This is a genomic window from Marinomonas sp. NPDC078689 (assembly GCF_044542435.1).
Classification (GTDB): Bacteria; Pseudomonadota; Gammaproteobacteria; order Pseudomonadales; family Marinomonadaceae; genus Marinomonas; species Marinomonas arenicola.
The window spans coordinates 230,687-288,357 of sequence record NZ_JBITUJ010000002.1; the positions used below are offsets into that span (position 1 = coordinate 230,687).

A 57,671-nucleotide genomic window follows, 5' to 3' on the forward strand; every position below is an offset into this window, starting at 1 on the left:
CTGGCTTCATGAGAATCTTAACCGATTCCTTTACCCGTCACTACGAAGGCCGAATGCTCAACATTCACCCTTCTTTGTTGCCGAAATATAAAGGGCTAGATACGCATCAACGCGCCATCGATGCGAATGATAAAGAACATGGAGTCTCTGTGCACTTTGTCAGTGCTGAGCTTGATGCCGGTTCGGTTATCGTGCAAGCTAGAACCCAAATAGAAGCGACAGACACCGCCGATTCATTAGCAGAAAAGATTCATAAGCTTGAGCATGTGATCTATCCGCTGGCGGTAAAGTGGTTTAGTGAAGGCAGATTAACTGTCAATAATGGTAAAGCGCTTCTTGATGGCCAACCGCTTCCCGAAAGTGGTGCCGATTACAAAGAAGTGCCTGAATAATGTAGGAATAAAACGTATGGGCATTCATAAGATTCTAATACCACTCATTATAAGCTTACTCGCCTTGCCCATACTTCCTGCCTACAGTGCCAGCGAAAAGTCAGACGTTTTTCTCACGCCCTATTCTGCGGTCTACAGCACCGTCTGGAAAAAAGGCATTACCGTTAAGGTAAAAGGCACACAAACACTCACCAAAGAAGCCAACGGCAACTGGCATTTTGCCTTTACCGCCGACAACCTGTTCGCGTCTCTAAACGAGCGCAGCACCTTCTCTGTCAACCAGTACCAAATTGTGCCCTCCCATTACCTGTATGAAAGCAGTGCATTTGGCAAAAAGCGCAAGGCAGAGCTTCTTTTTGATTGGTCAAAAATGCGGGTTCGCAACGACATCAAAAACAAACCCTGGAGCATGAAAATCGAGCCCAAAACGGTCGATAAGCTCAGCGTGCAATTGCAAATACGAGAAGATTTAAAGCAAGGGAAAACGAATTTAAGCTATTTAATTGCAGACGGCGGTTACACCAAGAACTGGCGCTTCAAACGTTTGCAGACCGAAACCATAGACACCACACTAGGACGTCTTAAGGCGATCAAGGTTACGCGCATTAAAGACGCCAATTCAAAGAAACAAACCTCATTTTGGTTTGCCCCTAGCCATGACTTTTTATTGGTGAAATTGACTCACAAAGAAAAAGGCGGCGAAACATACACACTGGACATAGAATCGCTCGAGACCCCCAGCGAATCATAATTGGCCGGGGGGAAGGTTCGCGTCCAACTGCGCCTGATAATTGACGTTCAGTAAATCGCTGTCACAGTGCCACGGCACACAGCGATAACCATGTTGTCGGTAAAACGCCAACACGCTATTTTTCTCGCCGCTAGCCAAAAAATCCGTCAAGGACAAGAACGCCGATTCAACCGGCATAATCGCGTGCAAAGGATGAATACCACTGTCACTTTCTAAGCAATGTATCTTTTCTGGCTGCGCCAAGCTCGCGGCATTTAGCGCAGCAAAAGCCGCGCTAGAAATACTCGGTGTATCACAAGGTGCCACTAATAAATGCGAACTACGGGCACGATGGAGCACACTCCACAACCCAGAAAGTGGCCCTCTATTGGCGTACGTCTCGGCGTCTTCTACCCATTCATAGCCGAGCGCCTGATAATCCGCAAACTGGCGATTTACGTTTAACACAACCGTCGAGGTTAACCCTGACATGGCCTGTGCTACGCGCAATATCATAGGTTTACCTTGATAACACTGTAAGCCCTTTTCCACACCCGCCATGCGCTGCGCCTGACCACCTGCCAGCACAGCACCAGATAAAGACCGCATGATTAGAGCGCCTCTTGCAATGACAAGGCACTTTTGTCTCGTTTTGACCAGATCGTATCAGCCAAGCTCAAGCAAGCTTCGTGGGATTCCACCTTGAACACCAAACCGGCCACCGACGCCAGCGTTTGCCTTACAGCTTGCTCACCAAACGGGTCCAGGCTCACACCTTGCCAATGCTCCGCTAAACGTGCCAAATCCAAATTGTCTTTGAGTCGTTTATGCTCGCGCTCAGCTTTCGGCCAGCTCGTCCAAGAAGACACACCTTGCTGGTGTTTGCCCAACACCACATCACGCTCTGGGTTCACTTCGGCTTCCCCATTGCCACCACGAAACACCAACACGGAAGGATCGCCTAACTGCCCAGTGGCCTCCAAATGCAAATCATCGTAGCCCTTATGAAACACCCCATGAACACTGTGTTCGCCGCCAAATGGGTTCATCATACGAACCACGGTATTCACTGGCGAACGCAAACCTAACACATATTTTAGGTCCATCATGTCACTGAGTTTGGCGTCGATGTTCGCCAGCGCAATATAGGCAAAATTACGCAGTTCTAACTGCTCATCCACCTCGGATCGAGTCTGACACAAAGGCCAATTAAAAGCCTTTAGCACCTGATCCACATAAATACGTTCTTCGCCACGAAAAGAATGACCGTGCATCACGGTTTTCACGCCATCATTCGCCAATGCCAACGCCGCCAATAAAAACCATGGCAATTCATTGCGCTTACCTGCATAACTCGGCCAATCCAGCTGTACTTTATGCTCAATGCCTCCGCGCTCGGCTAAAAAACGACGCGTTGCTCGAGTAAAGCCTACGGTTTCATCGACTGTTTCTTCACGTATGCGAATCAACATCCAAAAGGCGCCTATTTGTTCTGGTGCCACCGTCTCTGTAAGGATAAGCCACATCGCTTGTTCCGCTTCTTGTTCCGTTAAACTACGAGCCCCTTTTCTTCCACGACCTAGTATTTTAACAAATTGCGTAAACGCCTGACTCATGCAGATAGCTCCATTCTTTTCGGTATAAAGTGTTTCAATTCAGGGATGCAGGAACCACAATTGGTGCCGCATTTGAGAACTGTGCCCAGTGCTTCAACGGTCTCAGCCCCCGATGCTATGGCTTTCTCGATTTGTTTACTACCGATTTGATAACAAGAGCAGACAATATTCCCTTTATCTTCAACATTGGCTGGCAAACCAACCAATAGCGCGATGCGATCCAGCTCTGACAGCGCATCACTTGAGGCCAATTTAGACAGTAACCAATCCGCTGACACCACTTCAGGTTGATGACTCAGATACACAACCGTATCAAGACGGCCACCAGCCAAACAAGCCAAACGCAACTGCCCCGTCATGGGGTTTGTGTATTCCAGCCAATGATTCCCCTCAACACAAAGCGCTTCTTGCCATGGCGAAAAGGCTTCTTTCAACCTTGCTAGGTGAACGCCATTGGGCCAAACCACCTCATACCGAAAGCCTTGATCAGAAGGAATCACACACCAATACAATGCCTCAGGGAAGGATTGCGGCCGTGAAGACACCACCAATGCATACTGCAACAGTGGGATACGCTCCACTTGCACAACGCCATGCTTAGACTCAGGCTGGCCTGATAATGGGTCGACTGTTTGTGGAATCAGGTTGGAAACGACGGCCGCGTTAGCAAATTGCTGCGTCCAATGAATTGGCACAAATATCTGACCTTGAGCCGTGCTCTTGGTCACTTTGGCTTTTAATCTCACCTCACCGTGAGGCGAACTCAGGCGCGTTAATGCCCCGTCGATAATACCCAGTCGTTGTGCGTCTTCTGGGTGAATATCCACATAGGGTTGTGCCGTGTGTTTTGCTAACGATGGGGCATCACCGGTTCGCGTCATGGTGTGCCATTGGTCGCGGACTCGGCCAGTATTTAACACAAACGGCCATTGTTGGGTGACCTTGAGCGCAGGCAAGCTGGGGTTGATAGGGACAAATTGCGCGCGACCATCCTGAGTAAAAAAATGACCGTCGGCAAACATGCGTTTGGTCCCTTCTGGCTTGCCTTCCGGCACTGGCCACTGGGTCGGTGTGAAGCCATCGTACTGGGCTTGAGTGATATGGCGATAATGACCAATATCAAAATCCCGGGTGCCATTATTTTCAAAAGCAGACAGCCCAGCATGCTCCGCAAAAATCTCATGCACACCTTGATAGTCAAACGCCGAACCGTACCCCATGGCTTTGGCGACTTCACAAATCGCCCACCAGTCGTGTTTTGCGTCACCCGGCGCTGGCAACAATCCGCGCTGACGAGAGATCCTGCGCTCAGAATTGGTGACAGTACCGTCTTTTTCACTCCAACCTGTGGCTGGCAATAGCACATCCGCCATGGCCGTGGTGTCTGTGTGCGCCTTGCAATCGCTAACAATCACCAATTCGCACTTTTCCAATGCGCGCCTTACTTGCGCAGTATCCGGCAAACTCACCATAGGATTGGTGGACATAATCCACAGCACCTTTACTTTTCCAGCCTCAATCGCCTGAAACAAATCCACCGCTTTTAAACCATTTTGCGTGGCCATGTTCGGCGCCTGCCAAAAACGCTGCACCAGATCCAAGGCGCCCGGTGTGGCAAAATCCATATGGGCCGCTAACTGATTCGCCAAACCACCCACTTCACGCCCTCCCATGGCATTAGGCTGACCGGTAATGGAAAAAGGCCCAGTGCCTTCTTTTCCAAGTCGAGCGGTCGCCAAATGACAATTAATAATGGCGTTGCATTTATCCACCCCTGAGGAGGATTGGTTCACGCCTTGGGAGTAGAAGGTCACCGCCTTATCGTTGCTCGCCCACCACTGAGAAAGCGTCATCAAATCGCGCTCATCCACACCACAAAATGCGGCTGTGCTGGCCACATCTGGAGTGGACTCCATCGCCTGCTGCAAGGTGGCATCAAATTGGTTGGTATGCTGGGCGACAAAAACGTCATCCACCAGCCCCATGCGAGCCGACTCCTGCAATAAAAAAGAAAAAATCGCCGCGTCTGACCCTGGGCGAATCGCCAGATGCAAATCAGCAATATCGCAGGTCGCCGTGGCCCTTGGGTCTATCACTACGATTTTCATAGAGGGTCGCTGTTGTTTCGCGGCAACCATTCGCTGAAACAAAATGGGGTGTGTCCATGCGGCGTTCGAGCCCACCATAATCAGCAAATCACAGCGCTCTAGATCATCGTAATTGCAAGGCACCGTATCTGACCCAAACGCTCTTTTATACCCCACCACGGCAGACGCCATACAAAGCCTGGAATTGGTGTCCACATTGGCGGTACCAATGAAACCTTTCGCCAGTTTATTCGCCACATAATAATCTTCTGTGAGAATTTGCCCAGACAGATAAAACGCGAACGCATCGGGCCCATGATCTTTCACCACTTGCGAAATCTTGTCAGCAATGGTGTCAATCGCGCGCGCCCATGTTGCTACTTGACCGTCAATCTGTGGCGACAGCAAGCGATCGTCTGACTTGATGGTTTGCGCCAAGCTGCTGCCTTTCACACACAAACGCCCAAAATTAGCAGGATGATCAAGGTCACCAGACACCGGAGGAACAACCTCATTAGGGTTCGCAGGCAGGCTCAAGTTAACGCCGCACCCGACACCACAATAGGGGCACGTTGTTTTCACTGTTGTTGTCATGGCTTGCTCCTAAACGAAAAAAAGCCCAACCGCATTGATCTCAATGCGGTTGGGCTTCGTTGCCTTTTTATGATATTCGTCTGCTTTATATGACAGCCTTCATCGGCCCTCGGTGCAGTATGCTTAGATAAATGCAAAACACAGGCCAATATTTATGACTTTACGTAAAAATATAAATCGCATATAAATCAACAACTTAACAATTCATCAAACCAATATAAAAAACACCAATCAAAAAGGCATCTTTTGCTTACTCTAAGTGCACCATAAAGGTGCCACGCCTGCCCAATATTAATCAGGCTGTCGAATGTAGACCTTGCCATCAACCAACTTCGTCGGCCAAGCAGGCACTTTAACGTCTTCTTCTACACACTGACCATCCAATAAAGAATAATGCTGCTTGTACAAGGGGCTTGCCACCGACCACTGCCCCTGTAGGTGCGTCACTAAACCTCGCGATAACACATTGGCTTTGCCAATTGGGTCCCAATTGCCAATGGCAAACACCTGCTCTGGTGCGGCTGGCACATAAAACAAGGCCACCTGTTTGCCGTTTACCATTGCGGCGACACCCGCATCGACGACTAGATCACTTTGCTTACAAATTAAATTCCACTGCATTGCTGTTCTCCCTAGCCTACTTTTGCGATCAGTTGCTGCTTTTCTAAATCGGTTGCTGGGCGCACTTGGTTACGCTCTTCAACAAACACTACATTAGTGTCTTCGCCTTCGCTGTTCACAAATTGGCGGAATGTTTTCAGCGCCTCGTCATCTTCTAAGGTGGTTTTCCATTCGCACTGGAAGGTATCAACCACGGCCTGCATTTGCGCCTCCAGCTCTTCGCACATTCCAAGCTTGTCTTCGATCACCACGCTTTTAAGGTAATCCAAACCGCCCTCAAGTCCTTCCATCCACACGGAAGTACGTTGCAATCGATCGGCGGTTTTGGTGTAAAACATCAGAACTCGGTCAATGTATTTCACCAAGGTCGCATCGTCTAAATCCGTCGCGAACAAATCCCCATGGCGCGGCTTCATCCCGCCGTTTCCACAAACGTACAGATTCCATCCGCCCTCCGTCGCAATCACCCCGATGTCTTTACTCTGTGCCTCTGCGCATTCACGCGTACAGCCAGACACCGCAAACTTGATTTTATGAGGGGATCGAAGGCCTTTGTAGCGATTCTCAAGATCAATCGCCATGGTCATACTGTCGTTCACACCATAACGACACCAAGTACTGCCCACACAAGACTTTACGGTTCGTAAAGATTTCCCATAGGCTTGGCCCGTTTCAAAGCCTGCGTCAATAAGCTGTTTCCAGATTGCCGGTAACTGAGACAAGGTCGCACCAAACAAATCAATTCTCTGCCCGCCCGTCACCTTGGTATAGAGCTTATACTGCTGGGCAACTTCTCCCAGCACGATGAGTTTTTCCGGCGTGATTTCTCCGCCAGGAATACGCGGCACAATAGAATAGGTACCGTCTTTTTGCATATTGGCTAAGAATCGGTCATTGGTGTCTTGCAACGAAATATGTTCTTTTTTCAGCACATAATCGTTCCAAACACTGGCTAGAATTGACCCAACCGCTGGCTTACAGATATCACAACCGTGACCTTTACCATGCTTGGACAATAAGGCTTTAAAACTTTTGATTTCTTCGACCTTGATCAGGTTATACAGATCTTGGCGGGTATACGCGAAATGCTCACACAAATCCGTACTCACCTCTACGCCTAAAGAAAGCAACTCATTGTCCACCACTTTTTTCAGCAAAGCGGCACAGCCACCGCAGCCTGTCGCCGCTTTGGTCACGCCTTTCACATCTCCGACAGACAGCGCGCCCTTGCATACGGCATCGCTGATATCTTGTTTGGAAACATTATGACAACTGCAAATAGACGCCGTTGCAGGCAAAGCATCGACGCCTAAGCCCACCGGAGCATCGCCCATGGCTGGCAAAATCAATGATTGAGCTTGGTCAGGCAAATCGATGGCGTTTAAGAAATACTGCAATAAGGTATCGTAGTAACTGTTGTCACCCACTAACACGGCACCTAGCAGCTTTTTACCGTCTTCAGAGACCACCATTTTCCGGTAGCTTTGGCTCATTTCATCTTGGTAAACAAAGACCTTACAACCCTGAGACTGCCCATGTGCATCGCCAATGGAGCCAACATCGCACCCCAACAATTTCAATTTCGTACTCATGTCGGCGCCGGTGAAAGACAAGGATGCGTCCCCTAACAGGTGCCCCGCCGCCGTTTTCGCCATAGTGTAGCCAGGCGCCACCAAACCAAAGATACGATTATTCCAAAGCGCACACTCGCCAATCGCATACACGGAATCATCGCTGGTCTGACAATGGTTGTTGATGGCAATCCCGCCTCGCTCCCCCACCGTCAATCCAGACTGTTTCGCCAAAGCATCTTGTGGGCGTATCCCTGCAGAAAATAAAATAAGATCCGTTTCTAGATGGCTACCATCAGCAAAATTCATCCTGTGGTACGCGCCATCCCCATCAATGATTTCTTGCGTCACGGTATTGGCGTAGACGCTAACGCCCAACTTTTCGATCATGACTTTCAGCACTTCGCCGCCGCTTTCATCCAGCTGCACGGGCATTAATCGCGGGGCAAACTCCACCACACTGGTTTCAAGCCCTAACTGCTTAAGTGCATTGGCGGCCTCAAGACCTAGCAAACCACCACCGACCACAGTGCCTCGGGTGGCATGTTGAGCGCATGCTCTAATCGCATCAAGGTCTTCTAGGGTGCGATAAACAAACGTGTTATCACGCTGATGACCAGCAATAGGAGGCACAAAAGGATAAGACCCTGTTGCCAATACCAATTTGTCGTATGGCAGAAACTCTCCTGTTTCTAAGGTAAGCGTTTTCGCCTCTCTGTGGATCTCTGTGACTTGGCTGCTGGTAAAATAACGAATGCCATTTTCATCGTATAATGAGCCATCCGTCATGGCCAAATCGGCGGCGCCTTTACCTGAAAAATACTCGCTTAAATGAACACGGTCATAAGCCAAATGAGGTTCTTCGCCCAATACCGTTATCTGATACAGGTCCTGACCACCCTGAGCGATCAATTGCTCGATGAAATGGTGCCCGACCATACCATTACCAATAACGACTAAATGCGGCTTAAGTGCTCTGTTTGATGTCTTTGAAATCATCTTATTTTCCTCTCACCAGTATCCGTTTGCCCGTAGGCTGACAGCGTCTAGAAAGGCTTGTTTTAGGCAACTTTGGATTGGCAGTACGCTTCGCCAAAGACCAGTAAATCAAGCATGTCAGAGACATTGGTCTTATTTTGAATCAGCTGGAAATACCAGCTACCATCGGCGACGTTGCCATAAAGAATTGCGCCCACCAGTAAGCCATCGTTGACCACCAGTTTGCGATAATGATTGGATCCTACATCGTTAAACACGATGCAATTATCATCTTGATTAGGCTGAATCCTTCCAACGGAGAAAAGATTCACACCTGATACTTTTAGTTTTGTTGGTACGGGCTCGATCAAGAATCGAGCTTGATTGCCGGCCAGCACGGCAAGCAATACATTTATTTGCGTCCAAATCGGAGCCACTAACCCAAAGGTTTGATCGTCAAATTCGCAACACTCACCTAGGGCAAAAATGTCTTGGCAAGAGGTCTTCATCTGCGCATCCACAAGGATCGCTCGGTTAACTTGAAGCCCTGCCTTTTTGCCTAATGCCACTTCTGGTGTAATGCCTGCGGCCATAACCACCATCTTGGTTGCTATCTGCTCCCCATCCGGCAATTTGACGTGCGAAACAAGACCCTTTTCGTTTTGTAACAAGGTTTGTGGGCTTGTCCCTAAACGAAAATGAACGCCCATTGTTTCTAATTTTCTCTGCAACAAGCGTGCCGATTCTGTGTCGAGCTGTCTGTTTAATAACCACTTAGAACGATGAAACACAGTGACTTGATGACCTCGCTTGGCCAAACCAACGGCGGCTTCCAGCCCCAGCAAACCACCACCAATCACACTAACAGGCTGAGAGCCTTTTATGGCGGACATCAAGTTCACGTCTTGCCATTGTCGAAACCCTATCACGTTGCTTGCCTGTGCACCGTCAATCGGCAGCATGGTGGCGCGAGAGCCTGTGGCAATGATTAACTTATCGTAAGACATCACCATGCCACTCAGTAAAGTGAGGCTTTTTTTCTCAACTGAAATGCCCTGAACAGGGTCACCTGATATAAGAGTGGCACCAGATGAGACCATTTCTTCAAGGTTCACCAAAGCCATGTCGGCCGATGAAATCTCCTCCGCCAACAAAGAAGACAACATAATGCGGTTGTAACCAAGCTGCGGCTCTTCGCCTATCAAGGTAATGTGAAAGCGCTCGCTCTGCTGACGACATAATTCATAAGCGAGTTTACTGCCAGCCATCCCTCCACCGACAATCACTAGGCGCTCTTTAACAGGCGTTTTGACGACTTTATGCACTGCCCACCTCCTGCTGATTCGCCCTTGAAATATCTGTCTCTGGCACGCTTAACATTGGCTTATTCATGCGCTCGCAGCTTGCTGACACGTCTTTTTACTGGCCTTAGAGACGGAAACAATAGGCTCAACTTTGCGCTGTTTTTCATATAAGAAGGTTAGAACCTGCGCTCTGTAATCGACATATTTAGGGTCATTAGCCAAGGCCAAACGGTCCCTAGGGCGCTCCAAATCCACTTTCAATATTTCGCCCACCGTGGCCGCAGGGCCATTCGTCATCATGATGATGCGATCCGACAGTAATACGGCTTCATCCACATCGTGGGTAATCATGATCACCGTGTTGTTTAGGTCTTTTTGAATGTCCATCAAAGAGTCTTGTAAATGGGCTCGAGTGAGCGCATCCAAAGCACCAAATGGCTCGTCCATTAGTAGCACACTGGGCTCCATCGCCAGCGCTCTGGCAATGCCTACTCGCTGCTTCATACCACCAGAAATTTCATTCGGTCGCTTGTCCGCTGCGTGCGTCATGTGCACCAACTCTAAATTGTGCAAAATCCATTCGTGCATTTCTTTTTTGGATTTTTTGCCTTTAAACACCCTCTTCACCGCCAGCTCTACATTTTCATAAGCGGTCAGCCAAGGCAGCAAAGAATGATTCTGAAACACCACCGCTCTTTCAGGTCCTGGCCCGCGTACTTCCTTGCCATCCAGTAACACTCCGCCCCCTGTCGCATCATAAAGTCCGGCAACAATGTTCAATACAGTGGATTTACCACAACCAGAGTGACCAATGAGAGACACAAACTCCCCTTTGGCTATTTTAAGGCTGACGCCATCCAACGCTTTAAAAGGACCATGCGCGGTAGGAAACTCAATCGACACTTTACTGATATCAAGATGGGTAGACATACTCTTCTCCTAATTAGCGTAATACTTGGCTTTTATCCCAAGACACAAAGCGTTGAACCGTTAACATCGCTCGGTCTAACAAAAAGCCGATAAAGCCAATCATCAACACCGCCACCATAATGCGCCCTAAAGAATTCGAGCTACCATTTTGAAACTCATCCCAGACAAACTTACCCAAGCCTGGGTTTTGCGCCAGCATCTCTGCAGCAATCAATACCATCCACGCAATACCAAGAGACAAACGCAGACCGGTAAACATCAAGGGGATCGCTGAAGGAATGACGATCTTGATCACATGAGTCAGCCAACCCAGCTGCAACACTTTCGACACATTCAAAAGGTCTTTATCAACCGCCGCCACACCCACCGCGGTATTGACCAAGGTCGGCCACATACAACAGAGCGTGACAGTAAACATCGACGTTAAAAAAGATTTAGAAAACATGGGGTCATTCGTGACATAGGTTGCGCTCACGACCATGGTGACCAATGGCAGCCACGCCAACGGCGAGACCGGTTTAAAAATCTGAATGATCGGATTCAAAGCGCTGTAGATCGAACTGTTTAAGCCAATTAAAATCCCCACCGGCACGGCGATTAATGACGCCAATCCGAAGCCCGCTAAGACGGTATAAAGACTGGTGAATATTTGCTCGAAAAAAGTCGGCTTGCCAGTGTAGCCGCGAATTGTCCCAACATAACTTGGGTCTTTCGCTTGTCGCTTCGCAATGCGCACTTCTTGACGCTCATAAAACTTGGCTTCTTTTACCTTCTCCCGCTGATGATCCGCTACCAAGCTATTCCATTGCTGGTACACCACCACAGGGCCTGGAAACACGCCGAGTGAGGTGTGCACTTTACTCGCACCAACTTGCCATAAAAGCAGGAAAACAAGGATGCCAAAAACAGGAAAGAAAACCGATTTTAAAGAGAAGCCTGACAGCCACTCTTTAAACATTGCCGTTGATACAATTGATGTTTTCATAATAATCTCACTATTGCGATGTGGCTTAGATTAAACAGGCTGCAAGCCAAGCTCGCAGCCAGAGGGCCAAAACTAAATCTGGTCATCGCCTTTTAAACCTATGGTGAAACTGTCTAGATACGCATTCGGATGCTTGCCGTCATAAAGCACATGGTCAATAAACTCATTTTGAGGCGGTTTAAAGCCATCTTCTGTTGCAAAGTCAGGGAAATCTGCGGCCGTCATGACACCATCTTCAATTAAAGACTCTGCGGCTTGTTGATAAATGTCTGGGCGGTACACCTCTTTCGCGGTTTCCATATACCAGTCATCCGATTTTGCCTCTGGAATTTGCCCCCAACGGCGCATTTGTGTGAGATACCAGATCGCATCGCTGTAATAAGGGTAGGTAGCGTGATGACGGAAGAAAACATTGAAGTCAGGGATCTCGCGCTTGTCCCCTTTTTCATATTCAAAGGTCCCCGTCATACTGTTGGCAATGACTTTTTCATCGGCCCCCACGTATTCACTACGAGCCAGTATTTTCACTGCTTCAGGGCGATTGGCGTTGTTGTTTTCATCCAGCCATTGGGCGGCTCGGATCAAGGCTTTCACCACATGGATGTGTGTATTTGGATACTTATCCGCCCACGCTTGGCTCACGCCAAACACTTTTTCTGGGTTGTTTTTCCAAATTTCATAATCTGTGATAACCGGCACACCAATGCCTTTAAACACAGCCTGCTGATTCCAAGGTTCGCCCACGCAATAACCTGAAATCGTACCGGCTTCCATGGTGGCGGGCATTTGTGGAGGTGGCGTTACCGACAAGAACGCATCGGCGTTAATTTGACCACTGACATCGCCCTTTTTAGGAGAGTAATACCCTGGGTTAATGCCCCCTGCCGCCAACCAATAACGAAGCTCATAATTGTGCGTAGAGACAGGAAAAACCATTCCCATGTTGAAGCGTTTGCCTTGTGCCTTAAAGTTCTCAATCACGGGCTTCAAAGCACTCGCGCTGATCGGATGAACCGGTTTGCCATCTGCGCCGACCGGAATATGCTGTTTCATTTGTTGCCAAACATCATTGGAGACCGTAATGCCGTTGCCATTTAGATCCATACTAAATGCCGTTACTATGTGCGCTTTGGTGCCGTAACCAATGGTCGCACCCAGCGGTTGCCCGGCAAGCATGTGCGCCCCGTCAAGCTGCCCATCAATCACTCGATCCAGCAATACTTTCCAGTTCGCTTGCGCTTCCAAAGTCACATACAAACCTTCGTCTTCGAAATACCCCTTCTCGTAAGCGATGGCAAGAGGCGCCATGTCCGTTAATTTAATAAAGCCAAATGTCAGCTCTTCTTTTTCTGGATAACCTAGCTCGGCGTGCGCAACACCGGCAAACACCGCCGACCCGACAAGTAAGGACACAGTGATTTTTTTGCTCGCCACTGCGAATTTCGCTAAAGGTAACAAGGCTCTCTTCGGTCTCAAATTCATGATCAACACTCCGCTTAGGCGTAAAAACAAAAAAAGGCGCATGCGAATCACAATCAATGTGTTCGCAGGCGCCTTTGCCATTCTTCGATCATTCAACTCTGAACAATCTAAAATTAGGGTGATAATTAGCGCTCGTTGCTAACCTCACCAAACTGTCATCGGAAGCGTTTTTCTATCCGACTGTCTATATAACTCTCTTAATCCTAATAAAGCACGGAGCATGCCAAAAAAAATAAACCATTGATTATTAATAATTTTATTCATATTCAGCAAACAAGTGTGTCATCTAGTATCAATAAAGCAGATCATTTTTGGGCATATTTTTTCAACCCTGCACCATGACTAATCAAAAACGAAGACCATGTAACACCCCATCAGGGTGCAACTGAACGCGATTCGCTGTGACCGCCGTTAAAAACGCTTTTTCTTGCTCTTCACTGATTTTCCTACCAGCCTCTTCAGGTCGAGCTAGACCAAGCGCTTGATAGTAGAGATCTTGACGATACACCTGCTCCACAATTTGATTCAAAGGCGGAAGTTGTGCCAGTTGTTGCCATCGAGACATCTGCGCCATTATCCATAATGCATAATTAGGCAGCGGCCGATTGATATCGACCCCAGAAAAGCGCTGATAAGCTTCCATTGGCCAATCAAATTGCCCTTTTGGCTTCAAGGTATTAAAGCCATACATCAGCTGCTCAGCAGAACAATTTAAATAATCTGGATGACTCAATATGGTCAATAATTCAGCCTGATTCTGTTTATCATCGACCCACTGACAGGCACGATTAAGGGCGCGTATCATGGCTAAATACACCTCTGGATGTTGCGCCGCCCAGAGCGAATTCACCCCAAATACTTTTTCTGGCGTACTACCCCATAAGTCGTACCCAGTCACCAATATATGACCCACACCCTGCTCGACTGCCAAACTGTTCCAAGGCTCACCAACACAATAACCATCTATCTCACTTTTTTTCAGATAATCGACCATCTGTGCAGGTGAAACAACGATAATCTGGAGGTCTTTATCTGGGTCGATCCCAGCCTGAGCCAACCAGTCACGAAGTTGGTAGTTGTGGGAAGAATAAGGGTAAACAATGGCAAAACGAAGCGCTGGATCGGTTGGCTCTTTTTTATCTAATAAGCGCTTTAAGGCCGCGCCTGAGCGGATATCTTCAGGACCATTGCTGTTGCTAAGCAGTTTTTGATACAAGGCATTGCTGACGGTAATCGCATTGCCGTTGTGACTTACTGTAAAACTGGTTTCCATCGCCGTTTTAACGGTCCCAATGCCCAAACTTGCCGCTATCGGTAATGACGCCAGCATATGCGCCCCATCCAATACATTAAACGCAACCTTATCTCTAATGCTCGCCCATGAGGCTTCTTTGGACAGGGTTACTTGAACCCCTTCAGCTGAAAAAAAGCCTTTTTCATGAGCAACAACAAAAGGCGCACAATCAATTAAAGGAATAAAGCCGACTCGGACCGGCTCGCTGTGCGTTATCACTTTGCTAGAACCAAACACGCTCATTTTGCTTCCCCCAATAATTCCATGACAGAGATGACGTTTCTTGCCACATCGATCATGCGCTGACTTCGATCCATGGCTAACTTTCTTAGGGCTTGGTAAGCCGCAGGTTCATCACAAGCTTGATGCTTCATAATTAGACCTTTTGCCTTCTCTATGACTTTTCTATCCTCAAGCTGACTTTTCACCGAGTCCAGCTCCAAGCGGAGCGCCTGAAATTCCCGAAAACGCGCAATGGCCACTTGCAACAAGGCTTTGACACTGCCACTTTGCACACCATCTACCACATAAGCGCTCACCCCTGCTCGGATCGCGGCTTCAACGTATTTGGAGTCATCTTCTTCAGCGAACATCACAATCGGTCTGGGGTTGTCTTTGGTTAAGCGAGACATATTCTCCAACATATCTCTGTCTGGCGACTCAATATCAATAATCACCATATCTGGCTGACTTTCCGTTACGGCTTGGGTCAAATTTCGCGCGTTCTCAAGACGCCGAATCACTCGATAACCGCTGTCTAACATAGCTTGTTCTACGATGGCCGCTCGGGCTGGCTCATTATCAACAAGCATGACAGTCAATTCTTTGGCTGGGGGGGTCATGTGCAGTCTCTCGAAAACAGCTATAAACACCTTAATGAAGCAATAAGTGCGCCATAATGAGACAGGAAAAGGCTAAATCAAATCGTCAGTGTGCAGAAGCCTACTGGCAACAAAGCTGGAGAAGGGTGTTTTTTTGTATGGAATTAAATACGTTAGCCGCGGACGGTGCAGCTAACATAATACAATGGTTCAACAGGGAATATCTTAGTGCGTAAAAGACGAGCCTTGCACCAAAAGAGCCAACGAAAGGCGATCTTTGGTCTGAGTTTTTTTAAATATGGCGGTAAGGTGAGATTTTACCGTTCTTTCTGTGATGTCCATTTCATAAGCTATTTGCCTATTTGAGAGCCCGTGGGCAATAAAACGCACCACATCTTGCTCTCGTTCGGACAGCGTCATGAGCAACTCAGTATCTTCAACTTGTTGCGCTTGAGGTAGCGATTGGGCGATTAAATTTTGAATAAACTGCTTACCACCCCATATTTCACCAGCATCAATCACTGACAAGGCTAGGGCGAGCTGCTCTTTTGCAATATAAGGTGAGCATTGCCCACTAACCCCAAGAGAAAGCAATCTTAATGCCGCATTCTGACTCGGCTGATTAGGAAAGACGACTATTTTGATCGACGGATAAGCACGGCGTAATAACGCCACATCTTCTACTTTTTTGGAAAAATTCTCATCTTCTAAAAACACAAAAAGGTATTGGAAATCGCCCTCTTCTTTTCCATCAAGATGAGATTGAACCTCTTGCATATCGAGAACGCGAGTCAGCACAGTCTCTTTTTTTACTACTTTTTCCCAATGATTCCATACAGTGTCATCCGTATTCCAGCACAAAATATTCAAAGCGTCCCTCACCTACTTCTGTTGTTGCTATTCATTCTACTTTCGATGTAAAAAGCAGACTGTGAAAATTTGTTACTCTTTCTTCTAACACAGTACTCTTTTGTATCATCTCTCATGCAAGGCATTTTGCTTGGCTTTGATAATCGGTTTTAACAAATAATCCAACAAGGTTTTCTTCCCTGTGATGACATCGACTGTCGCCTGCATACCAGGAATAATAGGCAGATTTTGCTGGTCACTGCCCAAGTAATTACGGTCTGTTCTCACTCGCACTAGATAAAAACTTTCCCCCTCTTCATCTACTATGGTATCGGCACTGATATTTTCAACCGTCGCCTGTAATCCACCATACACAGAGAAGTCATACGCGGTCAGTTTCACCACCGCATGCAATCCAGGTTTAATAAAGCCAATATCCTTAGGCCTTACTTTTGCTTCTATTAATAAAGAGTCTTCGATCGGAACAATTTCCAGCAGATTCATACCAGGCGTGATAACACCCCCAACGGTGTTAATCTGCAACTGCTTCACGATGCCTTTAACAGGCGACCTTACTTGAGTCCGAGATACCTTATCTTGCAAGGAGACATTGGCTTCACGAAGCTGATCCAGCTTGCTGCGCACTTTGGTCAAATCCTCTTGCGCATCAGCGCGGAACTTTGTCGTGCTCTCGTTCAACTTGTTTTCCGCTTCTTTTAAAGCGGATCTCGCTCTGGGTAGCGCCAACTTAGTCGCATCCAAATCCCCTTTAAGTTGGTTCACCTGCCTTTCTAGTTGCAGCAACTCAACACGCGACACCGCCCCTTGCTCAAAAGCCGGACGCGTTAAATTCAACTCTTCTGTTGATAATTCAAAGCTACGCTGTAGGTTACTTAATTTGGCTTTCTGCTCAACTATTTCTTGTTGTTTTTGCGCCACCTGTTGATCGAAGACAAGTTGATTACTGCGCAGTGATGCCGCCCGGTTTTTATACAGCTCCATCTCTCGACTAACCACATCCGGGTGCAGGGCTCTCATTTCAGAATCAAAATTGGGTTCTTTGCCTAATGCTTCCGCTTGTAAGCGAGTGGCGCGGGCTCGTAAATTGACCGACTCCGCTTCTTGCTCTCTAAGAGACGAAACCGCTTCGGTGTTTTCTATCGTCATCAGGATTTGACCGCGTTCAACCGTCTGGCCTACACGAGTATTGATTTCTTTGAGGATACCCCCTTCCAAGTTCTGAATCTGTTGAACTTGGCTAGAAGGAATAACCTTGCCTTCCCCGACGGTTATTTCATCAAAATCCGTGTTGTCGGCCCAGATAACGGCGGCCACCACAAAGATAAAAATAACCCATAGAATGATGCGGCCACCACGCGGGGTTTTTAACATCAGTGCTGAGTTTTTATCGTTCAAAAAACCCAAATCACTTTGTGAGATCTTATTCGATTTTTTTGTCATGCTAACTAACCTTAAGCTTGCCTTGTCGAAGCGCCTCATGAACCTGCGCTTTTGGACCATCTGCAATTAATCGACCGTTATCCATCACAATAATTCGATCAACCATGTCCAACATTGACGCTTTATGAGTGATCAGTATCAAGGTTTTGTCTTTAACAACATTCATCAAACGACGCTTCATTCTTGTCTCAGTGGTGTTGTCCATAGAAGCCGTCGGCTCATCTAAAATCAAAATCGGCGGATCGAATAACAAGGCACGTGCGATGGCAATACTCTGACGCTGACCACCGGATAATTGCATGCCACGCTCACCAACAATACTGTCTAAACCACTGGGTTTGCGGTTCGCAAACTCAGACACGCCTGACAGCTCAGCGGCGCGCAAAATGGCTTCGTCTTCCATGTAAGGAACACCCATGACAATGTTGTCGCGTATGGAACCATAAAACAGGGTCACATCTTGCGATACGGAGCCAACATTACGACGTAAGTCTGTTGGATTAACCTGGCGAACATCCACACCATCGACACGAACCGCGCCATCCATTGGCGTATAAAGCCCAGTCATTAACTTACCAAGCGTTGATTTACCAGAACCGATCCGGCCAATAATCCCCACCTTTTCACCCGGCTTGATGTTGATGTTAATCGCACTGATTGCCGCTTGTTCTTGCTCAGGGTAAGCAAAACTGACGGCATCAAACTGAAACCCCCCTTCAAATTTTGGACGGTGAACAAACTTCACATCATCTGGATTCTCGACTGGAGAACTCATGATTTCGTTTAACGCAGTAAAGGCGGACTTAGCTTGATTATAACGAGTGGCTAATCCGGCCACTTGCGCCATAGGCCCAAGAGCACGACCGGTTAACATAACAGACGCCACCAGCGCCCCCATGCTCATATTGCCCTCAGAAATCTGATACACACCGACGATGACGATTACAACCGTCGTCAGTTGCTGTGCCATCGCGGCAAAAGACGAACAAGATTGCGCCAATTGACGGGTTTTTACCCCCCAATCCGCAATGTTCCCAACGGCATTTTCCCATTTCTGCTGCAACACACCTTCTGCGTTGTTCAATTTAACGCTCTCGGCGTTATACAAACTTTCAATCAGTACCGCATTCTTTTGCGAAGCCGTTTTTTGGCTTTCTTCAATTGAACGACGCAGCGGTATTTGGATTATCACGCTGTACATAAGAATCAAGAAGATGGTGATAATAGGTATGTAGCCAACCGGGCCACCAATCAACCAAATCACGCCCACAATTAGAAACATAAAAGGAATGTCTACTAATGTAGTAATGGAAGCCGAGGTAATAAAATCTCGTATACTTTCAAATTCTTGCAGATTTTTAGCAAACGCCCCAACCGATTGAGGACGAGACGCCATGGTAATATTGTTTACTTTAGAAAAAATCGAAGCTGATATCAGAATGTCCGATTTTTTCCCTGCAATATCAATAAAGTACGCCCGTAATGTGCGTAATAAAAAGTCGAACATATAGACAACTGTCGCGCCAATCGCCAATACCCACAAGGTATCAAACGCGTTATTGGGCACCACTCGGTCATAGACATTCATCACAAAGAGCGGGCTGGCGACCGCAAAAATATTAATCAGTAAGGAGGCAATAAACACATCTCGGTAGATCCGCCAAGACTGTGTAATGGTTCCCCAAAACCAATGTTTCTTACTGGCTTTTTCACTCTCTTTTTCTGAGCGTTTATCAAACTGATAAACCGGTTTAACAAAGAAACAATAACCACTGTAGGATGCCATCAGCTCAGATAATGGCAATGTAAACTCACCCTCACCAGCTTCAGGACGCATGATGGTCGCGGTTTTATCCTGTTGATTGACACCCAACAGAACACACGCATGCTGGTCTTTTAACAATAAAACAGCAGGCAACACCATACTTGGTATTTTAAGTAAAGGACGTTTAATAAATCGCGAGCTGATACCAATGCGTTTCGCAGCGCGCTTGAACAGCGCAGGCGTCATATCGTTATCTGTAATCGGCAGCCCTGCCGCAATTGAGTCGGCGGAATAAGGGTTATGGAAATATTTACTGAGCAATACGAGACAATCAAGAAGCGGATTTGGATACTCTAAGTCGCTTCCTTCTACTTGCCATTGAGGGGCTGAGGCAGGCTCATCTGTTGTCGCTTGGTGCGGCGCATCATCAGGTAGCTCTTGCTTTGCGGCAGAGCCAGTGTCTTCTTGGTTTGAGAGAGCATCAGAGCTCTGTTCTTCTTTCACATTGACGTCAGCTGGCGCTTCGTCAGAAGCAGAAGTATCACCTTGCCCTGTTCGAATGGAGTCAGACATACTTCCTTTTACTCCTTAAACATAAAAAAAACATAAACTTAGAAATCGACTTCAGATAGTTATAGTCTAGAATAGAGCTTATTAAGTAAGATAGAAAGTCAGATTCTTGAACTATACAAAATAATACAATGGGGAAACGCTGTGCTCTATGCAAAAATAAATAAGGATGGCGACATTATAGATGTAGCCACAACACAATCAAATGACTACAAGCTGCTTGTTGCGCCAGATGACCCAGTTGTTGCCGCGTTATTAGAGTCTAAATTCAAAAGCACTGAAGAAAGCACCCAAGAACTGCTGAGTGGCTCTGACGGCGACATGATGCGAATCATTGAAGACTTGATCGATCTATTGAGTGAAAAGCGCATTATTCAATTTACAGAATTGCCGATGGCTGCTCAGAAGAAATTATTGAGTCGAAAATGGGTGCGTGGCGTTCACAACGGCGGCGAAGACAGCCTGATCGACGATGAGTTTGCCAATAACGACAATGACTCCTTGATTTAATCCAGGTGAGCAGCCCGATATAAATCAACAAGTCATTGTTTATTCAGAGCCCTTGAGTGGGCTTAGCCTTATTAGCTTTACATATCTTGGGCTCGGTCAACAACAAAGCCTTGTCCTGCCGCAATATCAAACTTCGCCAATCGACTTAATTGTTGCTCGCTTTCAATTCCTGTCGCAACCACTTGAATATTCAGGCTACTAAACATCTTACATAAGATATGCATGAAAAAGGATTCAGATTCTTTGCCCGTGGCCATCTTGGTATACGATGGGTCTACTTTCACATAATCTGGCATGAGCTGCTGTAAATAATGGAAGGTAGTGAATTGCTTACCCACATTGTCCACACCAAAACGCACATCATGTTTTCTCAGCAGTTGAGACAAGACGAACACCTGCTCTTCAGCCGCAAGTACGTTTTGCTCGGTGACTTCAAAGACAAGCTGATGACGAAGCGCGCTGTCTAACCCTTGCAAGGTATGATCCAGCCAAGTCATGAATTCAGGTTTTGAATAAGAGGATGCCGCCAGGTTAATCGCTAAGGCTGGCAAGTCCGTACTTTTGCGACGACGAATAAACTCAATGACACGTAAGATAACCACTTTATCCAGTTGATCACCAAGGTCAAACTGTTCAGCCAAACCGATAAAGTAGCCTGCATGGTATTGTTTTCCCTCGTGTTCCAGACTGGCAAACACTTCCTCATGCATCACCTTTTTATCTTCTTCAAAAAACACCACCTTCTGCTTTCTTAACAGGAAGGCTTTATTGGCAATCGCTCGCTCTAATATTTCTTTCCAAGCCTGTCGACCAATGGCCGTTTCTTGCCCTGTAATGGCATCAAAAACACGACTGGTATTCGTGCCATTGGCTTTCGACTCCCGCAGCGCCGCGTCGGCTTGCGCCATAGCATTAGAACGACTCACCTTACCGCTTAATGAGACCGCGCCAATATTCGCAACCGCATCGCCATAGGAAATCTGGTTTGGAATCAGCGTCATCAAGCCGTCCAAGATATCATCGACGACGCGCTGCAATCTGGCTTGATCAATATTGGGAATCAAAATAATGAAATCAGCACCAGACAAGCGTGCAATAGATGCTGAAGAGGCCACGCTTTGCACCTTCTCTGCCATGATCTGCGCAGACGCACGAATAAACATATCGGCCGCTTCATACCCGCGCTCATTATTGAGCTTGCCCAGATCAGAGAGATTCACCAGCAACAAGCCATCCATAGTACGATCATTGCTGGCAAAATAAGATTTGGCTTGGCTTTCAAAAAAGTGACGGTTGCCTAATCCACTAACCGGGTCTTTAAAGGCCTTAGCTTGCAACCACTGCACTGTTTCGGCTTCGGCGTCGAAGTCTTTTTCTAGTTTTTCAGTCAATCGATTCATCGACTGTACGACGGATTTTAGCTCCCGGGTTTTAGGCAACTTATCCATCTTAATAAATTGACGTTGCTGAATCGCTTCCGCTTGTTTTTCCACTTCGGCTAAAGGCTTAAACAAATACCGCAGCGCAATACTGCCAAACAAGATGGTCATCACACCGATAATCACAAACGACAGCAATAAGTCCCTGCTGGCTTCCCATAGTTGGTAATAGCCGTAACCCGCGCTACCGGTAATGTACACCTGACCTAGTTCATTCCAACCATTAGAAATCACCGCATTGGCCTGTGGTACATCAAAACTGATTAACTTAATAAACCACTGTGGTACGCCGTTAATTTTGGTCTCGTTTGCACGCACAATGTCTTTGTCTGTGGCGTACACATGAATACGTACTTCAGAAAAATAGCCACTGTCAAACACCGCATTAATGGCACTGTCCACCGACGCGTAATCTTCCTTCGCCATAAAGTCTGACACAGTCATACTGAGCGAGGTTGCCGAATCTTGTGTTGTCGACTCAAGCTGATTAATCAAATAGCCTTTTGTTGTATTGAAGTTAATCCCCATCACAACCACTAGTATTACTGAAAAAATGACAACAATCGTCATCATTAACTGGCGAAATAGCGTCACTCTGATTCTCCTAGTTATTGTACGTAGCGAGTCGGTTGTTTAAATCGGTCCAGAGACTCAAGCGCGATGAACCTCCCACCAGTTGCCCGCGTCCTTTTTCTTTTGAAAGCCACAGATTTTTCGCGTTAAAAGAGTAAATAGGCAATAAATCCGGGCGCTGGGAGGCTGGTTTTAACGTTTTATCTAAATTATCCAAAAGAACAGGGATCGAGGTTGGCTTATGATAATACGCCAACACCATATGATGCTGATTGAGAGTCAGCGACTTAACGTACACCAAACGCAGTTGCTCATCTGGCACACCTAGCTCGCGCAACGCAAAGTATTTCGCAATGGTAAAATCTTCGCAGTCCCCTCCTCTTGTCGCGAGAAACTCAATCGGGGTGGCCCAATAATCTTCTTTGCCCCAATGTTTAATATCACTGACAAAGTCCATCATATTAAAAAAATTATTCACCTTCGCTAGTTTCTCGACAATCGGCAGGTCTTTGGATTCATCAATCATCGCTCGCCAAGCAAAGATCCGTTGCTCTGCACTCCTGCCATATTGTTTACCCACTTTTTGAGCGATGGCAAAATATTTATCAGAAATATCAGCATACAACCAAAATTGAGGAATAACACACAGAATCAATGACAAGCATACGACCCGTTTATTAGGCCGTATACTTTTCAGGAAGGAAAACAAAGAAACAAGCAAGCGCAGCACCTAAAGCCTTATTTAGACGCTTTAGCGGCGAATGCAGCAAGCTGTTCTGCGGTGGCGGCAGGCTGATACTTGTCTTTCCACTGCGCATAAGGCTCACCATAGACATATTCTCGGGCGTCTTCATAAGCCACTTCAACGCCTCTCTCTTCGGCTTCTGCGACATACCATTTACTCAAGCAATTACGACAAAAGTCCGCCAAATTCATCAGATCAATATTTTGCACCGACTTGTTATCGTCCAAATGTTTCAAGAGACGACGAAAAACCGCGGCTTCAATTTCAGTTTGCTTATCCATGAAAGTACCTTAATGTTTAATTTCAATAGTGGGGACCGGTTGCTTATGCTCGCTCGGTTGACGACGCCATTGCCACTTTATGGATGCGACCATGAAATCTCGAATTGGTTGCATTTCTTCTGCGGCGATTTTCTCAACGGCATAACAGCAGGCCTCTAATGTAGACAGAGCACAGGCATTTGGAGATTTACGAATTTCGTAATTAGGCGCTGGCGGAGACGCAAAATGCACACTCGGTATAGAATGAAGAAATGGCTGACTCAAATAGAATCGTTTTGCCTTTCGCCATGTTGCATCAATCAGAATAATACCCTCAATGGTCGCCGCTACGTCGCTTGTTAAGGCTTCAATCGGTTGCGCCTGTTCAGCGGGATACAGCACTCGCCATTTCGTCAGATCTAACGCCTGTAAACGCTCTGGTAACCTAACATCATCCATCCCTATGCATTCTACTTGCGGCAACACCAAGGTGAGCAAAGCCACCGTATTCTTAGCATGCTTTGCTTCTTTCGGGTCCTGCAGCACAATAATACGCACCCCGACTTGTCGAGGCGCTGGCAATAAGTGGCAGACACATTGCGCGGTTAAAAAATGGCAGCGAGTACAGGTTTGTCGTTTACTGCTGCCCATCAGTTACCACTCATCCCTTAAGACAACTTTTCTAGGTACGCTCGCACCACATTATCCCAACCTAGGTCTAACGCTTCCGCGGTTAACGCATGACCGATCGACACCTCTGTAATGCGCCCAGGCTTACACAAGCGTTCAATGTTCATCAGATCTAAATCGTGACCGGCATTGACACCAAGCCCTACCTCTAAAGCGGCTTGCGCTGTGTCTTGATAGCGCTGTGCAATCGCTTCAAAGTGTTCGTCGCCATAATGATTCGCGTATTCTTCGGTGTAAAGCTCAACGCGGTCCGCACCCACTTCCTTGGCCAATGCCATGTTGTCGGCGTCAGGGTCCATAAACAACACCACTCGGATGCCTTTCTCTTTTAGTTTCGCAATCACTGGGCGCAATGCATCTTGGTCGCGGGCAATGTTCCAGCCATGATCTGATGTCAGCTGGTTAGGATCATCAGGCACGAGCGTGCATTGGTGAGGTTCCACTTCAAGCACCACACTTAAAAACTGCTCGTCCGGAAAACCTTCAATATTAAGCTCAGCACCAGGGTAGCTTTTTAACAGTTCTTTTAAATCGTAGGCGTCTTGGTACGTCGCATGGCGCTGATCGGGTCTTGGATGAATGGTGATCCCAAACGCCCCTAAATCCAAGGTGCGTTTTGCCATCTCGACCATGTTAGGGTAATTTCTGCCACGAGAATTTCGAAGTAAGCCTATTTTATTCAGGTTAACGCTTAAGTGTGTCATTTCACTTCTCTCGATCTGTCTAAATGTATTTCATCGCATTATAAGACAAAGCCTTAGCAGACATCACTAAAATACCACATCAATTCCTCTTATCGACCCCGCTCAGCTTCCTATCCTTGTGGTAAACTTCCCGCCAATAGATAGGAGTAGCCATGCAGTACGAACCATTCCAAACGATTTATGATCGCGCCGCGTTACGACACGGTGGCCAACAAAACCTTGAACAGCAACTGACCAAACCTGCCAGCGTGGCACAACTTTACCAACAATCAGATGATCGTTGGTTGGCCGCTTTTTCGCAGAAAATTTTTCAGTCAGGCATTAATTGGCAAGTGGTAAGAAACAAGTGGGAAGGTTTTGAACGCGTTTTCTTTGGCTTCGATATTGAGAAAATGTTACTGATCCATCATGAAATGTGGGAAGAAAAAGCCAAAGATACCCGCATTATCCGTAACTTCGGCAAAGTCATGACGATCCGTGAAAACGCCTTTATGATCCATGAATGCCAGCGTACGCACGGCTCCTTCGCCAAATTTGTTGCCGATTGGCCCACCAGCGACATCACAGGCTTATGGACCTATCTGAAACAACATGGCCAACGACTCGGTGGTAACACAGGCCCGTATACATTAAGAATCATGGGCAAAGACACCTTTCTAATGACACGAGACGTCGAAGGCTACTTACGCCTGCACGATATTATTACCACAGGAAAAGACACAAAATCCGCTCTGCTGGCCGCTCAAACGGCTTTTAACCATTGGCAACAAGAAAGCGGCCGATCGCTAAATGAAATCAGCCAATGCATCGCAATGAGCGTCAATTAACTTTAAAAATCACCGTTTAGGAGAAAACATGGCCGACCTGCGCATCGATATCATTTCAGATGTTGTTTGCCCTTGGAGCTATCTAGGGTATACCAGATTGAAGCAAGCAATTGACCAATTGGGCGACGATTATCGCATTGATATTCGCTGGCAGCCCTTTGAGCTGCACCCTGACATCTCCCCAGAAGGGGAAGACAGAGAAAGCTACCTAACAAAGCGCTTTGGCAGCCAAGAGAGACTAAATGAAGCCACCCACGCGCTGCAGCAAGTTGGCATAGAAAATGGCATCACCTTTAACTTCTCTGAAAAAGATCGCCTGCCAAACACCAAGCTAGCACATCAATTTATCTTAGCCGCCAGCAAGGTCGATTTGGCAACGCCTTTGGTGCTTGCCCTGTTCCACGCGCACTTCACGCTCGGCCAAGACATTGGCAAAAAAGCCAAGCTGGAAGAAATTGCCCTAAGCATTGGCATGCAAGACAATGACATTCAGTACGCTTATCAAGAAAAAGCGCTCACTATTGTCAATAAAAAAATAGCACGCTTAAAAAGTCTGGACATCACCTCTGCCCCAACCTATGTGATCAATGATCAATACATGGTCCATGGCGCCCACGACCCAGAAGCCTTTCTAAAAATTCTTCACGACATTGCCAACAAAACACCGACAGCCTAACCTCTTTTTTGTACGAATTAGCCTTTAGGCTAATTCGTACAAAATTCACTCAAAGTTAAAATCTATCAAAGAAAATAAATAGATAAATTTTTATCCGTTGATAATCATTTGCATTCGAACTAGAATCGCATTATTGGAACATTAACGAGAGTGATTTTCATTTATGTACGTATGTCTTTGTAACGGCGTTACCGATGGCCAGATTAAACAATCCATCCAAGAAGGTGCGACGACCATGAAAGCCCTGTATCAGGAAACGAATCTGGGGAACCAGTGTGGGAAATGCTGCCAATGCGCGAAAAAGATATTAAACGATGAGCTTCTGCAGATTGCAGAAACCCAGTTTCAAGCCGCTTAATGATTTACATTTGAGACTGAAGGTAGTTTTCCAAACCAGATGAGGCAATAAGCATCTGCTGTGTTTCTAACCAATCAATCTGCTCTTCCTGCTCTTCTTGAATATTTTCTAGTGCATCTCGACTCATGAAATCGAGCTTGGTTTCGCACAATTCAATGGCGTCTTTTAGCACGACCAAGGTATCCAGCTCCAACGCCAAATTCGCAGCAATCATCTCTTCGCTGTTTTCGCCAATGCGTAACCGACCTAAATCCTGAAGATTCGGCAAGCCTTCCAGAAACAAAATTCGCTCAATCAATCGATCGGCATTTTTCATTTTCTGAATAGACGTTTTATAGTCTGCTTTATCCAGAGCACTAAAACCAAAATCTTTAAACATGCGAGCATGCAAAAAGTACTGGTTAATGCCCACAAGCTCATTGGCCAACACCTTGTTCAAGCTCGCTAGTACTTCGCGATCACCTTTCATAAAATGCTCCCTTATTTGCCCATTTGTGACTGGATATAGTTCTGCATACCAATTTTGTCCATCAAGCCAAGCTGTTGCTCTAGCCAGTACACATGATCTTCTTCGGTATCAAACAAGAGTTTTTCTAGCATTTCGCGTGTTTGATAATCCTTTTCCTCTTCACACAAGGCGATCGCTTCACGCACACAAGCAACCACTTCAAGCTCTAGAGTCAGGTCATTGGCCATGGCAGAACGCACATCAGAGCCAACCAACAAATCACGTCGCTTCGTCATGCATGGCACGCCCTCAAGAAACAAAATTCGTTTGATCAACCAATCTGAATGCTGAGTTTCTTCTTCCATCTCATGATTTAATCGCTCGTAGAGCTTATCCATGCCCCAATCATCATACATACGTGAATGAATAAAATACTGGTCAATGGCCGCCAGTTCGTTTGCTAATAGCTTATTCAAGCCATCAATTACCTTTTTGCTACCTTTCATTTCACTCTTCCTCATTCCTATCAGGGATGTCCGTTTAATGCTTTTCGTTTAATGCTTAGCGCCCAACTCATGAGCTGGCGTAACCACACCAGCTCATCTTTACTCTAGTTCAATTTTGCTATTTTTCAGCCACGTCTTCTACGCCACTGTCGCCTTTATTTGGCTTACCTTCACCCACTTTAACGTCGAGGGTATCAATGCGCTGGAAGCCTCTTGGCAATTTCAAACCACGACGTCCACGCTCACCGATGTAATCCTGTAGATCTTTTTCCGTAAAGGAGATAAAGCGCTTGCCTGCGTACGCCATCAACAGGTCGTTAGGCAACACACACGCCATGGAGACAAGCAACTCTTCTCGCTCTGCGGCACGCGCACTCGGAATGCTCAACATTTTATTCCCTTTGCCTTTCGCCATTTGTGGCAAAGAAGCGACATCAAACACCAGCATGCGACCTTCATTGGAGATCACCACCACGCGCCCTGATTGCGGATTTTCAACCAACACAGGCGCCATAACCTGCGCGCCTTTTGGCAAGGTCAATGTGGCTTTACCCGCTTTGTTTTTCGCATAAAGGTCTTTTAGCTGTGCCACAAAACCGTAGCCTGCATCGCTTGCAATAAGGTAATGGGCCTCTTCGCTGTCTAATACCGCTGCGACAATAGTGACGTCTTTCTCAAGGCTGATGCGCCCCGTGATGGGCTCGCCCTGTCCGCGTGCAGACGGCAAGGTGTGCGCCTTCATAGAATAGGTACGCCCATTCGATGCTAACAACACCAACGTCTGATTTGAGCGCCCTTTGGCGCTGACCAAGTAACCGTCGCCTGATTTGTAGCTAAGCCCTTCTACGTCAAGGTCATGCCCTTTACCGGCACGAATCCAGCCTTGCTTAGAAATAACCACAGTAATAGGGTCATTGGACAGTAGGTCTTCTTCATTGAACGCTTGCGCTTCCTTACGCTCCACAATTGGGGTTCGACGATCGTCACCAAACGCATCAATGGCTTCACGAATTTCTTTTGAAATAAGCTTCTTCAATTTGCTATCAGAAGACAGCAAGCTTTCTAGTTGCAAGCGCTCTTTTTCAAGCTCATCTTGTTCCGCTTTAATACGCACTTCTTCAAGCTTCGCCAAATGACGCAATTTCAACTCTAAGATGGCTTCAGCTTGAATGTCGGTGAGGCCAAAACGCGCCATCAACTCAACTTTGGGCTTTTCTTCAGTACGGATGATATCGATCACTTCATCGATATTCAGAAAGGCGACCAACAAACCCGCCAAAATATGCAGTCGACTATTTACTTTATCTAAGCGGAACTGCAAGCGACGACGCACCACATCAATGCGGAAACGCAGCCATTCTGACAAAAAGTTTTTCAGCGGTTTGACTTGTGGCAAACCATCCAAACCAATCACATTCATATTAACGCGATAGGATTTTTCTAAATCGGTTGTCGCAAAAAGATGCGTCATCACAGAGTCAATATTAACCCGGTTAGACTTGGGCACTATGACCAAGCGCGTCGGATTCTCATGATCAGATTCATCTCGTAAATCCACCACCATCGACAGTTTTTTAGCGGGGTTTTTATCCTGCATTTGAGCGGCAATTTGCTCAAGAATCTTGCTACCAGACACCTGGTGAGGCAATTCATGAACAACAATCTCGCCCTCTTCTATCTCGTAGCGGGCACGCGCTTTAATTTGCCCTTTTCCGGTTTCATAGAGTTTACGAATGTCGCTACGGGGTGTGACTATCTCGCCCCCTGTTGGGAAATCAGGCCCTTGAATAAAACCAAGAAGATCATCCAATTCTGCTTTTGGGTGATTCAATAAATGAATGCACGCCTCACCCACTTCTCGTAAGTTATGAGGAGGAATGTCGGTCGCCATCCCCACCGCGATCCCTGTGGTACCGTTGAGCAATAAATTGGGGAGACGCGCAGGCAACACCGACGGTTCCTGCAAGGTGCCATCAAAGTTAGGTACCCAATCGACTGTACCTTGGCTCACTTCACGCAATAACACATCGGCGTATTTAGACAATCGCGATTCGGTATAACGCATGGCAGCGAACGATTTAGGGTCATCAGGTGCCCCCCAGTTTCCTTGTCCATCGACCAAAGGGTAACGGTAGGAAAACGGTTGCGCCATTAACACCATGGCTTCATAACACGCGCTGTCGCCATGGGGGTGAAATTTACCTAACACATCGCCCACAGTTCGAGCGGATTTTTTGTACTTAGCAGACGCCTTTAAACCTAACTCGCTCATCGCATACACAATACGACGTTGTACCGGTTTTAGCCCATCGCCAATATGCGGTAAGGCACGATCCAAAATCACGTACATTGAGTAGTTTAAGTACGCTTTTTCTGTATAGTCTTTTAATGAAAGTGTTTCATTCGACTCGAAATTTGACAGCTCACTCAAGGAGAATTTCCTTCTACAGCGTTTTTCAGTGTGTCGTTAGTAGCACACCAATAATTGAAAAAATAGTTTGCCCGTACTATAAAGAAACATCGTTATGGCCTGCAACCTTAGCTTGGAAGTTTATCTAAGGTAGATGACTATCTCATCCATATATTGCGTTATTGCAAAGGGATCTATATGAATAAGCACCACTCCAGCTTTTCGCCTTACCCTATTCAGCACGAGCTTGGTAAAGGCGGTTGCTCTTCTATTATTCACAGGAAAGACAACATAGGCATTCGTCACGAGCATTTGTTACAAGACTCAACACCCAGCCGTTTCTACCAAGCCACCGACAAGTGCTTCCTGTTTATTTTATCTGGCGAGCTCTTTCTAAAAAGCCAACACAATGAGATACACCTTAAAAAGAACCAAGGCAGCTGGCTGCCCAGTACTGCAATCACAGTAGCAACCTTGTTATCACCAGAAGTCCGACTCTGTATTGTTACCTTTTCCACTTACCCGAAACAAACCGAGAAAGTCACTCAATTCAATAAGGTATCATCCGGCAACATCACCAGTATTGTGGAAAAAAGTGGTGTCACCATATGGCCTCTGTATCAAGGAGAAGAAGGGGTTATCGCCATTCATAGCTATCCAGCACACTATAAAGAAACCCCTTACTATCATAAGCACACTGACCAATACCTACTCTGCTTAGACGGAAAAATGGCCTTATCAATCAATAAACAGGCGTTCAAATACTGCCCTGATATTGGACAGTACCTGCCAAAGATGACACGCAAAGCCGTGTTCAACCCTAACAACAAAAGCATTACCGTACTGAGCATCACTACCCCTTACCCAGAAAAAGGCCGCGTACTCGCTCTGTAAGTGCCGCGACACTAGCGCATCACCAAGGCGGTGAGCACGTGATCCTCCCACTGGCCATTTATTTTCAGATAATGTTTAGCGTAGCCTTCTTTAACAAAATTTAATTTCTCCAGTACCGCAGCACTGCGTGCATTTCTAGGCATGTAATTCGCCTGAATTCGATCAATACGACACTCTTTTCGAAGGTATTCATTACCGGCGCTTAAGAATTCATGCATCAGTCCTTTGCCCTGCTCAGACTCTCGTAAGCTGTAACCAAGGTGACAAGACTGAGAGACCCCTCTGACCAGATTCGAATAATTCGCGTAACCCAACATATGGCGCTCATCAGGGGATAAGAAACAAAAGGCAACACCTTGATCTTCAAGGAAATCTCGGCGCATTTCACGGATTCGCAGTTTGCATAAAGCGGTAGAGTAATAAGCGTCTGTGCGCAATGGTTCCCAAGGAGCAAGGAACTCTTTTTCCTCTATTACGTAGGCTTTCAACAAGTCTACTTCTGACTCATCTAATATTTTAAGAACGCCTCGTGCGGTTTGGATACGGGGAAAACGTGATGAATGATCCGGTAAATTCGTCTGTTGAAATGAGTGACTTTCGACGACCTCAACCAATCGTAAGTGATACGAATCAAACCAAAATTGCTCAGCCAAAGACAGCGTTCGTCTCAATATTGTATTGTTCAACCAATGCTCAGCCGTGTCGCGATCTTGCCAATAAGTTAATAGTAAATCGGTTTCGCCTAACGAGCATTCTGCGGCAATGAATCCGGCTTGCTCTTTGGCCAAATCAATCAACTTATCGATCATAATCCGATAAGTCATATTCTCAAGCATAACACTGCTCGACAGTATCACAGCATAACAAGGCATACTGGGTTGAGAAGACGTCGTCATAATCATCCTAGTTAATGAAACGGTTCTTAAAAATGACACTCTTACTGTTTTTTATACGAAGCCAGCTTAAGCATGAATCTGCCGATCTTAAAACAAGGGGAAAACACACTTTGACCCAAAGAAAACATCCTCATCAAGCACCATAACAACATCAGGCTAAGACCTAAACACAGTGCCTTAGCCTGAATATCAGCGCTTAAGATAAGTAAGTAGAACCTCGCAATACTTTTTGATAAGTATCAATTAGCTTTGCCTGTTCCTGGCCATCTAGATCACTTGCAGAGACTTTCTCTTGATAGCGTTTTAACAAGGCTTGCTCATCATAGCTTACGTACTTAAGTACGTCCTGAACACTGTCCCCCATCAACACATGGTCAATTCTAAAGCCATCTTCCGTCAGATAAACGTCCACAGAGCTAGTGTCACCGAAAAGGTTATGTAAGTCACCTAAGGTTTCTTGGTAAGCCCCAACTAAGAAAAACCCCATTAGATAGTCTTCATTGATCGGAGGCGGCGGCAACGGCAAAGAAGACTCAATCCCCTGGCCATCCACATAACGATACAAACAACCATCTGAGTCACACGTAACGTCTTGTATTTTGCCTCTAAAAGACGGCGCTTGATCCAATCCTTGCAAGGGCAATACAGGGAACAACTGATCAATCCCCCACGCATCTGGCATGGATTGAAACACGGACAAATTAACAAACAGCTTTTCCGCCAAACGTTCATTCAGCTCATCGATCACCGGACGATGCCCACGGTTGCGGTTGTCTAATTTTGGCAACAAGTTACGACACGCCACGACAAAAAGGTTTTCGGCTTGAGCGCGCTGCTCAAGATTCAGCTGGCCGTGATTATAAAGAGTCAGGCTGTCATTAAAGTCATCTAACAAATCATGATAAATTTCGACCAGTGATCGAGTATCGCTTTCTTCGTTATTTTTTAAACTTTGGTAACAGTCCCAAAGGCGCTGTATTTCTAACACGCTGTCTGCATCTGGTGCTTCAATCGGCAGCAATTCCGCGCCGTGAGAAAACACATCCGCAATCATCATGGCATGGTGCGCCGTGACCGCACGACCGGATTCTGAAATCAGGTTTGGATGAGGCAAGTTGTATTGGTCACACACATTATGAAAAGCAAACACCACGTTATTCGCATACTCGCTAATGCTGTAGTTGGCAGAATAGGCACTTTGTGAGCGCGTTCCTTCGTAATCCACACCCAGTCCGCCGCCAACGTCCACCCACTTCACAGGCACACCCATTTGATGCAACTCAGAATAATAACGTGCGCACTCTTTCAGACTGTTCTGAATATCACGGATTTTGGTGATTTGAGAGCCAAGATGGAAATGAATCAACTCAAGGCAGTCCAGCATGTCTAAATCACGCAATCGATCAACCGCACGCAACAGTTGCGAGGTGGTCAAACCAAATTTGGACTTTTCACCACCACTGTTACTCCAATGCGTTGAGCTCGTCGACGCCAAACGAATACGAATGCCAATACGAGGCTTAACGCCTATTTTCTTCGCTTCGTCTAAAATAAGATCCAGCTCATGCAGCTTTTCAACCACAATAAACACTTGGTGACCCATTTTTTCAGCCATTAACGCCAAGTGAATAAACTCACGGTCTTTATAACCATTGCAGACAATAATGCCGTTAGGGTTTTGGTGCATCGCAAGCACCGCCATCAATTCAGGCTTACTGCCGGCTTCTAACCCTACCGTCGACGGATTGTCAGGTTGGCAACCTGCTATCTCTTCTACGACTCGGCGCTGCTGGTTCACCTTAATCGGATAAACAATCGAATAGTTCGCTTTATAATCATAATGCTCGATGGCTTGGCAGAATGATTCCGTGATCTTTTCGATTCTTGAATGCAGAATATTAGGAAAGCGCACTAAACAAGGATAAGGAATACCCTGCTCTTTCAGGGCTTTCGAGAGTTCAGTCAAATCAATGCTATTTTCTCTGTCTGGCAGCGCAATGGCACGGCCTTGATCGTTAATAGAGAAAAAACCAGCACTCCAGTGAGTGACATTATAAAGTTCAACAGAATCTTTCACTGACCAAGGCTTCATATTGCCTCCTAAAATTCAAATAAATACATCAAAACAAATCCCGCTGAGTGACATGAAATCAGAGCCTCAACCGCACTTGCCCTTATTTAGATTGTTGTCATGAGATAATAAAAAAGCGGGGCTAAGGGGGACTCCCTCAACTCCGCTCTTTTCAGTACTGTAATAATAGCTTAAGAAACGCGTTCGCCGTGAGCTTGCTTATCAGCGTGGTAAGAAGAACGTACTAATGGACCACAAGCAGCATGCTTAAAGCCAAGTTCTTTTGCAACTTCTTCATAACGCGCAAATTCTTCAGGCGGTACAAATCGCGCCATTGGGAAATGGTGTTTTGAAGGTTGCAAGTATTGACCAATCGTCAACATATCCACGTTATGAGCACGCAGATCTTTTAACACTTCAACGATTTCTTCAAACGTCTCGCCTAAGCCCACCATCAAACCTGATTTGGTTGGCACTTCTGGGCAACGATCTTTAAAGTTCTTGAGCAAATCAAGAGACCATTGGTAATCAGAACCTGGACGCACTTGACGGTAAAGGCGAGGAATGGATTCTAAATTGTGATTAAACACATCTGGTGGTGCAAGCTGCAAGATGTCCAACGATGTTTCCATGCGCCCACGGAAATCCGGCACCAAAGTCTCGATTTCAATGTTAGGGCTCAAAGCACGAGTTTCATTGATACAATCAACAAAGTGCTGCGCACCGCCATCTCGTAGATCATCACGGTCAACGGAGGTAATCACCACGTATTTTAATTTCATGTCACGAATGGCCGCCGCAAGCTCTTTTGGCTCATTCGGGCTTAATGCATTCGGACGACCGTGAGCAACATCACAAAAAGGACAACGGCGCGTACAAATTTCGCCCATGATCATGAAAGTCGCCGTACCATTACTGAAACATTCCCCTAAATTAGGGCAGTTCGCTTCTTCACATACAGAGGCTAGCTTATGCTCACGCAGTGTCTGCTTGATACGAGCAATTTCAGGAGAAGCAGGCATACGCACACGAAGCCAATCTGGCTTGCGTGGAATTTCTTCTGTTGGGACAATTTTTACTGGGATGCGGGCCATTTTATCGGCGCCACGAAGTTTTTCGCCTTGGACAACGCGTTTGCGTTCTGCAGTCATTCTATTTCCACCCTTGTTGGATAGTCGGATGTTTGTATCCGAGCTGTTCAGCAAGCTGGTTCGCCAACTGAACTTTAACATTAGAAAAATCGACCTGACTGCTCAAGCGAGCCATATCGACCATCTGAAGACCTTGATAGCCACATGGATTAATACGATTAAACGGGGATAAATCCATATCCACATTCAACGCTAAACCATGAAAAGAACAGCCTCGGCGAACTCTTAAGCCCAAGGAAGCGATCTTTTTTTCATCTACATAAACACCAGGGGCATCTGGCTTGGCATACGCCTCAATATCATTGAGTTTGAGAGTCTCAACAATGGCATTCTCTAACACACTGACCAAATCCCTTACGCCTATTCCAAGGCGTTTGAGATCAATCAGTACATAAGCTACCAGCTGGCCTGGGCCATGGTAAGTAACCTGCCCGCCTCGATCCACTTGAATAACAGGAATATCTCCTGGCGCCAGTAGATGCTCTTCTTTACCCGCTTGTCCTTGCGTAAATAAAGAAGGATGTTCAAGTAACCAAATTTCATCTTGATCTTCTTTCGAGCGAACTTGGGTGAATTCTTTCATTCGTTCCCAAGTTGTCTCGTAGGCAATCACGCCTAAATCACGGCAAATAAGGTCCTGATTCATTTATAGAACCATCTTAACCGCTTCAAGCGCCATAAGATCCTTATGCAAGTTTGCTAGCTGTTCTTCACTCTGAGCCAAAATACGGAAGCTGTAGCTGACAAAACGTCCCTTGCTTGAGCGATTGATATTAGTCGCTTCATTGCCCATTTCTGGAGCATGCACTTGCATGCATTTCACAATATCCACATGACAGTTATCAAGATCAAGTGCCACCACTTTAATCACATAGTTGTCACATGGAAATTCAATCTTGGGCGCATCAACTGCATTTTCAGCTTGATCGCCATCTTTTGTAATCAGAGCCATCGATAGTCCACTAGATCCTAAGACCTAAAATAAATTCATGAAGAAGAGTTTGATTTTATCAAATATACGCTTAAAGAAGCCACCTTGTTCAACAGGCTCAAGCGCAACAACATTGCGTTCTAATACAACATTGCCAGCGGTACCAACAACCACTTTACCAAGCACATCGCCTACTTTGATTGGCGCTTCAATTTCAGGGTTCATTTGTAAGCTTGCAGGAAGCGAGTCCGCATCTTGGCGCGGCAATGTTACCAATACGTCATCGGTAAAACCAACTTTCACTGTATTTTGGCTACCACCCCAAACACGGGCATTGTTCACCACTTGGCCACGGCTATAAAGCTTGCGTGTTTCGTAGTATCGGAAACCGTAATCCAATAATTTCTGAGATTCGCTAGCACGAGCTTCATCTGATTTTGTGCCCATGACAACGGTAATCAAACGCGTGCCATTGCGTACGGCAGAAGCGGCCAAGCAAAAACCAGCGGCTTCAGTATGGCCTGTTTTCAAACCATCTACGGACTTATCACGCCATAACAGACGATTGCGGTTAGGCTGACGAATGTTGTTATAGGTAAAGTACTTTTCCGCGTAAATTGGGTAATTTTCAGGGAACTGAGTAATGGTCGCACGCGCTACGATCGCAATATCGTGAGCACTAGAGTAATGATCGTCTGCTGGGTAGCCCGTCGCATTGACGAAATGAGAGTCTTTCATACCAAGCAGTTTAGCGTGCTGGTTCATCAAGTCAGCAAAAGCAGACTCACTGCCTGCAATGTGCTCTGCAATCGCGACAGTCGCATCATTACCAGACTGAACAATCATGCCTTGCATCAGTGTCATTAATGGCACTCTTGTGCCTTCACGAACGAAGGTACGAGACCCTTTCATGCGCCATGCTTTTTCACTGATGGTGACTTTATCATCAACACTGATATCACCGCGAGCTAGCTCATACTCAGTGATGTAAGCCGTCATTAACTTAGTCAGGCTGGCTGGCGGTAGTTTTTCATCCGCATTGTGAGACACTAAGATATCGCCGGTGTAAGCATCCATTAGGATATAACTGCTAGCGGCAAGTTCTGGTGGCGCAGGAATTAGCGAAGGCTCTGCGTGAACGGCATTGGCTGTTATGCCAAGAAATACGGATAAAATAATTAGGAGTCGCTTCATACTCTACAACATCGTCTGGTTAAAAAAAGTTTACAAATGATACTAGAGAGAAAAATGAATCTCTAGTCTATGAAATTCGCCTTTACAGTTACATCGCAACTCGTACCGGCTTTGCAAAGCCTGCATCATAAAGCCTTTTTTGCCAATTAGACAGTTCTACATCACTGCCATAAGGGCCTACTAATACTTTATAAAGTGCATCGCTGTGCTTCACTATCTCGATATTAATTTGCGTATCAAAGACAGAAAACAGTTGGTTTTTCAAGCGTTCGGCCGCTTCCTTTGTTGAAAAAGCCCCCAATTGCAAGTGCGTAAAAACAGGCACTTTCGACACCGAACTTGAAGGTGCCACAATTGACTTAGAGGTCAATATAACAGGGGGATTAGCCTCTTTCTTAAGGCCTGAAGAAGCGTTGGGTTCTGGCTGATAAACACCCCCTTTTGGCGGCGTTATGGCTTCGATTCTCACGTGAGCCAAGCCTTTTTTCTGATAATCCAAGCGCACCGCGGCCGCGTAGGAAAGATCGATCAATCGGTCCCCATGAAAAGGCCCTCTGTCATTCACTCTAACAATCACAGAACGCTGATTATCCAGGTTGGTGACTTTTAAATAGGTCGGTAAAGGCAGGGATTTATGGGCAGCAGAAAAGGCATACATATCATATGTTTCCCCATTTGATGTGGTATGACCATGAAATTTCATGCCATACCAAGAAGCCGTTCCTTCTGCTACGTAGCCCTTAGCAGATTTCATCACCCAGTATTTCTTACCCCAGACTTCGTAAGGGCTTTTATTGCCGCCCCGACTTTTAGGTTCCCATTTAGGCACCAAGTCTGGCAAATGGTCTACTTTGACATCGTGGTCAGGAGCGTGATCCTTAAGAATGGTATAACGTCCTCCAGCGGAGGCTTTATCATACTCAGCAGAACTCATTGTATTACCGGTGCAACCACTCAATAACACAAGGCACGCCCCAATTAATAACCATAAACCACGATGTTTAATCATTCTTTCCTATGCTCTCAGCAAGCTCCAATACTGACATGGCATAACGTCGGCTTGGGTTGTAATCCATGATAGTAAAAAAGTTCTCATAAGCCAGCCAATAAGAGGTTTCATCCTCTTTGGTGCGCAAGCCCACTAAGCCCATTTTCTTTGCTAAGAAAGGTTGCGTTGGCAACACTTTCAACGCCGCCCACTGGGCCGCTGTTTTGATGGGTTTTCTGTCTGCGTTTATCCATTTTGATACCGCATCTGGACTGTCCACCTGAGCCATTACCAAGTAAGGTTGCTCGTATTCCCAGCCATGGTGACGCAAATAATTTGCCACACTGCCGATGGCATCTGCATCTGAGTGCCAAAGATCAACATGACCATCGCCATCATAATCCACCGCTAACTTACGGTAATTGGTTGGCATAAACTGCACCATACCCATGGCCCCACTATAGGACCCCTTTGTCGCGCCAATGTTCCAATTATTTTCACGCGCCAATAATAAATAGGCACGCAGTTCATTCTGAAAGTAAGCTTGTCGTCTTGGGTAATCAAAAGCGAGCGTGGTTAATGAGGTGAAAACATCTTTCGAACCGGTAATGCGCCCGTAATAGGTTTCAACCCCTATCAAAGCCACAATGACGTGCCAATCAACGCCATATTCTTGCTCTGCTTTTTCTAACCAATGTTTGTTTTTCTGGGCAAAAGCCTTACCACTCGCAACCCGTTGCGCATTGGTAAAACGCGAGCGATATTCATAATAAGGGGTAATGGATTCTGGTTGATTGTTGGATTTTTGAATGACTTTTTCACGTATTTTTATCCGTGAAAACGCCAATTCTAGCGTATTTTTATCAAAGTGATCTTGCTTCACTAAGCGGGCAATAAAGGCTTTTACTTGCGGGTTGGCTGCATAAGAGTCTGCTTTATCTTCAGGCGCATCATCGAGCAATTGATTACTGACACCCAGCTCATCACCCAACGCTTGTTCCTTCACTTGCCCAGCGCTACTGCACCCGACCAAGCCAAGCACTAGTAACATCCCTACTGCTAGTTTCATCATCATCTCGCCCTTTTATGTGTTTGTACCGACATCAAAATTCCAAAGGTCGCCATAATTGTTATGATGGACGTACCGCCATAACTGACCAAGGGCAAGGGTACCCCAACCACAGGTAAAATGCCTGACACCATGCCGATATTTACAAACATATAAACAAAAAAGGTCAGCGTTAAACTGCCTGCTAATAGGCGTGCATAATTGTCTTCCGCTGTTGCGGAGATATACAAACCACGAGAAATCACCAACAAATAGGAAAAAATCAGAATACCGCAACCGAGCATGCCGAATTCTTCACCCAATACCGCAATAATAAAATCCGTATGGCTTTCTGGTAAAAAGTTTAACTGTGCTTGCGTGCCTTCAAGCCAACCTTTGCCATACAGGCCGCCCGAGCCAATCGCGGTTTTAGACTGAATAATATTCCAGCCAGAACCTAATGGGTCGCTTTCTGGATTCAAAAAGGTCAATACGCGCTGACGCTGATAATCGTGCATAAAATGCCAAAGCACATAGCCTGCAGCAGGCGCTGACACGGCGGCCCCCAGAATATAGCGCCAACCAAGGCCCGCCAAAAACAACACAAAGATGCCCGACACGGCCACCAATAACGCGGTTCCTAAATCAGGTTGCCTAGCCACCATCAATGCGGGGGTAAAAATCAACGCTAGCACCACCACCACTTCTCTAAATTTAGGCGGTAACTGGCGATCAGAAAAATACCAAGCAATCATCATTGGCATGACGATTTTCATGATTTCAGAGGGTTGAAAACGCAAGCCACCAGGCAGTGCCAACCAACGCTGCGCGCCTTTCGCACCAACGCCAAACAGCAAGACACCAATCAGCAACATGGCCAAGAAAATAAACAAAGCCGGTGAGGCTCTGCGCATGTATTTAGGGGGCAGTTGCGCCAAGCCAAGACACACCCCCATACCGATACCAAAACGGAGAATTTGTCGCTCTACCATTTCCATATCTTGACCAGACGCCGAGTACAAGACAACAAGGCCACCGGCCATCAGCAGCAGTAGCGCACCAAGCAACAAAATATCGACGTGAATCAGCTTCCAAAGGCGAGCGTTCGCAAATGACAGCGCTCTTCTATAAACATTATCACTCACTTCGCATTACCTTTTAAATAGTCGTACTTTTTAGGGTACTTACCGTCGATATAAGCATCAAAAAGTTTCTTCGTTAAATCGGCCGGTTTGGCAGCCCCGCCGCCATTTTCAAAAATCGCAAAAACGGCAATCGTCGGCTTCTCCGCTGGCGCAAAAGCAATAAACAAACCATGGTCATGAAGCCGCTTCGCCAGTTTGTCCGCTTCATATTCCTCACCGTCTTGCAGACTAAAGACTTGCCCTGTCCCTGTCTTACCGGCAATGGCGTAATCCGTTCCCTGTAAGCGCCTTCCTGTGCCCTTAGGATCGGTAATCACTTTACGCATTGCGGTGATGATTTTTTCCCAGTTACGCTGGTCTTTTAGGATGATGTTATGAACACCCCCTTCTTTGCCCTCAAACGTCGCAGCTTTGTTGCCAATTGTCTGCGCCATGCGTGGGAAATAATAATGCCCGCGCGCCGCAATGGCGGAAACCGCCGTTGCAATCTGAATCGGTGTGGCCACCATGAAACCTTGGCCTATCCCAACGTTTACTGAGTCCCCTGGGTACCAAGGCTCATTGTATTTGGCTTTCTTCCACGCATTGGATGGCAACAAGCCGATGCTCGCACCGTTTAAATCCAGCAACACACTTTTCCCAAAACCAAAGCGCGTCAAAAAATCATGGATCGGGGTAATGCCCATTTTATTCGCTAACTGGTAGAAATAGGTGTCCACCGATTCGATGACCGCACGCTCTAGATTAATCCAGCCATGACCGCCTCGTTTCCAATCACGATAACGACGCCCACCGGGATTAATTTGGTAATAACCACGGGCAAAATAACGTTCAGTCCATGAAGAGAAACCATATTCTAGGCCAGCCAGCGCCATAAACGGCTTAATGGTCGAAGCCGGTGGGTAACCACCACGTAAAGCACGATTAAACAAAGGAAGGTCTTTTGAGTTGCGCAATACGGAATAGTCTTTATAAGAAATCCCCCTAACAAACAAATTAGGGTCAAAGCCGGGCTTGGAGACCAAGGCTAAAATACCGCCAGTATTCGGATCTATGGCCACCACAGAGCCTTTGTAATTACCGAGTAAGTCGTAGGCGTATTGTTGCAAACGCGCATCCATATACAAATGAACGTCTTTACCTGGGACCGGATTTTCTCGCCCCAGCTCATCCATGATACGACCGCGCGCATTCACTTCGACTTTCTTAATACCTGGCTTACCAAACAAGGTGCTTTCGTAATAGCCTTCGACCCCAGTTTTACCAATAAACAGAGCGCCTTGATAAGCCTGCTTATCCACTCTTTCTAAATCTTTGGTCGTAATACGCCCAACGTACCCAACGGCATGAGCAAACGCTTTGCCATAGGGATAATAACGAGTGAGCTGAGCCTCAACCTGTACGCCATCTAACTTATAAAGATTCACGGCGATACGCGCCCACTCTTCATCGGTTAACTGGGATTTTAAGGTGATGGATTGATAAGGCCGACGATAGTCTTTCAGTTTTTCATCAAACTGATCCCATTCGTCCGGACTAATATCGATCAACCCAGAGAGAATTTTGCGCAGCTGAGGCATGCTTTTAATGCGCTCTGGCGTCACCGTCAAACTGTGAATAGGACGGTTATCGGCGAGCACCACGCCATTGCGATCATAAATCAACCCACGTGGTGGTGGCTCAGTGACCAGCATCACACGGTTATCATCGGCTTTGGTTTGATAAAGTTGGTAATTTAAGACTTGGAGGTAAAACAAGCGAGCCATCAAGACGCCCGCCAAGAGCAACACTAAAAGGCCCGCAATAATAATACGCGATTGTGTCAGTGTTTTTTCTTGATTGTAATTGCGGAAGTTCTTATATCGACGGCTCAACGAACGATCCTCTATCTATGGTACGGATGATTATTCATCAAGGTCCAAGCACGGTAGATTTGCTCAGCAAGAATAACCCGAACCATAGGGTGTGGCAGTGTCAAACGAGAAAGCGACCAGATTTGATCGGCTTTCGCTGTACAACGGGGGTCAAGCCCATCCGGGCCACCCACCAACAAACTGACATTATAACCTTCCATGCGCCAGCTCTCGGTCTGATCTGCCAACTGATGCGTTGACCACTCTTTACCGAGGACCTCCATTGCGATTACCTTATCTCCCTGAGGAATCGCATCGAGCATCAGATCACCTTCTTTGCGAATTGCTTTGGGTATATCGGTGTTTTTCCCGCGTGGTGACATTGGGATTTCCACCAATTCTAAAGCAAAATCTTTGGGCAATCGCTTGGCGTAATCGTCATAGCCTTGCGTTACCCATTTCGGCATTTTAGTGCCGACAGCAATCAGTCGAACGCGCATTGCAAAACCTTAAATCGATTCTGGTTTAATGTCCCAAAGTTTTTCTAGGTCGTAAAAAGCTCGCGCTTCTTCGGTCATGACATGAACAACAACATCATGAAGATCAACCAACACCCAGTCGCTTCCTGTACCGCGTCCTTCAAAACCTAAAGGCTGAAGACCATTAGACTTTAGATGCTCAATAACATTCTGCCCCAAACCATTCACATGACGCTTAGAGGTACCGGTACAAATAACCATGAAATCCATCATGTCTGTGTGTTTTGAAACATTCAACACAGTGATCTTATCACCTTTGACATCTTCCAGTGCTTCCACTGCTAAAGCTAAGATTTGATCCGCTGTGAGATTAGGCTGACTCATAAAGTTACGTTATCCTGATATAATTGATTTTGTATTATGTATGTTTGTACGGGTTCTGGTAGCAGATACGCAATGGATTCCTGTTTTTTACGCAGGGCTCTTATCATACTCGAAGAGATCTCCAGAGACGGTAGCGTTTCTAACCAAATAAAACCTGAGGGCGCGCATTGTAACTCATGCGATGAAGCGGCACGATAGTTTTCGCAGAAAGCGCTTAATTCCGAAATCAGATCCGGCTCCCAGCCCGGTCGAGACACCACCAAAATATGCGCATACTGGATCAATGCCTGCCAATCCGCCCAAGTTGGGATCGACAAAAAACTGTCCATTCCCAACACCATGATCAAGGGCTCATCTGGGCCAATCTCAGAACGAATGTCTTTTAAGGTATCAATCGAGTAACTCGGCCCTTCACGCACAATTTCTCGTCGATCAACGGACAAACGCGAATCGCTCGAAATCGCCATTTCAACCATTGCCAGACGCTGTGCCGCGGTAATGCTAGGCAGACCTTTATGAACTGGCTGAAAACAAGGAACCAAACGCAAAGACTCAAAACCAAAACGGTCGAGGATTTCTACCGCCGTCCTCAGATGCCCATTATGTATCGGGTCAAACGTCCCTCCCATAATGGCAACACCAGAAGCTCGCCCCAAATGCTTGGTATTAATTGTCACGGGTGTGGCCATCCCCTAGCACTATGTACTTCTGGCTGGTTAAACCTATCAGGCCGACCGGTCCACGGGCGTGGATTTTATCGGTAGAAATACCAATTTCGGCACCCAACCCATATTCAAAGCCATCCGCAAAAGCGGTCGAGGCGTTCACCATCACAGAAGACGAATCCACTTGCGTCATAAACGCACGGGTCTTAGAGTAATTTTGAGAAATAATGGCATCGGAATGGTGAGAGCCATAATGATTGATATGCTCGATGGCTTCCTCCATGTCAGCCAGAATTTTAATCGAAAGCTTAGGAGCAAGGTATTCGGTAAACCAGTCTTCTTGTGTGGCGACTCCGATCGCTATGTCTGACGCAGCAGACCCAGCGACAATGCTTCGAGTGGCGTCACAACCAACCAGCTCAACCCCTTTTTCATGAAAGGCCGACACCAATTTTGGCAAAATCTGCTCAGCAACCGCTTGATGAATCAACAAAGACTCCATGGCATTACAGACACCGTAACGACGCGTTTTGGCGTTCAACGCTATATTAAACGCCTTATCCAAATCTGCCTCATCGTCGATATAAACATGGCAATTACCATCTAAGTGCTTAATAACAGGTACTCGAGCGTCTTTACTAATGCGTTCTATAAGCCCCTTGCCGCCACGAGGAACAATCACATCTACGTATTCAGGCATGGCGATCAAACGCCCCACGGCATCACGATCCGTCGTATTTAATACCTGCACGGCACTTTCTGGCAAACCAACGGCGTTAAGACCCGCTGTTACCGCTTCTGCAATCGCTTGGTTCGAATAAAACGCTTCTGAACCACCACGTAAAATAGTGGCATTGCCTGATTTCAGGCATAAGCTGGCGGCGTCAATGGTGACATTTGGTCGTGACTCGTAAATGATACCGATCACACCCAATGGCACGCGCATTTTTCCTAGCTGAATACCCGATGGGCGATACAACATATCGGTAATCTCGCCAATCGGATCCGGTAACCCAGCCACTTGTTTGAGCCCTTCAATCATGCCATCGATGCGCGCATCACTGAGCAGCAAACGATCCAATAAGGCAGCATCTAAGCCCTTTTTCTCACCATTTTGAATGTCTTTGGCATTTTCTTCTATCAATCGAGGTCGTGCCTTTTCCAACGCGTCCGCCATGGCTAATAGCGCATTGTTTTTATGCTCTGTGGACGCTTTAGCAAGCAAGCGCGATGCTGCTCTCGCTTGCTGACCAATCTGATTCATATAGGATTCTAAAGACATTTTTAATCTCTAATTCGGTTAAAAAGTAACGCTCTAATCGCAGAAATTTATCGTCCGCGCAGCTCTCTTGCCAGTATACTAACACAAACTATTTAATCCTTTAGCCTTGAATTCGATGAAAAAAGGAAGCAAGCTTGTCTGCTCCAACGCACTTTAACCTAACCACAATTGGCCTAGTCCACTCCTGCTACAAAGAAAAATTTGGCATTCCAAGACAACCTGGGCTTGTCACTGAGGCAACCGCCAAGATCGAACTACTACCGCCTTTTAACCGCTTGGATACGCTTGATGGATTAAGCGATTTCTCTCACATCTGGGTTCAGTTCATTTTTCACGCCACCATGACAGAAAACTGGAAAGCCAAAATACGGCCACCTCGACTGGGCGGCAAGGTCAAAATGGGGGTGTTTGCCACTCGCGCGACACACAGACCCAACCCCATTGGGTTGTCGGTTATAAAGCTTGGCAATATTTACCAAGAAAAGGGCAAGGTTTTTATCGAGCTACTTGGCGCCGACTTACTCGATGGCACCCCAGTACTCGACATCAAACCTTATATTCCCTACGCCGATAGCATCCCCGATGCCCAAGGCGGCTTCGCCCCACAAGCAGATCGCACCAGTGAGGTTGTTTTTTCTGAGCTAGCCGATCGCCAGTGCAACCATTACCAATCATTGCATCAGCGAGATATTAAGACTTTAATTAAACAAGTCATCGAGCAAGATCCTCGCCCGTCCTACTTACAACAAAAAGACGGCAAAGAGCATGGCATAAGATTATGGGATCTGAACATTAGATGGCGCGCTCATCCAGAGTATTTTGAAATACTCCATATAGAACAAACCGAATAGGGAGAGCAGGTATGAATAAAAAAGACTTTCTAAAGACCTATCAAAACATAGACAAATTGAAGCAAGCAGACGTTTCAAACAGCGAATCAACACCGCCACTGTATCGCTCCCCTTATGATGAGAAGCTCATCAAAGACATGCATTTTGCTAAATTTCAGAAGAACCTTCAGCAAACACAAGAAAACAACTCACTGAAACAGTTATTAGAAAAAGAAGACTGGGACGAAGAGGACACGAAAACACTGCTCAAATCGCTTCGATGAAGCGTCACACAGAGTCTATACCCACAGTTATCCACATGTTTTATGTATAGTTTTCTTGTCAACGCGTTATCGTAAATTTGACATAAAAAAAGCGGGCCTAAGCCCGCTTTTTAATAGCCAATGAAAATCAAAACTTAGTTTTGGTTTTCTAGTTGAGCTTTGATCAAATCACCGATAGTGGTAGGACCGTTCGCTTCAACTTGCTGTTTCTCAGAATGAGATTTAAGCGCAGCTTTTTCTTCAGTAGCATCTTTCTGTTTGATAGAAAGTGTAATAGTACGAGCTTTACGATCAACACTGATGATCGCTGCTTCTACTTTATCGCCTTCTTTCAATACAGTTGTTGCATCTTCAACACGCTCACGGCTGATTTCAGATACTTTCAAAGTAGCTTCAACGCCTTCAGCTAGAACAACAACCGCACCTTTTGCATCTACAGAAGCAACAGTACCGTTTACGATAGTGCCTTTGTCGTTTTCAGCAACGAAACCAACAAATGGGTCTTCTTCAAGCTGTTTAACGCCAAGAGAGATACGCTCGCGTTCTGCATCGATAGACAATACAACAGTCTCAAGAACATCACCTTTCTTGTATGCACGAACCGCTTCTTCACCCGTTTCTTCCCAAGATAGGTCAGACAAGTGAACAAGGCCGTCGATGCCGCCGTCAAGACCAATGAACACACCAAAGTCAGTGATAGACTTGATTGCGCCAGAGATTTTGTCGCCTTTGTTGAAAGATGTAGCAAACTCTTCCCATGGGTTCATGGTGCACTGCTTGATACCCAAAGAGATACGACGACGTTCTTCGTCGATATCAAGGATCATAACTTCAACTTCATCACCGATCTGAACAACTTTAGATGGGTGGATGTTTTTGTTAGTCCAATCCATTTCAGATACGTGTACTAGACCTTCTACGCCTTCTTCAAGTTCAGCGAAGCAACCGTAATCAGTCAAGTTAGTAACTTTAGCAGTTACTTTAGTACCTTCTGGGTAACGTGCTTTGATAGCAACCCATGGATCTTCACCCAATTGTTTAAGACCTAGAGACACACGGTTACGCTCGCGGTCAAACTTAAGTACTTTAACGTCGATTTCATCGCCAACAGCAATGATTTCGCTTGGGTGCTTAATGCGTTTCCAAGCCATGTCAGTGATGTGTAGAAGACCATCAACACCACCAAGATCAACGAACGCACCGTAGTCTGTAAGGTTCTTAACGATACCTTTAACTTCTTGACCTTCTTCTAGAGAAGCAAGTAGTGTTTCGCGTTCAGCGCTGTTAGTCGCTTCCATAACGGCACGACGAGATACAACAACGTTGTTACGTTTTTGATCAAGCTTGATAAGTTTGAACTCTAGATCCACACCTTCTAGGTGAGACGTGTCGCGGATTGGGCGAACATCTACCAAAGAACCTGGCAAGAAAGCACGGATGTTTGCGATATCAACTGTGAAGCCACCTTTGACTTTACCATTGATAACACCATTGACGATGGCGCCTTCTTCGTAGGCTTTTTCAAGAACAGCCCAAGTTTCAGCACGTTTCGCTTTTTCACGAGACAATTTAGTCTCACCGAAACCATCTTCAACAGCGTCAAGTGCAACTTTAACTTCGTCGCCGATGTTAACATTGAACTCACCACTTTCCGTTAGGAACTGAGCACGAGGAATTACGCCTTCAGATTTAAGACCTGCATGAACAGTTACCCATTCGCTGTCAATATCAACAACAATACCAGTAACAATTGAGCCTGGCGCCATTTCGACGGTTAACAGGCTTTCTTCAAACAGTTCTGCGAAGCTTTGAGTCATTGTATTTCCTATATAGTTGACCAAAAAATTTTGGTCTTATCCGTATCACCAGCAAATACGGGTCAATTTTTATGATTATTGCGATGGAAGCGTTGCTGGTCTCCCACCGACTTGAATAACATTTAGACTATTCTAGCACATTTTACACGCACAAAAGAACAGGCTATATCAGACCAGCCTTCACTGATTCAGCAAAAACGATCTCAACAACCTCTTCAATAGAAAGATCTGTACTATCAATAACCAGCGCACCAGCGGCTGGAACAAGCGGCGCTATGGCTCGATTCGCATCGCGCTCATCTCTTTCTTTAATAGATTGTACCAATTCTTCTAGATTAACCGCCTCACCTTTTTGTTGCAATTGAAGTAAGCGGCGCTGGGCACGCTCTTCTGCAGACGCGGTTAAGAAAATCTTAATGGGCGCATTCGGGAACACAACAGTGCCCATATCTCGACCATCTGCCACTAGTCCTGGTGCTTGAGCAAAAGCGCGCTGACGCAACAACAAACCCTCACGCACTTCAGGAATCGCCGCTAGTTTGGACGCATTGTGCCCTACTTCTTCGGTTCTGATCGCTTGGGTGACGATCTCACCCTCTAACACGATTTCGACTTTACTTTCTTCTGATTGCTCGAACTGAATATCTAAATGTTCAGCCAACACTTTCAGCGTGTCCGCGTCTTCTACTGACATCCCATGATGAGACACCGCCAACGCCAACAAACGGTACAGCGCACCACTATCAAGCAAATGCCATCCCAGCTTCTCTGCGACCAACTGACTGACAGTGCCTTTACCGGCACCACTTGGACCATCAATCGCGATGACTGGAGCTTGATTTATCATAAACATTCCTCTTAATTTCTATTGCACTACTGCACAGTGAAAACCCAACTGCGCCGCAACACTCCCTAACTCAGTAAACTCTTCTAATAATTTTTGGCAATCATTCACCTTGGTCACTTCTCGGCTACGCAGCCCCAGCGCCAACATAGCCAATGCCAAACGATAATCACCAGCACAATCAACCTCACCACCAAGCGGAACCCCACCAGTGATCGACAAGTTGCCTGAGCTGTATTCACAAACGATGCCAAAATGTGTCAGCGCGTCCACCAAAGACAAAATTCGATCTTCATAATAATATGGCAGATCCGATAAGCCTCGAATAACACTCACTCCGGAGGCATAAGCCGCCGCAACACACACAAACGCTAACTCATTGCGTAAACCATAAACATCCGCCGCCGCTAACTCAAAACAAGACAAGGGCGCAAATGACACATCCAGTTTACCGACCTCAAATCCTGCCAATTGCTGCTCTGCAACTCGAATATTGGCGCCAATGCTTTGCAAAAAAGACACATAAGGCGACGCCATTTCACCGACAAACGCATTCTCTATGGCCAACCTAGACCCTGGGGACAATACGGCAGACAGCGTCAACCACGCGGTTTGGTTAACATCTCCGGGCAGTTCAATGTCCGCCCCTTGAGGCGTTGCAGGCATAAGGCTGACAACACTACCGTTAAGCGAAACATCCAAACCGAAGCAGGAAAACAAGGCCTTCACCTGTGACACACCATATTTGCACGCCTGTAACTCGGCGCCTTCTGGGGAATACAACATGGCCAGCAGCGCGGCAGCATGAAGCCTTTTCGAGCCACTGTTTAACACCAAGGACACTCGCTGAGAGGTGGATGGCGCCAAAGAAACAGGCAAGCAGTCCGCTGTGGCGGTCATTACATGACCCCCCATAGAGCGCACCAAGTTAAACAACGCCTTCATCGGTTGGTTCAATAATGCCCCTTCACCGACCAAGGTAACGGGAAAATCCTGTCCAGCCAACACTGGCAACAGCAAATGCAAACTCACACTAGACTGATGCACATTAATCGGCGCTATTGGTGCTTTTAGCCCTTTTAAGCCAACCCCATGAACACGCAATTGGTCTGCAGCCACCTCTTCAATCACCACCCCCATATCTCGAAAGGCCTGAACCGTAACACGAACATCACCGGTTAGATCGACGTTGCGTAAATGGCTCACCCCATGAGCAAGACAAGCTAGCGTAATCGCTTTATGTGACAAAGACTTGTCGCCGGATAAAGAAACACGGCCTTTTATGGAAGACGCGGGAGCAACACTAATAGAAACCGGACGAACTTCTTTGGGAACAGCAGAGGTTCGCTGTTCCAACAAACGAAGAAAATGATCACGAGCGGATTTCGCCCGAGTAAAAACACCAAACATACTGGCGCCATCACCCTGCTCAATGGCCGTTCTCATCACCGCTAAACGCTCAGTAAAATGATCTAACGTTGCCAGTGTTGCTTCTTTATTAGATAAGAAGACATCACGCCACATAACAGGATCACTGGAGGCAATACGAGTGAAATCACGAAAACCGCCTGCTGCGAATTTAAACACATCCTGACTTCGATCACTGTTCGCCAGCGCATCCACCAAGGTATACGCCAATAAATGCGGCAAATGACTGGAAGACGCAAGCACATGATCGTGATGCTCCACATCCATGCTCACCACATCCGAGCCCACAGCGGACCACAATTGATGCAAACGATCCAGCAGCGCCGGATTACTGTCGACCAAGGGAGTCACAATCGCCATGTGCTTTTCAAACAACTGGGAATTGGCCGCCAACACACCGCTTTTTTCCGCACCAGCAATAGGGTGACTCGGAATAAAATTAGCAGGCACTTCACCAAATACTTTTTTAGCCGCACTCACCACGCTGCCTTTTGTGGAACCCACATCCGTCAGCAAGGTCGTGTCTTTCAAATGCGGCTGTATTTCTAATAACACAGATTCCATCGCCCTAACTGGGGTCGCTAAGACAATCACATCCATGTGCGCAATGTATTCTGCCGTCAAGGCGGCAGGGTAATCAATCACACCTGTCGACACCCCTAACGCCAACTCGCCCTCTCTACGGTCTGCACCGTAAAGAGTGGCTAAGCCTTTTTCTTTTAGCGCTTTGGCGAAAGACCCGCCAATCATGCCCAGACCAACAATCAACACATTACCGAACGGCTTTCCCTCTCGCTGAGAGTCGAGCACGTTTTCTGAGTCATTTTTATTCACAAACAACACCAATTATTAGACTAAAGAACGGCAACCGGGTAAGAGCCAAGCACTTTTACTTCAGAAGCTCGCCCTCTCAACTCTGCAATAACCGCCTGACAGGCTTCATCTTGATAATGGCCGACAAAGTCTATGTAAAAGATATAACCCCAACGACTCATTAACGAAGGTCGTGTTTCAAGACGCGTCATATCAACACCATGGCGCTCAAACGCTTCCAACAAGCGATACAAAGCACCCGGCTCGTTTTTCGCACTGATCAACAAGGAAGTCTTGTCCTTACCACTTGCCGGCACATCTTGATTACCAACAATCAAAAAGCGCGTCGTGTTATCAGGACGATCTTCAATATTGGCAGACACCGTCATAAGACCATACAATTCACAGGCTACTTCGCCAGCAATGGCAGCCACTGCGCGACCGTTTTTGCCCGCCTCAGCAGCAAGACGCGCCGCTTCAGCATTAGAACTCACCGCCACACGCTCAGCATGCGGCCAGTAACGATCCAGCCAAGCACGGCATTGCGCCAAGGATTGTTGATGTGAATAGATATGCGTTACTTCGTCAGCATTACTGTGTGGACTCACCAATAAATGGTGATGAATACGCACTTCCACTTCCCCACAGATTTTCAACTGCGAATCTCGAAAGCTGTCTAAGGTGTGATTTACCACACCCTCGGTGGAGTTTTCTACCGGCACCACTCCATAATTGGCGGCCCCCGATTCCACCTCGCGAAACACTTCGTCTATCGCGGCCATCGGCGCACTAACAATGGATTTACCAAAATGCTTCAGCGCCGCCTGTTGCGTAAAGGTCCCTTCCGGCCCTAAAAACGCAATGCGCATCGGTTTTTCCAGCGCCAAACAAGAAGACATTATTTGGCGAAAGATCTTCGCCATTTCTTCGTTGCCAAGCGGCCCTTCATTACGCTCCATCACGCGACGCAACACTTGAGCTTCACGCTCCGGACGATAAAACACCACGGCATCGCCGCCTTGCTCAGCCAGCTTTACTTCCGCTACTTTTTGAGCACACTGCGCCCGCTCATTTATCAAAGCCTGAATTTGCGAGTCAATGGAATCGATCCGATCTCTCAGCAAAGGCAATGTTTCAGGCACAGACTGTTTCGTATTTGCCATAATAATTATCCGTGACGCTGTTCAAAAGAATGCATGAAGTCGATCAAGGCTTGCACCCCTTCCATCGGCATCGCGTTGTAGATACTCGCGCGCATTCCGCCCACAGAGCGATGCCCTGCTAAGGTTCTCAAGCCTGCCGCTTCTGATTCTTCCAAAAACAACGTTTCAAGAGAGTCGTCCGCCAACACAAAAGGCACATTCATGCGTGAACGGTAAGCTGGGTCAATCGGATTAGAATAGAAGCTGCTTTCGTCAATCGCACGATACAGTGCTTCGGCCTTACGAATATTGGCTTGTTCAATGGCTTCTACGCCACCTTGATTTTCCAACCATTCAAACACCAAATCCGCCAAGTAAATTGCGAAGGTAGGTGGCGTGTTGATCATGGAGTCGTTTTTCGCCAAGGTCGCAAAATTCCACGTCGTCGGTAAAGTCTCCGCACTGCGCGCCAACAAGTCTTTACGCACAATACAAATCACCACACCCGCAGGTCCAACATTCTTCTGGGCACCCGCGTAAATCATGCCGTATTTGCTAACGTCTATTTTACGAGACAAAATCGTCGACGATAAATCCGCCACAATCGGCAACGAGGTTTCAGGCAACTCGGAAAATTCCAAACCACCAATGGTTTCATTCGGGCACAAATGCAAGTACGCCGCGTTTTCATCCAAATCAAAAGAAGAAAATGCTGGCACAGTTTGGTAATTCTGCGCTTTAGAAGACGCAACCACATTGATCTGGCCGTATTTTTTCGCTTCTTTAATCGCCTTGGTGGACCAAGCGCCCGTATCCAAGTAACAAGCCGAGTCAAAACCATTCATTAGGTTGGCCGGAATCTGTGCAAACAAGGTAGACGCACCACCCTGTGCAAACAAGATTTCATAGTCATCACTAATATCCAGCAAACGCGCCAGACGCGCTTTCGCCGAAGCAAGAATAGACATGAACTCAGCACTACGATGGCTCATTTCCATCACGGAAACGCCAGCGCCATGCCAATCCAACAATTCAGACTGCGCTTTCTTTAGAACTTCTTCAGGGAGTGCAGCTGGACCAGAACAAAAATTATAAACTCGGCTCATCCTGTTTTTTACCTCTAGTATCCAGGATCTAACTTAAACAAAAGCGACGCACCAAGGTGCGCCGCTCTTATTACTCTTCGTCTTCGGTGGTATCAGGCGTCTCACCAGAAGCAGTAGTCGGCGCTGCCGCCTCATCTGCTCCAAGCTCCTCGCCGTCTTCCACATCACCTTCATCGTCTTCAACAACACGAACCACACCCACTAGGTGCTCATCGTTTGTTAAGCGAATCAAGGTAACACCTTGTGTGTTTCGACCTTGACAAGACACTTCGGTGACTCGCGTACGAACCAAGGTTCCTTGATCTGTGATCAAGATAATCTCATCCGTTTCGTCTACTTGAGTCGCACCAACCACTGGGCCATTACGCTCAGAGACCTGGATACCGATAACCCCTTGACCACCACGACCGTAGACTGGGAAGTCGTCGATCGAAGTACGTTTACCATAACCATTTTCACACGCCATCAAGACGGCAGCGCCTTCTTGAGGAACGATCAAAGAAACCACTTTTGCGTCTTCGCCTAAACGAATACCACGAACACCGGCGGCGGTACGACCCATGGCACGCACGTCACCTTCAGAGAAGCGAATCGTTTTACCAGAGCTCGATACCAACATAATGTCATCGTTGCCAGTCGTTTGAGCAACACCCACAAGAGCATCACTGTCATCTAGACTCAAGGCAATCAGACCCGTTGAACGAGGGCGAGCAAAGTGCTCCATTGCGGTTTTCTTAACAGTACCGTTGGCCGTTGCCATGAAGATGTAGCTGCTGGCTTCTTGAGCCTCTTCATCCACTTCTGCATCCGCGTCTGATTTTTCCGGTGTTGTTAATGGCAATAAAGCCGAAACATGTTCACCTTCTGCAAACGGTAACAAGTTTACAATCGGACGGCCTTTCGAGTTACGGCTGGCCGTTGGAATTTCAAACACGCGCAACCAATACACTTTACCAAAGTTAGTAAACAGCATCACAGTATCGTGACTGCTTGTTACTAATAGATGGCTAATATGGTCTTCGTCTTTCATGGCTGACGCAGATTTACCGCGACCGCCTCGGCGCTGAGCTTTGTATTCTTCTAATGGTTGAGATTTCGCATAACCGGTATCCGAAATCGTCACAACCATAGGCGCTTCATCAATCAAATCCGCAATCGTCAAATCTTGACGAGACGTTAAGATTTCAGTACGACGCACATCACCAAACGAATCACGAACTTCTTCTAGCTCTTCACGAATGACTTCCATCAAACGATCAGGGTTAGACAAGATTTCCAATAGTTCAGCGATCAACTCAATCAGCGCTTTGTACTCCGCCATGAGTTTTTCGTGCTCTAAGCCCGTTAAACGGTGCAAGCGCAAATCCAGAATCGCTTGCGCTTGGTCTGGAGAAAGGTGGTAAGCACCATCCACAAAACCATATTGCGCATCCAGATCATCAGGACGACAAGCATCAGAACCCGCGCGTTCTAACATCGCCATCACATTGCCTGGCTGCCAAGATTCAGCAACAATTCTTTCTTTTGCTTCCGCCGACGTTGGCGACATTCTGATCAACTCGATAACGCGATCGATGTTGGCAAGAGACACCGCCAAACCTTCAAGAATGTGACCACGCTCACGCGCTTTGCGAAGCTCGAAGATAGTACGACGAGTCACCACTTCACGACGGTGTTTGACAAAGCATTCAAGGATTTGTTTCAGGTTAAGCAATTGTGGACGGCCATCGACTAAGGCCACCATATTGATACCAAAAACAGATTGGAGTTGTGTTTGAGTGAAGATGTTATTCACCACTACGTCTGGGTTTTCACCGCGACGCAATTCAATCACAATGCGCATGCCGTCTTTATCAGACTCATCACGCAACTCACTAATCCCTTCTAATTTTTTCTCTTTTACCAGCTCAGCGATTTTTTCAATGACTTTCGCTTTGTTTAACTGATAAGGAATCTCAGTAAAGACGATGGCTTGGCGATTGCCCTTTTCCATGTCTTCAAAGTGGTGACGGGCGCGCATGTAAATACGACCGCGACCTGTTTTATAGGCCTCCACAATACCGGCACGACCATTAATAAAGGCCGCTGTCGGAAAATCTGGACCAGGAACATGCTCCATCAACTCATCAACAGTAATGTCAGCATTATCAATAACCGCTAAGCAGCCATCGATTACTTCACCTAAATTGTGAGGAGGAATGTTCGTTGCCATGCCCACCGCAATACCGGCAGAACCATTCACTAATAAGCCTGGTACTCGGGAAGGCATAACCGACGGCATAAATTCAGTGCCATCGTAGTTAGGAACAAAATCGACCGTTTCTTTTTCAAGATCCATCAATAAATGATGGGCGATTTTGGCCATACGAATTTCGGTATAACGCATTGCGGCGGCGCTATCGCCATCGACAGAACCGAAGTTACCTTGTCCATCCACCAAGGTGTAACGCATGGAGAAAGGTTGCGCCATACGAACAATAGTGTCGTAAACAGCCACATCACCATGTGGATGGTACTTACCGATTACATCACCGACGATACGCGCGGATTTTTTGTACGGTTTATTCCAATCGTTTTTCAGTTCATTCATTGCGAACAAAACACGACGGTGGACGGGCTTTAAACCATCTCGTACGTCTGGTAATGCACGCCCAACGATTACACTCATTGCGTAATCTAGGTAGGAACCCTTTAGTTCGTTTTCGATACTGACGGGAATAATTTCTTTGGCTAATTCACCCATAGATACAACCGATCCTTATGCCTCGGAGTCTGACAGACGCCCTGATATCTTTTTATAAGCGCTGCATTGTACCATAAGGAAATAAATAACACCCCTGCGACAGTATCTTTTGTTTGCTATTTGATGACTCTACCGAGACACTCAATCTGACAAAATTTATGACACGATTCAGACGATTAACTGACAAAGAAACCACGAGCAAGCCAAGTTTGCTATTGGTTGCCTGTATTGATCTCGCTATAATGCAAAGAACACTTTGGCCAATCCGCCATAAAACGGCAGGCATCTATCTAACTCAACACCCTAGATGCAGACAACGCCCTACAACACCATCGGAAATTAACCATGACCAATACAAAAGAACAGCACAACAATGTAGATTTTACCGAAGTGGCTAAATTTGAAGCGCTAGCCAGCCGTTGGTGGGACACTGAGAATGAATTCAAACCTCTGCACGACATCAACCCATTGCGCGTTAACTATATTAATGAACGCGCAGGTCTGTCTGGAAAAAAAGTCATTGATGTTGGCTGCGGTGGCGGCATTTTGTCAGAAGCCATGTCCAAACTGGGTGCCGACGTTAAAGGCATCGACATGGGTGAAGCGCCTCTCGCGGTTGCCAACTTACACCTAGAAGAGTCCAAACTAGACATCGACTACGAAAGAATCACCGCCGAAGAAATCGCGGATCGCGAAGCCGGCACTTATGATGTAGTGACTTGCCTAGAAATGCTTGAGCACGTGCCAGACCCAGCGTCCGTCATCAAAGCCTGCATGACACTGGTCAAACCTGGCGGTCACGTCTTTTTCTCCACCATCAATCGCAACCCGAAAGCGTACCTTTTTGCGATTGTAGGCGCCGAATACATTCTAAACATGTTGCCAAAAGGCACCCATGATTACGCCAAGTTCATTCAACCTGCTGAGCTGAACAATCACGCAAGAAAAGCAGGACTAGAAGTCCTACACATGACCGGACTTACCTACAACCCAATCACTAAACACTATAAGCTTACAGACAAAGATGTGTCCGTGAATTACATGATGCATACCCAGAAGCCGAGCATGTAAGCCATTAAATAAGAGAGAAGGAGGCGTTATGTTTGATTATCAAGCCCCAGAGCAACTACTCAAAGACAAGATAATTCTGGTCACTGGCGCTGGAGATGGCATCGGCAAAACCGCCGCCCTCACCTACGCCCAGCATGGCGCCACTGTCATATTATTAGGCAGAACCACCAAAAAACTAGAAGCCGTTTACGACACCATCGAAGCGAAAGGCTACCCACAGGCAGCCATAGTCCCACTCAACTTAGATGGCGCCAGCGAGCACGATTTTATTGAGCTGGCAGCCACGCTAAAAAATGAATTCGGACACCTAGACGGTATTTTACACAACGCCAGCTTACTGGGTGAACGCACCCCACTTGAAACCTACGACGCCGAGGTCTTTGATCAGGTCATGAAGGTTAACGTGCTTAGCCAAT

Annotated in this window: 53 protein-coding genes (2 of these 53 running past the window's edge); 11 read left to right on the forward strand and 42 right to left on the reverse strand. The window is 46.6% G+C overall.

Annotated elements, in window-relative coordinates; translation table 11 throughout:
* Positions 1 to 392, forward strand: partial view of a phosphoribosylglycinamide formyltransferase gene (purN, locus tag ACIGBN_RS04210; protein WP_133003127.1) — the 3' portion only. It extends 262 nt beyond the left edge of the window; only the last 392 of its 654 coding nucleotides appear in the window; its start codon lies beyond the left edge, outside the window; the stop codon is at positions 390 to 392.
* 16 nt (positions 393 to 408) lie between these two features.
* Positions 409 to 1,143, forward strand: a complete 735-nt coding sequence (locus ACIGBN_RS04215; RefSeq protein WP_396663804.1) for a DUF3108 domain-containing protein — start codon at positions 409 to 411, stop codon at positions 1,141 to 1,143.
* Here the strand turns inward: ACIGBN_RS04215 and mobA are convergent.
* From mobA to ACIGBN_RS04285, 14 genes are all read right to left on the reverse strand, one after another.
* Positions 1,138 to 1,731 carry a molybdenum cofactor guanylyltransferase gene (gene mobA, locus ACIGBN_RS04220; protein ID WP_396663806.1) on the reverse strand — a complete coding sequence of 198 codons (594 nt, stop codon included), beginning with the start codon at positions 1,729 to 1,731 and terminating at the stop codon, positions 1,138 to 1,140. The two genes, ACIGBN_RS04215 and mobA, sit on opposite strands and share 6 nt — an antisense overlap.
* Positions 1,732 to 1,733: 2 nt before the next feature.
* Positions 1,734 to 2,738: a glycosyl transferase family protein gene (locus ACIGBN_RS04225; protein ID WP_396663808.1), complete on the reverse strand. Its 1,005-nt coding sequence runs from the start codon at positions 2,736 to 2,738 to the stop codon at positions 1,734 to 1,736.
* Positions 2,735 to 5,419 carry a molybdopterin-dependent oxidoreductase gene (locus ACIGBN_RS04230; RefSeq protein WP_396663810.1) on the reverse strand — a complete coding sequence of 895 codons (2,685 nt, stop codon included), beginning with the start codon at positions 5,417 to 5,419 and terminating at the stop codon, positions 2,735 to 2,737. The genes ACIGBN_RS04225 and ACIGBN_RS04230 overlap by 4 nt, the downstream gene beginning before the upstream one ends.
* A 291-nt stretch (positions 5,420 to 5,710) precedes the next feature.
* Complete coding sequence (gene nirD, locus ACIGBN_RS04235; protein WP_133003122.1) at positions 5,711 to 6,040, reverse strand: nitrite reductase small subunit NirD; 330 nt, start codon at positions 6,038 to 6,040, stop codon at positions 5,711 to 5,713.
* An 11-nt stretch (positions 6,041 to 6,051) separates the two neighbouring features.
* Positions 6,052 to 8,610: a nitrite reductase large subunit NirB gene (gene nirB / locus ACIGBN_RS04240; RefSeq protein ID WP_396663812.1), complete on the reverse strand. Its 2,559-nt coding sequence runs from the start codon at positions 8,608 to 8,610 to the stop codon at positions 6,052 to 6,054.
* A gap of 62 nt (positions 8,611 to 8,672) precedes the next feature.
* The gene (locus ACIGBN_RS04245) at positions 8,673 to 9,914 is read right to left on the reverse strand and encodes an NAD(P)/FAD-dependent oxidoreductase (RefSeq protein WP_396663814.1); all 1,242 of its coding nucleotides are present in this window, start codon (positions 9,912 to 9,914) and stop codon (positions 8,673 to 8,675) included.
* Between the two features lie 63 nt (positions 9,915 to 9,977).
* Complete coding sequence (locus tag ACIGBN_RS04250) at positions 9,978 to 10,823, reverse strand: ABC transporter ATP-binding protein (protein WP_396663816.1); 846 nt, start codon at positions 10,821 to 10,823, stop codon at positions 9,978 to 9,980.
* Between the two features lie 13 nt (positions 10,824 to 10,836).
* Complete coding sequence (locus tag ACIGBN_RS04255; RefSeq protein WP_396664275.1) at positions 10,837 to 11,781, reverse strand: ABC transporter permease; 945 nt, start codon at positions 11,779 to 11,781, stop codon at positions 10,837 to 10,839.
* A gap of 99 nt (positions 11,782 to 11,880) precedes the next feature.
* Positions 11,881 to 13,290: a CmpA/NrtA family ABC transporter substrate-binding protein gene (locus ACIGBN_RS04260; protein WP_133003350.1), complete on the reverse strand. Its 1,410-nt coding sequence runs from the start codon at positions 13,288 to 13,290 to the stop codon at positions 11,881 to 11,883.
* A gap of 346 nt (positions 13,291 to 13,636) precedes the next feature.
* Positions 13,637 to 14,827: a CmpA/NrtA family ABC transporter substrate-binding protein gene (locus tag ACIGBN_RS04265; RefSeq protein ID WP_133003118.1), complete on the reverse strand. Its 1,191-nt coding sequence runs from the start codon at positions 14,825 to 14,827 to the stop codon at positions 13,637 to 13,639.
* Positions 14,824 to 15,426 (reverse strand): ANTAR domain-containing response regulator, encoded by a 603-nt coding sequence (locus ACIGBN_RS04270; RefSeq protein ID WP_165942980.1) that lies wholly within the window; start codon positions 15,424 to 15,426, stop codon positions 14,824 to 14,826. Before ACIGBN_RS04270 ends, ACIGBN_RS04265 begins: the two co-directional genes overlap by 4 nt.
* A gap of 204 nt (positions 15,427 to 15,630) precedes the next feature.
* Positions 15,631 to 16,275, reverse strand: coding sequence for a response regulator transcription factor (locus ACIGBN_RS04275; RefSeq protein WP_396663818.1), 645 nt, complete (start codon positions 16,273 to 16,275; stop codon positions 15,631 to 15,633).
* A gap of 105 nt (positions 16,276 to 16,380) precedes the next feature.
* The gene (locus ACIGBN_RS04280; RefSeq protein ID WP_133003116.1) at positions 16,381 to 17,715 is read right to left on the reverse strand and encodes an HlyD family type I secretion periplasmic adaptor subunit; all 1,335 of its coding nucleotides are present in this window, start codon (positions 17,713 to 17,715) and stop codon (positions 16,381 to 16,383) included.
* Position 17,716: 1 nt separating this feature from the next.
* Complete coding sequence (locus ACIGBN_RS04285; protein WP_396663820.1) at positions 17,717 to 20,053, reverse strand: type I secretion system permease/ATPase; 2,337 nt, start codon at positions 20,051 to 20,053, stop codon at positions 17,717 to 17,719.
* 141 nt (positions 20,054 to 20,194) lie between these two features.
* On the opposite strand from ACIGBN_RS04285, the gene ACIGBN_RS04290 reads away from it, so the two are divergent.
* On the forward strand, positions 20,195 to 20,560 hold the full coding sequence (locus tag ACIGBN_RS04290; protein WP_133003114.1) for a hypothetical protein: 366 nt from the start codon (positions 20,195 to 20,197) through the stop codon (positions 20,558 to 20,560).
* Between the two features lie 77 nt (positions 20,561 to 20,637).
* Here ACIGBN_RS04290 and ACIGBN_RS04295 read toward each other — a convergent pair whose 3' ends face one another.
* From ACIGBN_RS04295 to ACIGBN_RS04315, 5 genes are all read right to left on the reverse strand, one after another.
* Positions 20,638 to 22,593 carry an EAL domain-containing protein gene (locus ACIGBN_RS04295; RefSeq protein ID WP_396663822.1) on the reverse strand — a complete coding sequence of 652 codons (1,956 nt, stop codon included), beginning with the start codon at positions 22,591 to 22,593 and terminating at the stop codon, positions 20,638 to 20,640.
* 10 nt (positions 22,594 to 22,603) lie between these two features.
* Entirely contained in the window at positions 22,604 to 23,233 is a 630-nt protein-coding gene (locus ACIGBN_RS04300) for a transglutaminase-like cysteine peptidase (protein ID WP_243712010.1), read from the reverse strand.
* Between the two features lie 77 nt (positions 23,234 to 23,310).
* A complete protein-coding gene (locus ACIGBN_RS04305) occupies positions 23,311 to 23,598 on the reverse strand; it encodes a DUF1244 domain-containing protein (protein ID WP_133003112.1) in 288 nt (95 codons plus the stop codon).
* A 9-nt stretch (positions 23,599 to 23,607) separates the two neighbouring features.
* Positions 23,608 to 24,228, reverse strand: coding sequence for a tRNA-uridine aminocarboxypropyltransferase (locus ACIGBN_RS04310; RefSeq protein ID WP_396663824.1), 621 nt, complete (start codon positions 24,226 to 24,228; stop codon positions 23,608 to 23,610).
* Positions 24,229 to 24,245: 17 nt separating this feature from the next.
* Complete coding sequence (locus tag ACIGBN_RS04315; protein ID WP_396663826.1) at positions 24,246 to 24,971, reverse strand: pyridoxine 5'-phosphate synthase; 726 nt, start codon at positions 24,969 to 24,971, stop codon at positions 24,246 to 24,248.
* 152 nt (positions 24,972 to 25,123) lie between these two features.
* On the opposite strand from ACIGBN_RS04315, the gene ACIGBN_RS04320 reads away from it, so the two are divergent.
* The 3 genes from ACIGBN_RS04320 (at position 25,124) to ACIGBN_RS04330 (ending at position 26,832) form a co-directional block, all read left to right on the forward strand.
* Positions 25,124 to 25,798 carry a DNA-3-methyladenine glycosylase I gene (locus ACIGBN_RS04320; RefSeq protein ID WP_396663828.1) on the forward strand — a complete coding sequence of 225 codons (675 nt, stop codon included), beginning with the start codon at positions 25,124 to 25,126 and terminating at the stop codon, positions 25,796 to 25,798.
* A gap of 28 nt (positions 25,799 to 25,826) precedes the next feature.
* Entirely contained in the window at positions 25,827 to 26,474 is a 648-nt protein-coding gene (locus ACIGBN_RS04325; RefSeq protein ID WP_133003108.1) for a DsbA family oxidoreductase, read from the forward strand.
* Positions 26,475 to 26,637: 163 nt separating this feature from the next.
* The gene (locus ACIGBN_RS04330; protein WP_133003107.1) at positions 26,638 to 26,832 is read left to right on the forward strand and encodes a (2Fe-2S)-binding protein; all 195 of its coding nucleotides are present in this window, start codon (positions 26,638 to 26,640) and stop codon (positions 26,830 to 26,832) included.
* 4 nt (positions 26,833 to 26,836) lie between these two features.
* Here the strand turns inward: ACIGBN_RS04330 and bfr (ACIGBN_RS04335) are convergent, their stop codons facing one another.
* The 3 genes from bfr (ACIGBN_RS04335) to parC form a co-directional block, all read right to left on the reverse strand.
* Complete coding sequence (gene bfr / locus ACIGBN_RS04335; RefSeq protein WP_133003106.1) at positions 26,837 to 27,301, reverse strand: bacterioferritin; 465 nt, start codon at positions 27,299 to 27,301, stop codon at positions 26,837 to 26,839.
* 11 nt (positions 27,302 to 27,312) lie between these two features.
* Positions 27,313 to 27,786 (reverse strand): bacterioferritin, encoded by a 474-nt coding sequence (gene bfr / locus ACIGBN_RS04340; RefSeq protein WP_133003105.1) that lies wholly within the window; start codon positions 27,784 to 27,786, stop codon positions 27,313 to 27,315.
* Between the two features lie 118 nt (positions 27,787 to 27,904).
* On the reverse strand, positions 27,905 to 30,217 hold the full coding sequence (gene parC, locus ACIGBN_RS04345) for a DNA topoisomerase IV subunit A (protein WP_133003104.1): 2,313 nt from the start codon (positions 30,215 to 30,217) through the stop codon (positions 27,905 to 27,907).
* A gap of 177 nt (positions 30,218 to 30,394) precedes the next feature.
* On the opposite strand from parC, the gene ACIGBN_RS04350 reads away from it, so the two are divergent.
* Entirely contained in the window at positions 30,395 to 31,090 is a 696-nt protein-coding gene (locus ACIGBN_RS04350; RefSeq protein WP_396663830.1) for a hypothetical protein, read from the forward strand.
* Positions 31,091 to 31,101: 11 nt separating this feature from the next.
* Here the strand turns inward: ACIGBN_RS04350 and ACIGBN_RS04355 are convergent, their stop codons facing one another.
* The 14 genes from ACIGBN_RS04355 to ACIGBN_RS04420 form a co-directional block, all read right to left on the reverse strand.
* Positions 31,102 to 31,986: a GNAT family N-acetyltransferase gene (locus ACIGBN_RS04355; RefSeq protein WP_396663832.1), complete on the reverse strand. Its 885-nt coding sequence runs from the start codon at positions 31,984 to 31,986 to the stop codon at positions 31,102 to 31,104.
* A gap of 196 nt (positions 31,987 to 32,182) precedes the next feature.
* Positions 32,183 to 34,078: a biosynthetic arginine decarboxylase gene (speA, locus tag ACIGBN_RS04360; protein WP_396663833.1), complete on the reverse strand. Its 1,896-nt coding sequence runs from the start codon at positions 34,076 to 34,078 to the stop codon at positions 32,183 to 32,185.
* 170 nt (positions 34,079 to 34,248) lie between these two features.
* Positions 34,249 to 35,208 carry a lipoyl synthase gene (lipA, locus tag ACIGBN_RS04365; RefSeq protein ID WP_133003100.1) on the reverse strand — a complete coding sequence of 320 codons (960 nt, stop codon included), beginning with the start codon at positions 35,206 to 35,208 and terminating at the stop codon, positions 34,249 to 34,251.
* Between the two features lies 1 nt (position 35,209).
* Entirely contained in the window at positions 35,210 to 35,854 is a 645-nt protein-coding gene (gene lipB / locus ACIGBN_RS04370; protein WP_133003099.1) for a lipoyl(octanoyl) transferase LipB, read from the reverse strand.
* The gene (locus tag ACIGBN_RS04375; RefSeq protein ID WP_133003098.1) at positions 35,855 to 36,160 is read right to left on the reverse strand and encodes a YbeD family protein; all 306 of its coding nucleotides are present in this window, start codon (positions 36,158 to 36,160) and stop codon (positions 35,855 to 35,857) included.
* A gap of 24 nt (positions 36,161 to 36,184) precedes the next feature.
* The gene (locus ACIGBN_RS04380; protein WP_133003097.1) at positions 36,185 to 37,333 is read right to left on the reverse strand and encodes a D-alanyl-D-alanine carboxypeptidase family protein; all 1,149 of its coding nucleotides are present in this window, start codon (positions 37,331 to 37,333) and stop codon (positions 36,185 to 36,187) included.
* Positions 37,334 to 37,421: 88 nt separating this feature from the next.
* Positions 37,422 to 38,342 carry a septal ring lytic transglycosylase RlpA family protein gene (locus ACIGBN_RS04385; protein WP_396663836.1) on the reverse strand — a complete coding sequence of 307 codons (921 nt, stop codon included), beginning with the start codon at positions 38,340 to 38,342 and terminating at the stop codon, positions 37,422 to 37,424.
* Complete coding sequence (mltB, locus tag ACIGBN_RS04390) at positions 38,335 to 39,396, reverse strand: lytic murein transglycosylase B (RefSeq protein WP_396663837.1); 1,062 nt, start codon at positions 39,394 to 39,396, stop codon at positions 38,335 to 38,337. The genes ACIGBN_RS04385 and mltB overlap by 8 nt, the downstream gene beginning before the upstream one ends.
* Positions 39,393 to 40,514, reverse strand: a complete 1,122-nt coding sequence (gene rodA / locus ACIGBN_RS04395; protein ID WP_133003094.1) for a rod shape-determining protein RodA — start codon at positions 40,512 to 40,514, stop codon at positions 39,393 to 39,395. Before rodA ends, mltB begins: the two co-directional genes overlap by 4 nt.
* Positions 40,511 to 42,388, reverse strand: a complete 1,878-nt coding sequence (gene mrdA / locus ACIGBN_RS04400; RefSeq protein ID WP_133003093.1) for a penicillin-binding protein 2 — start codon at positions 42,386 to 42,388, stop codon at positions 40,511 to 40,513. The genes rodA and mrdA overlap by 4 nt, the downstream gene beginning before the upstream one ends.
* An 11-nt stretch (positions 42,389 to 42,399) precedes the next feature.
* Positions 42,400 to 42,867: a 23S rRNA (pseudouridine(1915)-N(3))-methyltransferase RlmH gene (rlmH, locus tag ACIGBN_RS04405; protein ID WP_133003092.1), complete on the reverse strand. Its 468-nt coding sequence runs from the start codon at positions 42,865 to 42,867 to the stop codon at positions 42,400 to 42,402.
* Between the two features lie 9 nt (positions 42,868 to 42,876).
* On the reverse strand, positions 42,877 to 43,230 hold the full coding sequence (rsfS, locus tag ACIGBN_RS04410) for a ribosome silencing factor (protein ID WP_133003091.1): 354 nt from the start codon (positions 43,228 to 43,230) through the stop codon (positions 42,877 to 42,879).
* Positions 43,227 to 43,907, reverse strand: coding sequence for a nicotinate-nucleotide adenylyltransferase (gene nadD / locus ACIGBN_RS04415; protein WP_341563899.1), 681 nt, complete (start codon positions 43,905 to 43,907; stop codon positions 43,227 to 43,229). Before nadD ends, rsfS begins: the two co-directional genes overlap by 4 nt.
* Positions 43,897 to 45,177 (reverse strand): glutamate-5-semialdehyde dehydrogenase, encoded by a 1,281-nt coding sequence (locus tag ACIGBN_RS04420; RefSeq protein ID WP_396663840.1) that lies wholly within the window; start codon positions 45,175 to 45,177, stop codon positions 43,897 to 43,899. The genes nadD and ACIGBN_RS04420 overlap by 11 nt, the downstream gene beginning before the upstream one ends.
* Before the next feature lie 134 nt (positions 45,178 to 45,311).
* Here ACIGBN_RS04420 and tsaA point away from each other — a divergent pair, with 134 nt between their 5' ends.
* Both tsaA and ACIGBN_RS04430 read left to right on the forward strand, forming a co-directional pair.
* Positions 45,312 to 46,028, forward strand: a complete 717-nt coding sequence (tsaA, locus tag ACIGBN_RS04425) for a tRNA (N6-threonylcarbamoyladenosine(37)-N6)-methyltransferase TrmO (RefSeq protein WP_133003088.1) — start codon at positions 45,312 to 45,314, stop codon at positions 46,026 to 46,028.
* 11 nt (positions 46,029 to 46,039) lie between these two features.
* Positions 46,040 to 46,291, forward strand: coding sequence for a hypothetical protein (locus tag ACIGBN_RS04430; protein WP_133003087.1), 252 nt, complete (start codon positions 46,040 to 46,042; stop codon positions 46,289 to 46,291).
* A gap of 134 nt (positions 46,292 to 46,425) precedes the next feature.
* Here the strand turns inward: ACIGBN_RS04430 and rpsA are convergent, their stop codons facing one another.
* The 6 genes from rpsA to gyrA form a co-directional block, all read right to left on the reverse strand.
* Positions 46,426 to 48,108: a 30S ribosomal protein S1 gene (rpsA, locus tag ACIGBN_RS04435; RefSeq protein WP_133003086.1), complete on the reverse strand. Its 1,683-nt coding sequence runs from the start codon at positions 48,106 to 48,108 to the stop codon at positions 46,426 to 46,428.
* Between the two features lie 163 nt (positions 48,109 to 48,271).
* Positions 48,272 to 48,955 (reverse strand): (d)CMP kinase, encoded by a 684-nt coding sequence (gene cmk, locus ACIGBN_RS04440; protein ID WP_133003085.1) that lies wholly within the window; start codon positions 48,953 to 48,955, stop codon positions 48,272 to 48,274.
* An 18-nt stretch (positions 48,956 to 48,973) separates the two neighbouring features.
* Positions 48,974 to 51,214: a prephenate dehydrogenase/arogenate dehydrogenase family protein gene (locus tag ACIGBN_RS04445; protein ID WP_396663843.1), complete on the reverse strand. Its 2,241-nt coding sequence runs from the start codon at positions 51,212 to 51,214 to the stop codon at positions 48,974 to 48,976.
* A gap of 20 nt (positions 51,215 to 51,234) precedes the next feature.
* A complete protein-coding gene (gene pheA / locus ACIGBN_RS04450; RefSeq protein WP_133003084.1) occupies positions 51,235 to 52,356 on the reverse strand; it encodes a prephenate dehydratase in 1,122 nt (373 codons plus the stop codon).
* A gap of 5 nt (positions 52,357 to 52,361) precedes the next feature.
* Positions 52,362 to 53,441: a 3-phosphoserine/phosphohydroxythreonine transaminase gene (serC, locus tag ACIGBN_RS04455; RefSeq protein WP_396663845.1), complete on the reverse strand. Its 1,080-nt coding sequence runs from the start codon at positions 53,439 to 53,441 to the stop codon at positions 52,362 to 52,364.
* Positions 53,442 to 53,511: 70 nt separating this feature from the next.
* Positions 53,512 to 56,184, reverse strand: a complete 2,673-nt coding sequence (gyrA, locus tag ACIGBN_RS04460) for a DNA gyrase subunit A (RefSeq protein WP_133003082.1) — start codon at positions 56,182 to 56,184, stop codon at positions 53,512 to 53,514.
* 345 nt (positions 56,185 to 56,529) lie between these two features.
* On the opposite strand from gyrA, the gene ubiG reads away from it, so the two are divergent.
* The gene (gene ubiG / locus ACIGBN_RS04465) at positions 56,530 to 57,255 is read left to right on the forward strand and encodes a bifunctional 2-polyprenyl-6-hydroxyphenol methylase/3-demethylubiquinol 3-O-methyltransferase UbiG (protein ID WP_133003081.1); all 726 of its coding nucleotides are present in this window, start codon (positions 56,530 to 56,532) and stop codon (positions 57,253 to 57,255) included.
* Positions 57,256 to 57,283: 28 nt separating this feature from the next.
* Positions 57,284 to 57,671 carry the 5' portion of a YciK family oxidoreductase gene (locus tag ACIGBN_RS04470; RefSeq protein ID WP_133003080.1) on the forward strand. It continues 359 nt past the right edge of the window, so 388 of the gene's 747 nt are visible here — the first part of the coding sequence; it begins with the start codon at positions 57,284 to 57,286; the stop codon falls past the right edge of the window.

What these genes read in the sequence shown, in the direction of transcription:
- bfr (WP_133003105.1), bottom strand. Translation starts at nt 27,786, where the DNA reads ATGAAAGGTAGCAAAAAGGTAATTGATGGCTTGAATAAGCTATTAGCA.
- cmk (WP_133003085.1), bottom strand. Translation starts at nt 48,955, where the DNA reads ATGATAAATCAAGCTCCAGTCATCGCGATTGATGGTCCAAGTGGTGCC.
- ACIGBN_RS04350 (WP_396663830.1), top strand. Translation starts at nt 30,395, where the DNA reads ATGAATAAGCACCACTCCAGCTTTTCGCCTTACCCTATTCAGCACGAG.
- ACIGBN_RS04215 (WP_396663804.1), top strand. Translation starts at nt 409, where the DNA reads ATGGGCATTCATAAGATTCTAATACCACTCATTATAAGCTTACTCGCC.
- ACIGBN_RS04250 (WP_396663816.1), bottom strand. Translation starts at nt 10,823, where the DNA reads ATGTCTACCCATCTTGATATCAGTAAAGTGTCGATTGAGTTTCCTACC.
- lipB (WP_133003099.1), bottom strand. Translation starts at nt 35,854, where the DNA reads ATGAATCAGGACCTTATTTGCCGTGATTTAGGCGTGATTGCCTACGAG.
- pheA (WP_133003084.1), bottom strand. Translation starts at nt 52,356, where the DNA reads ATGGCAAATACGAAACAGTCTGTGCCTGAAACATTGCCTTTGCTGAGA.
- ACIGBN_RS04260 (WP_133003350.1), bottom strand. Translation starts at nt 13,290, where the DNA reads ATGAATTTGAGACCGAAGAGAGCCTTGTTACCTTTAGCGAAATTCGCA.
- bfr (WP_133003106.1), bottom strand. Translation starts at nt 27,301, where the DNA reads ATGAAAGGTGATCGCGAAGTACTAGCGAGCTTGAACAAGGTGTTGGCC.
- ACIGBN_RS04430 (WP_133003087.1), top strand. Translation starts at nt 46,040, where the DNA reads ATGAATAAAAAAGACTTTCTAAAGACCTATCAAAACATAGACAAATTG.
- ACIGBN_RS04325 (WP_133003108.1), top strand. Translation starts at nt 25,827, where the DNA reads ATGGCCGACCTGCGCATCGATATCATTTCAGATGTTGTTTGCCCTTGG.
- ubiG (WP_133003081.1), top strand. Translation starts at nt 56,530, where the DNA reads ATGACCAATACAAAAGAACAGCACAACAATGTAGATTTTACCGAAGTG.
- nirD (WP_133003122.1), bottom strand. Translation starts at nt 6,040, where the DNA reads ATGCAGTGGAATTTAATTTGTAAGCAAAGTGATCTAGTCGTCGATGCG.
- ACIGBN_RS04315 (WP_396663826.1), bottom strand. Translation starts at nt 24,971, where the DNA reads ATGACACACTTAAGCGTTAACCTGAATAAAATAGGCTTACTTCGAAAT.
- ACIGBN_RS04355 (WP_396663832.1), bottom strand. Translation starts at nt 31,986, where the DNA reads ATGACGACGTCTTCTCAACCCAGTATGCCTTGTTATGCTGTGATACTG.
- gyrA (WP_133003082.1), bottom strand. Translation starts at nt 56,184, where the DNA reads ATGGGTGAATTAGCCAAAGAAATTATTCCCGTCAGTATCGAAAACGAA.
- ACIGBN_RS04265 (WP_133003118.1), bottom strand. Translation starts at nt 14,827, where the DNA reads ATGAGCGTGTTTGGTTCTAGCAAAGTGATAACGCACAGCGAGCCGGTC.
- rsfS (WP_133003091.1), bottom strand. Translation starts at nt 43,230, where the DNA reads ATGAGTCAGCCTAATCTCACAGCGGATCAAATCTTAGCTTTAGCAGTG.
- mobA (WP_396663806.1), bottom strand. Translation starts at nt 1,731, where the DNA reads ATGCGGTCTTTATCTGGTGCTGTGCTGGCAGGTGGTCAGGCGCAGCGC.
- ACIGBN_RS04320 (WP_396663828.1), top strand. Translation starts at nt 25,124, where the DNA reads ATGCAGTACGAACCATTCCAAACGATTTATGATCGCGCCGCGTTACGA.
- ACIGBN_RS04270 (WP_165942980.1), bottom strand. Translation starts at nt 15,426, where the DNA reads ATGACCCCCCCAGCCAAAGAATTGACTGTCATGCTTGTTGATAATGAG.
- ACIGBN_RS04330 (WP_133003107.1), top strand. Translation starts at nt 26,638, where the DNA reads ATGTACGTATGTCTTTGTAACGGCGTTACCGATGGCCAGATTAAACAA.
- rpsA (WP_133003086.1), bottom strand. Translation starts at nt 48,108, where the DNA reads ATGACTCAAAGCTTCGCAGAACTGTTTGAAGAAAGCCTGTTAACCGTC.
- ACIGBN_RS04280 (WP_133003116.1), bottom strand. Translation starts at nt 17,715, where the DNA reads ATGACAAAAAAATCGAATAAGATCTCACAAAGTGATTTGGGTTTTTTG.
- ACIGBN_RS04225 (WP_396663808.1), bottom strand. Translation starts at nt 2,738, where the DNA reads ATGAGTCAGGCGTTTACGCAATTTGTTAAAATACTAGGTCGTGGAAGA.
- mltB (WP_396663837.1), bottom strand. Translation starts at nt 39,396, where the DNA reads ATGATGATGAAACTAGCAGTAGGGATGTTACTAGTGCTTGGCTTGGTC.
- speA (WP_396663833.1), bottom strand. Translation starts at nt 34,078, where the DNA reads ATGAAGCCTTGGTCAGTGAAAGATTCTGTTGAACTTTATAATGTCACT.
- ACIGBN_RS04285 (WP_396663820.1), bottom strand. Translation starts at nt 20,053, where the DNA reads ATGTCTGACTCCATTCGAACAGGGCAAGGTGATACTTCTGCTTCTGAC.
- serC (WP_396663845.1), bottom strand. Translation starts at nt 53,441, where the DNA reads ATGAGCCGAGTTTATAATTTTTGTTCTGGTCCAGCTGCACTCCCTGAA.
- ACIGBN_RS04305 (WP_133003112.1), bottom strand. Translation starts at nt 23,598, where the DNA reads ATGGATAAGCAAACTGAAATTGAAGCCGCGGTTTTTCGTCGTCTCTTG.
- ACIGBN_RS04230 (WP_396663810.1), bottom strand. Translation starts at nt 5,419, where the DNA reads ATGACAACAACAGTGAAAACAACGTGCCCCTATTGTGGTGTCGGGTGC.
- ACIGBN_RS04375 (WP_133003098.1), bottom strand. Translation starts at nt 36,160, where the DNA reads ATGGCTCTGATTACAAAAGATGGCGATCAAGCTGAAAATGCAGTTGAT.
- lipA (WP_133003100.1), bottom strand. Translation starts at nt 35,208, where the DNA reads ATGACTGCAGAACGCAAACGCGTTGTCCAAGGCGAAAAACTTCGTGGC.
- ACIGBN_RS04385 (WP_396663836.1), bottom strand. Translation starts at nt 38,342, where the DNA reads ATGATTAAACATCGTGGTTTATGGTTATTAATTGGGGCGTGCCTTGTG.
- nirB (WP_396663812.1), bottom strand. Translation starts at nt 8,610, where the DNA reads ATGATTTCAAAGACATCAAACAGAGCACTTAAGCCGCATTTAGTCGTT.
- ACIGBN_RS04255 (WP_396664275.1), bottom strand. Translation starts at nt 11,781, where the DNA reads ATGTTTAAAGAGTGGCTGTCAGGCTTCTCTTTAAAATCGGTTTTCTTT.
- ACIGBN_RS04380 (WP_133003097.1), bottom strand. Translation starts at nt 37,333, where the DNA reads ATGAAGCGACTCCTAATTATTTTATCCGTATTTCTTGGCATAACAGCC.
- ACIGBN_RS04310 (WP_396663824.1), bottom strand. Translation starts at nt 24,228, where the DNA reads ATGGGCAGCAGTAAACGACAAACCTGTACTCGCTGCCATTTTTTAACC.
- rlmH (WP_133003092.1), bottom strand. Translation starts at nt 42,867, where the DNA reads ATGCGCGTTCGACTGATTGCTGTCGGCACTAAAATGCCGAAATGGGTA.
- ACIGBN_RS04420 (WP_396663840.1), bottom strand. Translation starts at nt 45,177, where the DNA reads ATGTCTTTAGAATCCTATATGAATCAGATTGGTCAGCAAGCGAGAGCA.